General features: G+C 65.9%; 48 protein-coding genes (1 of these 48 cut by a window edge). 18 read left to right on the top strand and 30 right to left on the bottom strand.

Features of this window, described 5'->3' with window-relative positions; genetic code table 11:
• The 4 genes from MHZ91_RS24700 to MHZ91_RS24685 all read right to left on the bottom strand — a co-directional run.
• Window positions 1–3,328, bottom strand: the 5' portion of a protein-coding gene (locus tag MHZ91_RS24700; RefSeq protein ID WP_239216171.1) for an autotransporter outer membrane beta-barrel domain-containing protein. It extends 164 nt beyond the left edge of the window; the window shows 3,328 of its 3,492 coding nt (coding positions 1–3,328); its start codon is at window positions 3,326–3,328; the stop codon falls past the left edge of the window.
• 315 nt (window positions 3,329–3,643) lie between these two features.
• The gene (locus MHZ91_RS24695) at window positions 3,644–4,189 is read right to left on the bottom strand and encodes a GAF domain-containing protein (protein ID WP_239216170.1); all 546 of its coding nucleotides are present in this window, start codon (window positions 4,187–4,189) and stop codon (window positions 3,644–3,646) included.
• Window positions 4,186–5,541, bottom strand: a complete 1,356-nt coding sequence (locus MHZ91_RS24690) for an MFS transporter (protein WP_175137941.1) — start codon at window positions 5,539–5,541, stop codon at window positions 4,186–4,188. Before MHZ91_RS24690 ends, MHZ91_RS24695 begins: the two co-directional genes overlap by 4 nt.
• A gap of 49 nt (window positions 5,542–5,590) precedes the next feature.
• Entirely contained in the window at window positions 5,591–6,820 is a 1,230-nt protein-coding gene (locus MHZ91_RS24685; protein WP_218342762.1) for an amidohydrolase family protein, read from the bottom strand.
• Between the two features lie 176 nt (window positions 6,821–6,996).
• On the opposite strand from MHZ91_RS24685, the gene MHZ91_RS24680 reads away from it, so the two are divergent.
• Window positions 6,997–7,965, top strand: coding sequence for a LysR substrate-binding domain-containing protein (locus MHZ91_RS24680; RefSeq protein WP_175122790.1), 969 nt, complete (start codon window positions 6,997–6,999; stop codon window positions 7,963–7,965).
• Window positions 7,966–8,038: 73 nt separating this feature from the next.
• Here the strand turns inward: MHZ91_RS24680 and MHZ91_RS24675 are convergent, their stop codons facing one another.
• The gene (locus MHZ91_RS24675; RefSeq protein WP_239216165.1) at window positions 8,039–8,983 is read right to left on the bottom strand and encodes a D-2-hydroxyacid dehydrogenase; all 945 of its coding nucleotides are present in this window, start codon (window positions 8,981–8,983) and stop codon (window positions 8,039–8,041) included.
• Between the two features lie 235 nt (window positions 8,984–9,218).
• Between MHZ91_RS24675 and MHZ91_RS24670 the strand changes: the two genes are divergently transcribed.
• Complete coding sequence (locus MHZ91_RS24670) at window positions 9,219–10,214, top strand: LysR family transcriptional regulator (protein WP_239216163.1); 996 nt, start codon at window positions 9,219–9,221, stop codon at window positions 10,212–10,214.
• A gap of 17 nt (window positions 10,215–10,231) precedes the next feature.
• Here the strand turns inward: MHZ91_RS24670 and MHZ91_RS24665 are convergent, their stop codons facing one another.
• Window positions 10,232–11,947, bottom strand: a complete 1,716-nt coding sequence (locus tag MHZ91_RS24665; RefSeq protein WP_239216161.1) for an amidohydrolase family protein — start codon at window positions 11,945–11,947, stop codon at window positions 10,232–10,234.
• Window positions 11,948–11,980: 33 nt separating this feature from the next.
• Window positions 11,981–12,991, bottom strand: coding sequence for a tripartite tricarboxylate transporter substrate binding protein (locus MHZ91_RS24660; protein ID WP_175122277.1), 1,011 nt, complete (start codon window positions 12,989–12,991; stop codon window positions 11,981–11,983).
• Between the two features lie 167 nt (window positions 12,992–13,158).
• On the opposite strand from MHZ91_RS24660, the gene MHZ91_RS24655 reads away from it, so the two are divergent.
• Window positions 13,159–14,091 (top strand): LysR family transcriptional regulator, encoded by a 933-nt coding sequence (locus MHZ91_RS24655; protein ID WP_239216159.1) that lies wholly within the window; start codon window positions 13,159–13,161, stop codon window positions 14,089–14,091.
• Between the two features lie 42 nt (window positions 14,092–14,133).
• Here MHZ91_RS24655 and MHZ91_RS24650 read toward each other — a convergent pair whose 3' ends face one another.
• Together MHZ91_RS24650 and MHZ91_RS24645 are read right to left on the bottom strand one after the other, a co-directional pair.
• Window positions 14,134–14,355, bottom strand: a complete 222-nt coding sequence (locus tag MHZ91_RS24650) for a hypothetical protein (RefSeq protein ID WP_175137947.1) — start codon at window positions 14,353–14,355, stop codon at window positions 14,134–14,136.
• A gap of 52 nt (window positions 14,356–14,407) precedes the next feature.
• Entirely contained in the window at window positions 14,408–15,532 is a 1,125-nt protein-coding gene (locus MHZ91_RS24645; protein WP_218342757.1) for an FUSC family protein, read from the bottom strand.
• Between the two features lie 219 nt (window positions 15,533–15,751).
• On the opposite strand from MHZ91_RS24645, the gene MHZ91_RS24640 reads away from it, so the two are divergent.
• Both MHZ91_RS24640 and MHZ91_RS24635 read left to right on the top strand, forming a co-directional pair.
• Entirely contained in the window at window positions 15,752–16,768 is a 1,017-nt protein-coding gene (locus tag MHZ91_RS24640) for an amino acid ABC transporter substrate-binding protein (RefSeq protein WP_191578642.1), read from the top strand.
• A 165-nt stretch (window positions 16,769–16,933) separates the two neighbouring features.
• Window positions 16,934–17,926: a tripartite tricarboxylate transporter substrate binding protein gene (locus MHZ91_RS24635; protein ID WP_224776933.1), complete on the top strand. Its 993-nt coding sequence runs from the start codon at window positions 16,934–16,936 to the stop codon at window positions 17,924–17,926.
• A gap of 81 nt (window positions 17,927–18,007) precedes the next feature.
• Here the strand turns inward: MHZ91_RS24635 and MHZ91_RS24630 are convergent, their stop codons facing one another.
• The 8 genes from MHZ91_RS24630 to MHZ91_RS24595 form a co-directional block, all read right to left on the bottom strand.
• Window positions 18,008–18,985 (bottom strand): 2-hydroxyacid dehydrogenase, encoded by a 978-nt coding sequence (locus MHZ91_RS24630; protein WP_239216157.1) that lies wholly within the window; start codon window positions 18,983–18,985, stop codon window positions 18,008–18,010.
• 17 nt (window positions 18,986–19,002) lie between these two features.
• The gene (locus MHZ91_RS24625) at window positions 19,003–19,212 is read right to left on the bottom strand and encodes a hypothetical protein (protein WP_056324762.1); all 210 of its coding nucleotides are present in this window, start codon (window positions 19,210–19,212) and stop codon (window positions 19,003–19,005) included.
• A gap of 44 nt (window positions 19,213–19,256) precedes the next feature.
• Window positions 19,257–19,583: a 2Fe-2S iron-sulfur cluster-binding protein gene (locus MHZ91_RS24620; RefSeq protein ID WP_056324760.1), complete on the bottom strand. Its 327-nt coding sequence runs from the start codon at window positions 19,581–19,583 to the stop codon at window positions 19,257–19,259.
• 18 nt (window positions 19,584–19,601) lie between these two features.
• On the bottom strand, window positions 19,602–20,795 hold the full coding sequence (locus tag MHZ91_RS24615) for an FAD-dependent oxidoreductase (protein WP_239216155.1): 1,194 nt from the start codon (window positions 20,793–20,795) through the stop codon (window positions 19,602–19,604).
• A 5-nt stretch (window positions 20,796–20,800) separates the two neighbouring features.
• Window positions 20,801–21,793: a tripartite tricarboxylate transporter substrate binding protein gene (locus MHZ91_RS24610; RefSeq protein WP_239216153.1), complete on the bottom strand. Its 993-nt coding sequence runs from the start codon at window positions 21,791–21,793 to the stop codon at window positions 20,801–20,803.
• Window positions 21,794–21,898: 105 nt separating this feature from the next.
• Complete coding sequence (locus MHZ91_RS24605; protein ID WP_239216151.1) at window positions 21,899–22,468, bottom strand: 3-phenylpropionate/cinnamic acid dioxygenase subunit beta; 570 nt, start codon at window positions 22,466–22,468, stop codon at window positions 21,899–21,901.
• Window positions 22,465–23,823 carry an aromatic ring-hydroxylating dioxygenase subunit alpha gene (locus MHZ91_RS24600; RefSeq protein WP_175122269.1) on the bottom strand — a complete coding sequence of 453 codons (1,359 nt, stop codon included), beginning with the start codon at window positions 23,821–23,823 and terminating at the stop codon, window positions 22,465–22,467. The genes MHZ91_RS24605 and MHZ91_RS24600 overlap by 4 nt, the downstream gene beginning before the upstream one ends.
• Window positions 23,824–23,859: 36 nt before the next feature.
• A complete protein-coding gene (locus tag MHZ91_RS24595) occupies window positions 23,860–24,597 on the bottom strand; it encodes a FadR/GntR family transcriptional regulator (protein ID WP_239216150.1) in 738 nt (245 codons plus the stop codon).
• A gap of 289 nt (window positions 24,598–24,886) precedes the next feature.
• Here MHZ91_RS24595 and MHZ91_RS24590 point away from each other — a divergent pair, with 289 nt between their 5' ends.
• The 4 genes from MHZ91_RS24590 (at window position 24,887) to MHZ91_RS24575 (ending at window position 28,396) form a co-directional block, all read left to right on the top strand.
• Entirely contained in the window at window positions 24,887–25,168 is a 282-nt protein-coding gene (locus tag MHZ91_RS24590) for a peptidylprolyl isomerase (RefSeq protein WP_006385706.1), read from the top strand.
• Window positions 25,169–25,401: 233 nt separating this feature from the next.
• Entirely contained in the window at window positions 25,402–26,334 is a 933-nt protein-coding gene (locus MHZ91_RS24585; RefSeq protein WP_239216148.1) for a 3-keto-5-aminohexanoate cleavage protein, read from the top strand.
• Between the two features lie 32 nt (window positions 26,335–26,366).
• Window positions 26,367–27,566 carry an ABC transporter substrate-binding protein gene (locus MHZ91_RS24580; protein WP_239216146.1) on the top strand — a complete coding sequence of 400 codons (1,200 nt, stop codon included), beginning with the start codon at window positions 26,367–26,369 and terminating at the stop codon, window positions 27,564–27,566.
• Between the two features lie 23 nt (window positions 27,567–27,589).
• Entirely contained in the window at window positions 27,590–28,396 is an 807-nt protein-coding gene (locus MHZ91_RS24575; protein WP_239216144.1) for an SDR family oxidoreductase, read from the top strand.
• Window positions 28,397–28,413: 17 nt separating this feature from the next.
• On the opposite strand, the gene MHZ91_RS24570 is transcribed toward MHZ91_RS24575, so the two are convergent.
• Together MHZ91_RS24570 and MHZ91_RS24565 are read right to left on the bottom strand one after the other, a co-directional pair.
• Window positions 28,414–29,340 carry a LysR family transcriptional regulator gene (locus tag MHZ91_RS24570; RefSeq protein WP_175122264.1) on the bottom strand — a complete coding sequence of 309 codons (927 nt, stop codon included), beginning with the start codon at window positions 29,338–29,340 and terminating at the stop codon, window positions 28,414–28,416.
• Window positions 29,341–29,351: 11 nt separating this feature from the next.
• Window positions 29,352–30,485, bottom strand: a complete 1,134-nt coding sequence (locus tag MHZ91_RS24565) for a DUF1254 domain-containing protein (RefSeq protein ID WP_239216142.1) — start codon at window positions 30,483–30,485, stop codon at window positions 29,352–29,354.
• Between the two features lie 150 nt (window positions 30,486–30,635).
• On the opposite strand from MHZ91_RS24565, the gene MHZ91_RS24560 reads away from it, so the two are divergent.
• Entirely contained in the window at window positions 30,636–31,232 is a 597-nt protein-coding gene (locus MHZ91_RS24560; protein WP_239216140.1) for a hypothetical protein, read from the top strand.
• 6 nt (window positions 31,233–31,238) lie between these two features.
• On the opposite strand, the gene MHZ91_RS24555 is transcribed toward MHZ91_RS24560, so the two are convergent.
• Entirely contained in the window at window positions 31,239–31,796 is a 558-nt protein-coding gene (locus MHZ91_RS24555; RefSeq protein WP_175122261.1) for an ureidoglycolate lyase, read from the bottom strand.
• Window positions 31,793–32,026: an Arm DNA-binding domain-containing protein gene (locus MHZ91_RS24550; protein WP_175122260.1), complete on the bottom strand. Its 234-nt coding sequence runs from the start codon at window positions 32,024–32,026 to the stop codon at window positions 31,793–31,795. Before MHZ91_RS24550 ends, MHZ91_RS24555 begins: the two co-directional genes overlap by 4 nt.
• Before the next feature lie 105 nt (window positions 32,027–32,131).
• Between MHZ91_RS24550 and MHZ91_RS24545 the strand changes: the two genes are divergently transcribed.
• A complete protein-coding gene (locus MHZ91_RS24545) occupies window positions 32,132–32,512 on the top strand; it encodes a cupin domain-containing protein (RefSeq protein ID WP_218342747.1) in 381 nt (126 codons plus the stop codon).
• Window positions 32,513–32,528: 16 nt separating this feature from the next.
• On the opposite strand, the gene MHZ91_RS24540 is transcribed toward MHZ91_RS24545, so the two are convergent.
• Window positions 32,529–33,770, bottom strand: coding sequence for an MFS transporter (locus tag MHZ91_RS24540; protein ID WP_239216138.1), 1,242 nt, complete (start codon window positions 33,768–33,770; stop codon window positions 32,529–32,531).
• A 363-nt stretch (window positions 33,771–34,133) separates the two neighbouring features.
• On the opposite strand from MHZ91_RS24540, the gene MHZ91_RS24535 reads away from it, so the two are divergent.
• Window positions 34,134–37,319 (top strand): WG repeat-containing protein, encoded by a 3,186-nt coding sequence (locus MHZ91_RS24535; protein ID WP_239216136.1) that lies wholly within the window; start codon window positions 34,134–34,136, stop codon window positions 37,317–37,319.
• 2 nt (window positions 37,320–37,321) lie between these two features.
• Window positions 37,322–40,219, top strand: coding sequence for a WG repeat-containing protein (locus MHZ91_RS24530; RefSeq protein WP_239216134.1), 2,898 nt, complete (start codon window positions 37,322–37,324; stop codon window positions 40,217–40,219).
• Here the strand turns inward: MHZ91_RS24530 and MHZ91_RS24525 are convergent.
• A complete protein-coding gene (locus tag MHZ91_RS24525) occupies window positions 40,213–41,073 on the bottom strand; it encodes an oxaloacetate decarboxylase (RefSeq protein ID WP_239216132.1) in 861 nt (286 codons plus the stop codon). The genes MHZ91_RS24530 and MHZ91_RS24525 overlap by 7 nt on opposite strands.
• A gap of 106 nt (window positions 41,074–41,179) precedes the next feature.
• Between MHZ91_RS24525 and MHZ91_RS24520 the strand changes: the two genes are divergently transcribed.
• On the top strand, window positions 41,180–42,067 hold the full coding sequence (locus MHZ91_RS24520) for a LysR family transcriptional regulator (RefSeq protein ID WP_175122255.1): 888 nt from the start codon (window positions 41,180–41,182) through the stop codon (window positions 42,065–42,067).
• A gap of 3 nt (window positions 42,068–42,070) precedes the next feature.
• Here the strand turns inward: MHZ91_RS24520 and MHZ91_RS24515 are convergent, their stop codons facing one another.
• The 3 genes from MHZ91_RS24515 to MHZ91_RS24505 all read right to left on the bottom strand — a co-directional run bounded on the left by MHZ91_RS24515 (window position 42,071) and on the right by MHZ91_RS24505 (window position 44,592).
• The gene (locus tag MHZ91_RS24515) at window positions 42,071–42,886 is read right to left on the bottom strand and encodes a siderophore-interacting protein (protein ID WP_175122254.1); all 816 of its coding nucleotides are present in this window, start codon (window positions 42,884–42,886) and stop codon (window positions 42,071–42,073) included.
• A 26-nt stretch (window positions 42,887–42,912) separates the two neighbouring features.
• Window positions 42,913–43,608, bottom strand: a complete 696-nt coding sequence (locus MHZ91_RS24510; protein WP_239216130.1) for a PadR family transcriptional regulator — start codon at window positions 43,606–43,608, stop codon at window positions 42,913–42,915.
• 105 nt (window positions 43,609–43,713) lie between these two features.
• Window positions 43,714–44,592, bottom strand: a complete 879-nt coding sequence (locus MHZ91_RS24505) for a helix-turn-helix transcriptional regulator (RefSeq protein ID WP_239216128.1) — start codon at window positions 44,590–44,592, stop codon at window positions 43,714–43,716.
• 96 nt (window positions 44,593–44,688) lie between these two features.
• On the opposite strand from MHZ91_RS24505, the gene MHZ91_RS24500 reads away from it, so the two are divergent.
• Window positions 44,689–46,140 carry an MFS transporter gene (locus MHZ91_RS24500; protein WP_239216126.1) on the top strand — a complete coding sequence of 484 codons (1,452 nt, stop codon included), beginning with the start codon at window positions 44,689–44,691 and terminating at the stop codon, window positions 46,138–46,140.
• A gap of 24 nt (window positions 46,141–46,164) precedes the next feature.
• On the opposite strand, the gene proC is transcribed toward MHZ91_RS24500, so the two are convergent.
• The 4 genes from proC to MHZ91_RS24480 form a co-directional block, all read right to left on the bottom strand.
• Window positions 46,165–46,971 carry a pyrroline-5-carboxylate reductase gene (gene proC / locus MHZ91_RS24495; protein ID WP_175122251.1) on the bottom strand — a complete coding sequence of 269 codons (807 nt, stop codon included), beginning with the start codon at window positions 46,969–46,971 and terminating at the stop codon, window positions 46,165–46,167.
• A gap of 100 nt (window positions 46,972–47,071) precedes the next feature.
• On the bottom strand, window positions 47,072–47,842 hold the full coding sequence (locus MHZ91_RS24490; RefSeq protein WP_239216124.1) for a phytanoyl-CoA dioxygenase family protein: 771 nt from the start codon (window positions 47,840–47,842) through the stop codon (window positions 47,072–47,074).
• Window positions 47,843–47,970: 128 nt separating this feature from the next.
• Complete coding sequence (locus tag MHZ91_RS24485) at window positions 47,971–49,083, bottom strand: AI-2E family transporter (RefSeq protein WP_056559631.1); 1,113 nt, start codon at window positions 49,081–49,083, stop codon at window positions 47,971–47,973.
• 163 nt (window positions 49,084–49,246) lie between these two features.
• Entirely contained in the window at window positions 49,247–50,314 is a 1,068-nt protein-coding gene (locus tag MHZ91_RS24480) for a LysR family transcriptional regulator (RefSeq protein ID WP_175122249.1), read from the bottom strand.
• A gap of 386 nt (window positions 50,315–50,700) precedes the next feature.
• Here MHZ91_RS24480 and MHZ91_RS24475 point away from each other — a divergent pair, with 386 nt between their 5' ends.
• From MHZ91_RS24475 to MHZ91_RS24465, 3 genes are all read left to right on the top strand, one after another.
• Window positions 50,701–51,894 carry an efflux RND transporter periplasmic adaptor subunit gene (locus MHZ91_RS24475; RefSeq protein WP_191579534.1) on the top strand — a complete coding sequence of 398 codons (1,194 nt, stop codon included), beginning with the start codon at window positions 50,701–50,703 and terminating at the stop codon, window positions 51,892–51,894.
• Window positions 51,895–51,919: 25 nt separating this feature from the next.
• Window positions 51,920–55,135: an efflux RND transporter permease subunit gene (locus tag MHZ91_RS24470; protein WP_175122247.1), complete on the top strand. Its 3,216-nt coding sequence runs from the start codon at window positions 51,920–51,922 to the stop codon at window positions 55,133–55,135.
• Window positions 55,136–55,211: 76 nt separating this feature from the next.
• Entirely contained in the window at window positions 55,212–56,690 is a 1,479-nt protein-coding gene (locus MHZ91_RS24465) for an efflux transporter outer membrane subunit (RefSeq protein ID WP_239216122.1), read from the top strand.
• Window positions 56,691–57,208: the final 518 nt, after the last annotated feature.

Here is a 57,208-nt window from a genome sequence, read left to right as displayed (position 1 = left end):
AGACGCCCACGTTGGCTTTCGCGCTGCCCGAGTTATGCAGCCAATTGGCCTCGACGTAAGGCCGCACCGGCGACGTGGCGGCGTCGTTGCCAAGCGGGTACGCCCGGACACCCACGCGCGAAGTGACCGAACTGGCGGGCGAGTTTTTCAGCGTCATGCTGGGCAGGACGGCGTCCTGGGCGTTGTAACGCGTATAGGCCAGTTGTGCCTGCGGCACCACCACCATCGAACCCAATGCCGAATCGGCAGCGAAGGGCTTGAAGGCGTAGCCGGTTTCCACCGATGCGGTCCAGGTGCTTGAACGGTAGCGGGCCGAGCCCAGTTCGCTATTGATTTCGTTGGAGTAGCGGCCGAACTGCAACCACGAGTCGGCGTACGCGCCCAGGCGGGTGGCATCGTCGGCGTATGCCGTTGCATAGATGCCCACCGAATACCCGGTTACCTTGCCGCGGGCGTCAACGCGCATCGCCATGCCGGTACCGGGGTGGATGAGCTGGGAAGTGGCGTTCGTGCGTGCATCGCCCGCGCCGGCCATGACGCCTGCCTTAAGGACGCCTTGCTGACCCAGGCGCGTGCTCAACAGGTCCGCGCCCATCTGCAGCATGGCGGTGTCGGTATCGATGTTTACCCGGCCTTGCTGAAGTTCCATTCCGGTATGGCGCGCGCCCTCGGTACGTGCCCACAACTGCCGGGATGCCGCACTGGCGGGTGCAGACTGGCCGGCCGACGTTTGCGCCACGCTGCGATCCGCCAGGCGATGTACGAACATGCGGGTGGCTGCGAACTGGTTGCCGATGTGCACACCGCTTTCCGGGGAGACGTTCTGCGGCGTGCCCGGGGCAGGACCGGTGACGCCACCGCCACTACCGGGAGGTGTCGTCCCCCCACTGCCTGGCGGCGTTTCGGTGCCGCTGCCGGGAGGAGTTTCAGTGCCGCTGCCCGGCGGCGTTTCAGTGCCGCTGCCGGGCGGCGTTTCAATGCCGCTGCCGGGAGGCGTTTCAATGCCGCCGCCAGGAGGTGTCTCAACGCCACTTCCGGGCGGCGTCTGACCGCCCGGGTCCGTGGCGCCGCCTTCTTCCGGCGGCGTCGTTGACGTCAGATACCAATCGGACGCCACGCCGCCCGTGCCGCCCTGAACCAGGAAATAATCGTAGCCATTGAGCGCCAGGCTAATGGTTGAGGGCCGATAGCCAGTCGAATTCGCGTCCAGATAAAACGCATTGCCTGAAATCGTCGCCCCGTTGCTGGCCTGCACGAGCCGGATGCCTTGCGTGGTCAACGCGCCTGCGCCGCCGGCGTTCAAGACACGCAACCCGGTCGTGCCCGTGACCGTGCCGCCGTCCACGACGAGCCGGTCGGTCAGAGACGTATCGTCGCCCAGGTGGGTATTCATGACCAAGGTGCCGCCGCCGATGTAGTCGGAGACGGTCAGCGTCTTGAATCCAGATTGCGCACCGGGAGACACGAACCGCACGACACCCGCGTTGGTCAGGGTCTTGATGGCCGAATCGCCGCGCACATTCCAGACGCTGCTGGCGTCTAACTTGACGCTCTCCACCGAACCCTGCCCCGCGCGCACCGCGCCGGTCCACTCACTGCCGCTCGCCAGGCCGATGTCGACGCGGCCGCTGTCGGCGGTCAACACGTCGCCTGTCATGAGCGCGCCTGTGGCGTTCAGGGTGACGCCTTGCGTCTGGTACGGTTGCCCGGGGACGATTCCCGCGCTGGGCGTCGCCTGCGTTCTAAGCAGGATGCCGCTGGCTTCGTCGCCACCGGCTCGGGCCACCACGGTGGCGTTCTGAACGGTGATGTCGTGGTCTCCGCCCCTGACGAGAAACCCCACCCCATCGTGGGTCTGAAGGTTGCTGCCGTCCGACAATACGAGCGAGTTGGCGCCCTGCGGCTCGTAGCGCACGCTCTGCACGCCGTTTGCGTTCTGACCGGTCATGATGACTTGCGTGTCGCTCAGAGAAACCGCCGTGTCGCCGGCGCCGATGTTTCCAAGCATCTGCACGCCGATCGAGCCTGTGGATTGCCCGTTCAACTGTGAATTGACAGCGTCGATGCGTGCCTCGTCGGTTGCCCGAAGCGCTGCGCCCGCGATGCCGGACACGTCCACGGTAACGCCGTCCAATGTCACTTGCGTGCCACGATGGTTGGCACTCACGCCTACCCCGTTCATGACTTCGGCCAGGATATGCGTTCCCACGGCATCGATCGTTGTTGTCGCCGTGTTATCGGTCGAGTGCGCATACAGGCCGGCCCGTCTTCCGCGCAAGGTCCCGCCTTCAATCTGTACCGCCCCATTGCGGCTTCGGATCGCATACAAGTTCGCACGGATGTCGAGGTTCTGTCCCGTCATCGCATGGTTGTTCATCACCGTGACGCCCTCGTTGAACGCGACGGCTTCGCTGCCGATTGTCACGTTAGTCAAAGACGCCGACGACGCACCGGTTTGCGTCGACTCGTTATACAAAAGAACGCCGAAGTCCACCGAATGCGGACCGGCAACCACCGTATCCGTCATGGTCAGGCTGGAACCATCGATAACGGATATCTGGCCTTCAATGGTGCTTCCTTGAACGGTGACGATGGCATTTTGCGAGATATGCATGGATGCCGCCGTGGCATTTTCCGTGCCGCCCGCCTTGACGTGGCTATCGGTCAGCAACAGCGTGCCGTCCTGCACCGACAGGTCCGCCCCCGTCGCCACGCCCATGTCATCCACGCTGGACACGATGACGTTGGACAGTTCGACGCGCCCGCCAAACTGGACGCGCACGCCATAGTTGTTGACGCCATTGCGATCAATGCTCTTGATCTCCAGGTCGCTTGCCGTGATGACGCCCCCATCGGAAGCCCGGACGGTTCCCTGGAAACCGCCCGATCCCGAGACGGTTCCGCCAAGCAGATTGATGCGGCCCCCATCGGTCGCAAGCACGGCCGTTGCCTCTGAAGAGAGCAGGGAGATGTCGGCGTGGACAAAACTATTTTCCTGGGACGCGGACAATGCAGCCCCGGCCTGCGTCTGGATCGTACTGTCCGTGATCGTGATCGAGCCACCGCCTTGGGCATGCGCACCTCGGGCGTCTGCCTCTGCGGTGACAGTGATGCCGTTTACGAAGACGCTGTTGCCCTGGTTGTTGACGCGGATTGCGTCTCCGGTGCTGACGGTGATGCTGGCTCCGGGGAACACCTCCATCGACGTGTTGCCTTCCGGGTCGTCAATGAGAATCGGCGGCATCGGCCCCGCCAACGCCATCAAGGGAAAGGCCGGGATCGTGGCGGCGAGAATCGCCGCGACAACCGGGGAAAGGGGGAAATGCATCGCAAGCTCCGTAACCCGTGCGCGGCCTCGGAGATGCCAAAAAGCCAGATGCCAGCCAAGTGCAGCAACGCCGAACCGCCACGAAAAAAAGCGACCATTCTCTTGACGCTGCGCAACCCCGCACATCGAAAGATTTCTAAAACCGATTCCACCCCTTGCAAAAATGCAGTGCCACGCAACAATTCGGACCAATACCCGCAACAATGCACAAAAAAAGGGATTGCCACGCGAGGCAATCCCAAAAAAAACGGGCCGCTCCGGCAAGCAGCCCGCAAACCCAGTCCCGCACCGGGACGGATACTCAAATTCAAACCATCACACGCTATCCAGCGCAGACCGGTCCACGCTCGCCGCCGCGGACGCCGCGTCCTTCATCTCTTCGATGAAGACCGGCGCGCACAGCCCGGCGACAACTGCCGCGAGGTCCGGATCGATGTCGTCATAGGCATGGCGCCCGGCCAGCATGTTCAGCGAGCCGATCACACGCCCCTCATGCCGCACCGGAATGTTGAAGGCCGACTGCAGCCCGCGTTCGATCAGCATCGGCGCCTCGGAGAACACGGTGCGCACATCGTCTTCATTGCTGGCGACATACAGCCGCCCTTCTTCCAGCACCAGCCGCGACCAAGGACCGTTGCCGGTGGCTTTGAAGCCACCGAGCGGGCTGATCGATTCGTCCGACGTATGCAGACGCTTCATCAGCCGGTGGTCCTGCAGGTACAGCAACGCAGTGAACAGCTTGTGGCCAAAGCAGGCGTGAAGCAGGTTGGAGATCACGCTCCACTGCGCCTGCCGGTCCGCCGCCAGCGCCAGATCGCGCGCGTGCCCGGCCAGCGGCCGGAATGCGGAGGCCTTCGTCATGCGTTGATCTCCTCAAGCACGACGCCACGCGTGTTCTTGCCGTAGAACAGGATGCCCAGGCCGCCGACCAGCAGGATGGCGGTCATCATGGCGAACACGCCGGCAAAGCCCAGGACCGGGTACGCGACGCCGACGATGGTCGGCGATGCGATGGACCCGATGCGGGCAAAGGCCGAGGCCGCGCCCATGCCGGTCGCACGGATTGACGTGGGATAGATCTCGGCGGTGTACGTGTACTGGCCGGCGATCACGCCGTTCATGCCGAAGGACAGCAGCATGCTCAGCATGATGATCTGTTGCTCGCCGCTGGCCAGCGCCAGGCCCAGCGCGGACAGGCACGACAGCAGCATATAGGCCAGGATGGTGTACTTGCGGCCGATCTTGTCGTTGAAGTACGCGGCCGAGAAGTAGCCGGGGATCTGCGAGAGGTAGATCAGGATGGTGTACGAGAAGCTCTTGGTGATGGTGAAGCCGCGCTCGACCAGCAGGCTGGGGATCCACACCAGGAAGGCGTAGTAGCAGAACAGCACCGTGATCCAGAACACCCACACCAGCACGGTCGTGCCCAGGTACTCCTTCGAGAACAGCTGCGCCAGCTTGGCCATCGCGGTCTGCTGCGGCGCGCTGGTGGCCGTGGCCTTGCGCGTGGCAACGGGCGTGGGCAGCGGGCGGCCGGTGCTCTTCAGGACTTCGGCTTCAATCGCCTCGCAGATGCGGTTGGCTTCCGCGGTCTGGCCGGTGTGTTCAAGCCAGCGCGGCGATTCAAACAGCGACTTGCGCCACCACAACAGGAACACGACGGGAACAGAAGCGATGATCATGATCCAGCGCCAGCCGTCGTCGCTCATCGGCACGATGAAGTAGCCGAGCAACGCGGACATCACGAATCCGAACGAGAAGAAGCCGGCCAGCGCGCCGGTGAAGCGGCCGCGATACTTGCTGCTGACGAATTCGGCCAGGTACGGCGCGATGATGGCGCCTTCAGCGCCCATGCCGATGCCGGCAATCATGCGCAGGATGTAGAACTCGTGATAGTTGCGGGCAAAGGCGTTGAAGAACGTGGCGACGCAGAACAGCAGCAGCGCCCACATCATGATCTTCTTGCGGCCGTAGCGGTCGCCCAGGATGCCGGAGAACAGCGCCCCGACCAGGAAGCCGACATAGGTGCTGCTGGCGATCCAGCCGATCTGGCCGGTGGTCAGACCCCACTGCGTGCGCAGCGAGGGAATGATGAACGCGATGATGCCGGCGTCCAAAGCTTCAAAGGCCAGGCCGAGGCCGCCGATCATCAGCAGCCGGAAATGAAAGCTGCTGAAGGGCAACCGCTCCAGGCGGTCGGATACGGAAAACATGATGGGGGAAATTCCGGAGTAAAGAAGAGGGGTACGAAGCGGGCGAACGTCAGCAGGCGTTCTTGTGCAGCAGGCCGCGGTTCATGATGAGCTTGATCGAATCCGGCTTGGTCAGTAGTTCGATGTCGTCCAGCGGATTGCCGTCGATCAACAGCAGGTCGGCGTAGGCGCCTTCGCACACTTCGCCCAGCAGGCCTTCCTGGTTCAGGATCTCGGCGCCGATCAGCGTGGCTTGCTGGATGACCTTGGCGTTGCCCAGCACGCGGCTGCGCAGCACCAGTTCGTCGGATTGCATGTAGTGGGTTTCGCCCAGCAGGTCGCTGCCGTAGCCCATCTTCACGCCGACGTCGTCCAGGATCTCCAGCGCGGTCAGGCCTTGCGTGCGCACGGTGGCGATCTTCTTGACCGAGTCCAGCGGCAAGCCGAAGCGCTCGCCGTCGTTGGCCAGGCCTTCGTAGGTGATCAGCGTGGGCACCATGTAGGCGCCGTGTTCCTTCATGACCTCGGCGGCCTCGCGGTCAACGAGGTTGCCGTGCTCGATGGTGCGCACGCCGCAGCGCACGGCACGCGTGATGGCGCGCGGGGTGTAGGCGTGGGCCATCACGTAGGTGTTGGCGTTGCTGGCCTCTTCCACAATGGCGATCAGCTCGGCTTCGGAGAAGCCCAGGTTCTGGATGGGGTCGTTGGGCGAAGCCACGCCGCCGGACGCCATGACCTTGATCTGCGTGGCGCCCTTGAGGATTTCCTCGCGCACGGCCAGGCGGCAGTTGTCGACGCCGTCGACCACGCGGCCGATGTTGCCGATCTTGACCGAGCACGGGCACGGATCCAGCTCGTCGTTACGCTGGCGGAAGTCGCCGTGGCCGCCGGTCTGCGACAGGGCCTTGCCCGAGCAGAAGAGACGCGGGCCGTCGATGGTGCCGTCCAGCACGGCCTGCGCCAGCGCCCAATCCGCGCCGCCGGCGTCACGCACCGAGGTGAAGCCGCGGTCCAGCATGCCCTGCATGATGGGCAGCGCGCGCAGCAGCGCCAGCGCGTTGGGCAGGGCCGCGACGCGGCCCAGGTTGAACGATGACGCCACCACGTGCACGTGGCAGTCGATCATGCCGGGCATCAAGGTCATGCCCTTGGCGTCCACCACCTGCGCATCCGCCGGCGCCGTTGCGTCGGCGGCGATGCGGGTGATGACCCCGTCCTCGACCAGCACGGTCGAAGCGGCTTCGAGGGCCAAGGTTCGGGTATTGAGGATCCTGCAATTCTTGATGACAACCGGATTCATAAATCAACCACGTAAACAGTTCAAAACGCCGGGAAATCGCGGCATGCCGAACTCTACCGGTACAATTCCGAGGTCCGATACCGGGTCTCCCCCTATGCGTTCGACACAAATTTGAAGAGCCTTATGAGCTTTACTCATACCCCCCTATGAGACGCCGCTGCCCCACCCTGTCCGAATTGAACGCGTTTTCCGCGGCCGCACGGCATCTGTCTTTCTCGAAGGCGGGCAAGGAACTGTTCGTCACGCAAAGCGCCATCAGCCGGCATATCGCCACGCTGGAAAGCTATCTTGGCCACGCGCTGTTCATTCGGGGCACGAACGGGTTGCAGCTCACGCGCATGGGCGCCACCTACCTCAGCCTGATCCGGCCGGCGTTGCATACGCTGGAAAGCGCCACGTCGCAGGTCATGGCGACGCAGCAGTCGGCAAAATCCCTGAATGTCTCGGCCGCGCCCACGTTTGCGGCGCAATGGCTGTTTCCGCGTCTGAAGACGTTCCGCGAGGTCAATCCGGACATCTCCATCAATTTCGTGCGTTACAGCGTCGCGGATTACAAAAGCACCGAGCTGGATTTCGATGCCTCCATTCAGTACGGCTACGGCGACTGGCACGACGGCGCCGCCAAGTATCTGACGGGCCGCGAAACCCGCCTGGTGTGCTCGCGGGAATACCTGGATCAGCATCCGATCAGCAGCCTGGAAGATATCAAGCAATGCACGCTGCTGCAGCACATCGAGATTCCGCTGTCCTGGGAATACTGGTTTTCGACGTACCTGGGCGATTATGACCGCGCCCGTTTTGGCCCCGGCTTCAATCTTTTTTCAATGATTATCCAGGCCGCGTCGTCCGGCTTTGGCGTGGCGCTGATGCCGCACTGCCTGATCGAAAAGGAATTGGCCACGGGGCAGCTGGTCGACATATTCGATCGCACCTTTGAAAGCCCGCTTGGCTATTATCTTTGCGCGCCGAACTGGCGCAGCAACATGGAAAGCTACGAGCGGCTGAGCCAGTGGCTGGCGCATGAGTGCTTTCATGGCGGCGGCACGGACCCGGCGGGGCAGGCGCCAGGAAAGCCGGATCTTGGTAAACCTGCCAACGGACAAGCGTGCGCGACCGATTGCCCGTATTGCGTGGCGGCCGCGTAGACAGTCCGCGCTGGATGCGCGCGGCGGTCTGGAGCATGAAGGTTCCCGAAAGTCGCGGGCATCGCGGGCGGCATCATTGCCGCCAGCCGCGCAGGTAATCGAGGAAGATGCGGTCCACGCGCGCCTCGTTGCCGTCGGAGTGCCCAGCCGAATGCGGCGTGGCGATCACGTTTGGCAGCGTCCAGAGCGGCGACGCGGCGTCCAGCGGCTCGTGTTCGAAGACATCCAGAAAGGCGCCAGCCAGCGCGTTGGTGCGCAGTGCCTCGATCAGGTCGGCTTCGGCAACGACTTCGCCCCGCGCGACGTTGACGAGCCGGGCGTGCGGCGCCATGGCGGCCAGCACGCGGGCGTTCACCAGGCCGCGCGTGCGGTCGCTCAAGGGGCACGCCAGCACCAGCCAGTCGGCGCGGCCCGCAATGTGCGGCAGGTCTTCAAAGCCGTAGGTCTCCACGCCGTCCGCGGGCGGCGCGGCCGCGCTGCGCACGGCGATGACGTTCAGTCCCAGCATCCGCAGATACCCGCCCAGCGCGCGGCCGATCGGGCCCCATCCCACGATCACGGCGGTCTGCCCAGGCAGATCGCGCGGCATCCGGTCACCGATCAGCGGCGTCCAGGTTTGGGCACGCTGGGCGTCGAACAGGCGCGGAAACTCGCGCGCCAGCGCCAGAATCCCGGCCAGCGCGGTCTGCGCCACCACCTGCGCGTTGGCGCCGGACGAGGTGGTGACACGCACGCCGCGGGATTTCAGTTCGCCAAAGATCGGCCGGTCCGCGCCCGCCGAGTGCACGTGCACCCAGGCCAGCTTCGGCGATTGACGCAGCGAGACGTAGAAGGCTTCAAGCGGCTCCAGCACGCGATGCTTGGTCGACAGGCCGGTCACATCACGCGAGATGAAAGCGACGTCGACACCGGCGGGCGCGTTGCCCTGCGTCCGCGCCGCGATGACGGGTTCGAACGCGCGTCCATCCAACGCCTGCGCGATCTCGCTGCCGATGCGGCTTAGCGTCGGTTCGGACATGAGAATCCGCAGCGGTTGTTGTGGTCTGGTCATGGGCGGCAGCCCACGCGCGAAAACCATGATGCGGTCTGCGATACATCTGCACTGCTCATCTCGGATTGCTCCCTCTTGCACGCGATGACGGCGGCACGGGACGCCGAGTCGAGGAAAATTCTAGAGCGCGCTTTTCTTCACTACAAATTGTTGGTTTTTACTTATTATTCGTTTTTGCCAATATATAGAGCGGTGGCGAAGCATGTCGACCAAGCGCAGCATCACCCTGCGGCACTTCCGCAGTTTCGTGGCGGTGGCCAACACCGGCTCGTTCACCGTGGCGGCGTCGCAGCTCTTTCTGACGCAGTCTTCGCTGACCGCGACCATCCAGCAGTTTGAAGACGCCGTGGGCGTCAAACTGTTCGACCGCAGTACGCGCCGCGTGGCGATGACGCCGGAGGCCGCCCGCTTCAAGGCGGAGGCCGAGCGCATCCTCAGCCAGTTCGACGGCGCGCTGAGCGACCTGGAGGCGTTGTCGCAGGGCCGCCAGGGACACGTGCGGATCGCGGTGGTGGCATCGGTCACCAACTACTTTCTGGGCGACGCCATCGCGGCCTTTCGCCAGGCCTATCCCAAGATCACGTTTTCACTGCACGACGCCGGCTCGGAGCTCGTCGAGAAAATGATCGCCAACGGCGACATCGACTTTGCGATTTCGACCTCGCATCATGGTTTGGAAGAGTTGGTTTATACGCCGCTGTTCGAGGACCGCTACGGCGTGATCTGCGCCGCGTCGTATCCGTACGCGCAAGGCGTAAAGCCCTTGAAGTGGGCCGACCTGGACCCGGCGCAATACGTGGGGTTTACCGAAGACACCGGCATCGGCGCGTTCCTGCGCGCACACGCCGGCAAGCCGGGGTTCTTCGAGCAGCAGCACGATGAGGTGTCGCGCACGTCGTCGCTGCACGCCGTGCTGCGTGGCGGCGGGCGATATTCGATCCTGCCGGCGCTTGCGGCCAGCTCCATCGCGCCGCCGCAGACGCTAGGGAGCGAGCCGGGGCCGTTCGTGTTCCGGGAACTGAGTTCGCCCCGGTTGTCGCGCGAGGTCTGTCTGATCACGCGACGCTTGCGGTCGCTGTCGGCAAGTTCCGAGCTGTTCCTGCAGCACATCCGGGACGTCATCCACGACAAGCCGGTGCCAGCGGGGGTGAAGGTGCTGGGCAGAAGAACCAAAAAGGCGCCGCCTTCCGGGGTCTGACAGGAACGCCCCAATGTTCATCCCGGTTGCGGTCCGGCACCCCGCAACAACTTCCCCGGCAGCTCTCCCGTTGCCTCGCCGCGCTCGAAGATCGGCAGGCCGTTGACCAACGTGGCCGCGTAGCCATCGGCACGCTGCACCAGCCTGCGCCCGCCACCCGGCAGGTCGAACACCATTTCCGGGCAATGCACTTTCAGCGCGTCCGGGTCGACGACGTTGATGTCGGCCTTGTATCCCGGCTGCAATAGCCCGCGATCGTGCAAGCCATACACCAGCGCGGTATCGCGGGTCTGCCGGCGCACCACGTGTTCAAGCGGCAAGAGCGGACCTCGGCGGCGGTCTCGCGTCCAGTGGCTGAGCATGAAGGTCGGCATGCTGACATCGCAGATGTAGCCGCAATGCGCGCCGCCGTCGGACAGGCTGTTCACCGTGTTGGCGTGCTGCATCAGCTGGTGCAGGTGATCGAGGTTTTCGTATGAGTAGTTGAAGGAGGGATAGTAGAGAATCGCCCGGCCCTCGTTCTCCAGCATCAGGTCATACACCAGTTCCAACGGCGGGCGCCCGGTGCGCGCCGCCATGGCCGCCACGCTGTCTTCCGGCAGCGGCTCGTAGTCGGGGTCCTGGCCCAGCCGGTAGATCTTGTGAAAGCTGCTGAACAAGGTCTCGGCCCGGCGGTCCAGCAGGCCGCGCTGCTCGCTCATGATTTTCTGGCGGACCTGCGGATCGCGCAGCTGCGCGAGCTTTTCTGGCAGGGGCAGCGCGTGCAGCGCCTGATAGGTCGGATGGGCAATGAAGGGATGCAACGAGCTCTGCCAGGAGAACAGGATGCCCAGCGGCCGGCCGCTGATGCCGGCCATGAGCGGCACGCCTTCATCGCGCGCCTTGTCCAGCGTGCGTACGATCTGCTTCCAGACGTCAGGCGCGCCGTCAGTCTGCTGAAGGTTGAACAGCACCGGCAGACGATTGTGGCGGGCAAGCTGTTCCAGCCAGGGAATCTCGCCCTCCATCGCGGGATGGTTGGCCGTCATCTGGAACACGCCGTGGCCGACTTCGCCCATGACGGAGCCCAGCGCGCTGATCTCTTCGCCGGTGGCGAACGTGCCCGGCGGGTATTTGCGCTCGTCGTACTTGTGCAGGAACGTCCGCGACGTCGAAAAGCCGACCGCCCCCGCCTGCAATGCTGCGCGCACGACCTCGCGCATGGCCAGCAGGTCGGCGGGCGAGGCCTCGTCGTGATGAATGGCGCGGTCGCCCATCACGTACGCGCGCACCGCGCTGTGCGGAATCTGCGCCCCGATGTCCAGCGCCTTGGGCCGCCGATCCAGCGCATCCAGATACTCGGGAAAGGTTTCCCAGTCCCATTCGATGCCTTCCGACAGCACCGAGCCCGGAATGTCCTCGACGCCCTCCATCACCTTGATCAGCCATTCGCGCCTGTCGGGCTTGACCGGCGCAAAGCCCACGCCGCAGTTGCCCATGATGGCGGTGGTGACGCCATGCCATGTCGACGGGCTGAGGTAGGGGTCCCACGTCGCCTGGCCGTCGTAATGGGTGTGGATGTCGACCCAGCCCGGCGTCACCAGCGCGCCCGCCGCGTCGATCTCTCGCCGCGCGGCGCCTGCCTTGCCGCCGGCCTGTACGATCCGGCCGCCGTCGATGGCAAGGTCGCCCACCCGGGCGCTGGCGCCTGAACCGTCCACCAGCGTGCCGCCGCGTATCACTACATCGTGCATTGTTGTCTCCTGGGGCCCGGGGGCCCGTCAGCCTTATTCCAATACCAGCCCGATCCGGCGGATCACGTCGCCCCACCGCGCGCTGTCGCGCTGCACGATGGCCGAGAATTCCTTCGGCCCGGCGCCGCTGACCTCATTGCCTTGCGACAGGATGGTCTGGGTGATTTCAGGGGTTTCCAGCGCGGCGCGGAACACCTGGGCCACGCGTTCGGCCAGTGCGGGCGGCATGTCGCCCGGACCGAAGATGCCTTGCCAGCCCACGATGTTCAGACCCTCGATCCCCTGCTCCTCCAGCGTCGGCAATTCAGGCAGCACGCTCAGGCGCCGGTCCGTCGCCGGGCCCAGCAGCTTGACCTTGCCGGCGCGGGCGTTTTCGACCGCCGTAGCGGTGCCGTCGAAGTAGACCTGCACATCGCCCGCCAACAGCGCGCGGCTGGCGTCGGCAGTGCCCTTGTAAGGCACGTGGACGATGTCGGTGCCCGTTTTCATCTTGAGAATCTCGCCATTCAGGTGCGAGGTCGACCCGGCGCTGTACGAGGCGTAGTTCAGTTTTCCGGGGTTCGCCTTGGCGTAGGCAATCAGCTCTGCGGTTGTAGAGAACGGCGCGTTGTTGTTGGCGACCAGCACGGTGGCCGACCTGACCGCCTGCAGGACCGGCGTGAAGTCCTTGACCGGGTCGTACGGCAGCTTTTTGTACAGATGCGGATTCTGCGTGTGCGTGACGACGATGGTGTACAGCAGCGTATAGCCGTCCGGCTTGGCGCGCGCCACGTCCTGCGCGCCGATCATCGTGCCCGCGCCCGGCTTGTTGTCGATGATGACGGAGGCGCCGGTCTGCTGCGACACCTTGGCCGCCAACATGCGCGCCAGCGAATCCGAGCCTGACCCCGCCGGAAACGGCACGACCATGCGTATCGGCTTGCCCGAGGCAGGCCAGGCGTCGGGTTGCGGGGATGGCGCCGCGACGGCCGCCGTACAGGCCAGCATGCTCAGCGCAGCGGCTGCGCTCCAGCCCGCCAGATGGAATATCGGCTTGCGGTTCATGTTGTCTCCTCCTGCGAGGTTGGCGTGTCGCGGGGCCGCGCATCGCTCTGTATGGTGTTTTCCCGGGTGCTGGCAACATTTGCTGCCGGCCCGTGGTCAAGCTGTTTTAGTCTTGCAACTGACCCGAATCAATTGCATATTTGGCGCAATTCCGATGAGAAAAATACATGGGCCTGACGATACGTTCGCTCCAGCACTTTTCCGTCCTTGCCGAAGAGCGGCACTTCTCTCGGGCGGCCCAGCGGCTGCATCTGACGCAGTCGGCGCTGACGCGCAGCATCCAGTCCCTTGAAGAGACGCTGGGCCTGGTGCTGGTGGATCGCGCGTCGATCGGCGTGACGCCGACGCAGGCAGGAAAAATGGTGCTCGATCGTTCGCGCCGCATCCTGGGCGATGTTCTCGCCCTTCGGCGCGAAGCCGAATTGATGAGGGGCCACGACACGGGACGCGTCAGCTTCGGGGTCGGGGCCTTTCCGGCGGCGGGGTTTCTGTCGCCGCTGCTGGTCCGCCTGGCACGCGATCACCCGGGCCTGAGCGTGCATGTAGAAATCGAAAGCTGGCAGCGGCTGTTGGACAAGCTGTTGCAGGACAAGCTGGACTTTGCCGTGGCGGTGACGCACAGCCTGCCGCCGCCGGCGGACTTCATCGTGCGTGCGCTGCCACCGCAGCACGGCGGCCTTTTCGTGCGGGCCGGGCATCCGCTGCAATCGGTCCGAAAGCCAAAGTTACGTGCCGCGTTGGCGCAATATCGGCTGGCTGCCACCGACCTGCCGCAGCGCGCGCGAGAGTATCTGGCAAAGCTGTATCAAGTGGCCGGCGTGGATGAACTGCCGATTGCCTTCGAGTGCGATAGCGTCAGCGCGCTGCGCGACGTGGCCGTGGGGAGCGACGTGGTGCTGTTCTGCACACGCGAGGCCATCGTCGCCGAGCTGGCGCAAGGGGCGCTCGTGCCGTTGCCCCTGCCCTATCCGGCCTCCGGCCCGCTGACCTATAGCGTCATCCACCGCGCCCGCCGCAGCTTGTCGCCTACCGCGGAACGGATCATCGCATTGGTGCAGGCGTATCTGGCGGGCGAAGGGACTGACGGGGCGGCGGACTGATCCCTGAGCGATGGCGCGGTGTCCTTCCCCGCGCCACGCGATTCACACACCCGCCCCCGGATCCTGCTCGCGCCGCTCCGCGTCTTCCTGCGCGGCCACGTCTTCAAGCTTGACCTGACTGGTGCTGCCGTGCGTGGCGGCGCACTGCGCCGGATTCTGGGTGCTTTTGACGCATTCGGCGAATGCGAGCGCCGCGTCCACGGTCGCGAAGTGATACGACTGGCCGTCGGCGAACGCGACCTTTCCTTCGACAGAACAATCCATAAGTGCCTCCAGGGTTTCGGAAAGCCCATGCTGCCGCGTTGGCGCGGCGGCGTCAATTCACCCGGCGGGGCAGCACCGCCCGCATCCATCGCGACAGCACGGGACGGATGCGCTGGTTGTGCAGCAGCACCGCGCCCAGCACGCCGATAAAGGCGCCCAGCACCGTGTCCACAAAGCGCGCCTCGATGACGTCGATGGGATAGCCCTGCCCCAGATGCGGCGCCTCGGCCAGGAAGATGGTCAAGGGCGTGATCAGCACGACCGCGCTGGCGTAGTGCCGCACCACCAGCGTCTCGATGCCGAAGGACAGCGCCATCATCACCAGGCTCAGCGTCCAGACGTTGAGCGGCAGGCTGAGCAGCGCCCACGCCACGCACAGACCGACCGCCGTGCCCAGGATGCGGTGCATCTGCCGGCTCCATGCCGCGCGCAGGCTGGCGCCCTGAATGATTGCCAGGCAGCTCACCGGCACCCAATAGGGCCGTTGAAGCTGCAGCAGTTCGGCCGCCAGCAAAGAGATACCGACGAAAAGACCGATGATCACCGAGTCGTAGACCACGAAATCGAAGGTCGGCTTGGGCAGCTCGATGGGCGCGGGCGGCGGCGCGACGCGCGTCATGTGCAGTGAATACGCAAAGGCCACCAGGCAGGCGACCAGGCAGCCCAGCGCCACCATGCCCACGCGTAGCGGCACGTCGTGGACGGTGCCGGGCGTGTACGCGGCAATCGCCGTGGCCATGATGAAGAACAGGCTGCCCGGCGGTCCCAGGCGATAGCAGCGGCACACCATGTTCACCACCATGGCAATCAGCGTCAGCGCCGCGATGGTGGCGGTTGGCCAGAACTGCGTCAGCGCGCCCAGTGCGTAGCAGGCGACCATGCCGAACGACGCGGCCAGCAGCATCATCATGCGGATCTGCAGCGAGGCATTGGGCAGGCTCAGGAACACCATGCCGCCCAGGCTGGACATCAGCCCGTAGTCCATGCGCCCGAAATACGCGCCCACCATCAGCGGCAGGCCCGACGACAGCGCGGCGGCCAGGGGCATTTCCCACGGGCGGTCGCTGGCGTTGACCCGGGTCAGCTCGGTCCAGGTGCCGTGCAGCTGGTCCTTGACGAAGGCGAAGGGGCGCCTCGGGCGGTCGTCCGGCCCTGCGGGATCGTCGTGTCGTTTCATAGGCTGGCGTGGGTGCGGTCTGGCGTATTCGGCCCGCCGGCCGCCGCGGGCAAGCGCGGCGCGACGAGCCGCGCATGCCCGATTCTATTCCTCATCAAATTCCGTCTTGCGGATTTAAGGGGAATTCCCCGATTCTCCCTCCCGGACCCACTGGTACTATGCGCCGCACTTCAGCCTTCGGCTGAGCGATAAACATGCGCAACGCTGCGCGGAGACACCATGAAAGCACTCAAACTGGCTGCGGCAGGAACCGCCTTGTTCATCTCGTCCTGGACCGCCCATGCCGGCGCGACCTTCGACGCGGTCAAAAGCAAGGGTTTTGTCCATTGCGGCGTATCCACGGGCGTCGCGGGCTTTTCCGTGAACGACAGCAAGGGCGGCTGGATCGGCCTGGACGTGGACCTGTGCCGCGCGCTGGCCATCGCCCTGTTCGGCGACGCGTCCAAGGCCAAGATCCAGGCGATCAGCGCCGTGCAGCGCTTCACTGCCCTGCAATCCGGCGAAGTCGACGTGCTGACCCGCAACACCACCCTGACGCTGACGCGCGACACGACGCTGGGCCTGATCGGCGTGGGCGTCAACTACTACGACAGCCAGGGCATCATGGTGAACAAGTCCCTGGGCGTGAAAAGCGCCAAGGAACTGGAAGGCGCCACCGTCTGCGTGCAGCCGGGCACCACCACCGAACTGAACCTGGCCGACTGGTTCCGCTCGCAGAACGTGAACTTCAAGCCGGTCGTCGTCGAGCGCCTGGACGAGATCATCCGCGCCTTCGCCGTGGGCCGTTGCGATGCGTTCACCGGCGACAAGTCGCAGCTTGCCGCGGCGCGCAGCAACCTTGAGAACCCGGAAAAGTACGACATCCTGCCGGAGAACTTTTCGAAGGAACCGCTCGGCCCCATGGTCCGCCAAGGCGACGAGCAGTGGTTCAACCTGGTCCGCTGGACCATGAACGCCATGCTGGAAGCCGAGGAATACGGCGTCACGTCCAAGAACGTGGACGAGATGCTGAAAAGCACCAACCCGAACATCCAGCGCCTGCTGGGCGTGACGCCGGGCATGGGCAAGAACCTGGGCGTGGACGACAAGTGGGCCTACAACATCATCAAGACCGTCGGCAATTACGGCGAGAGCTTCGAGAAGAACCTGGGCCCCAACAGCCCGCTGAAACTGGAACGCGGGCTTAACGCCTCGTACCGCAACGGCGGCCTGATGTACGGCTGGCCGGTGCGCTAAAAAACGGGCCGCAAGGCCCGCAACGACTCCCCTAGGGTTAGCCGCAATTTGCGTGCGCTTGTGTGCCCCGTACCGTACGAGAAATATGTTTATCGTACAAAGTCCGGATCACATTTTTGGAGCAGCACGTGAAGCAGTAGGTCTATAACCCAAGGGGAAGTCGTCATGAAACGTCGCAGTGCGTTGAAGCTGATGGGGGCCGCCGCCGGCCTGCACCTGACCGGCGCAAGCTGGGCACAGAACGGGGCGTATCCGTCCCGCGTCATCAAGATCATCGTCTCATCCACCCCAGGCAGCGCCACCGATCTTGCGGGACGGTTGGTCGGCGACCTGCTCTATGCCAAGTACGGCCAGAGCGTGGTCATCGAAAACCGCGCCGGCGCCGGTGGCGTCATCGGCATGCAGGCCGCCGCCGCCTCCAAGCCTGACGGCTACACCCTCACCACCGGGGGTCTTGGCCACAACGTGCTGCCCCCCGCCACGCTGCGCGGGCTGCCCATCGACATCCCCACCGCACTGCTTCCCATCGCCCAGGTGGCCGAGTTCGTCAACGCGCTCGTCGTGCGCGTGGACCATCCGGCCAATACGGTGCCGGAGCTGATCGAATACCTGCGCGCCACGAAGCGCAAACCACTGTACGGCAGCAACGGCGTCGGCAGTTCGTCGCAGATGACGGCCGAACTCTTTGCCATGCGCACGGGGCTGAAGTTCGATCATGTGCCGTACAAAGGCGCCAGCGAGGCGCTGGTGGGCACGGCCAACGGCGACCTGGACCTCTGTTTCATGAACCTGCCGCCAACGCTGCCCATGGTGGACGGCAAGCGCCTGAAGGCGCTGGCGGTGACCAGCGCCTACCGCGCGCGGCAGTTGCCCAATGTGCCGACGATGCAGGAACAGGGCATGAAGGACTTCGACGTGACGAGCTGGCTGGGCATGTATGCGCCCGCGCAGGTGGACCCGGCGATCATCGCCCAACTGTCCAACACCATCGTCACCGGGCTGGCCGCGCCGGAATACCAGAACCGCATCATCAACGCCGGGTTTGAACCCAAGTTGCGCGACGCCGCGCAGTTCCAGGCGTTCTCCAAGGCGGAGTTCAAGCGTTGGAGCGAGGTCGCGCAGCAGGCGGGAATCGTGGTGGATTACGGCGGGAAATAGGAAAAGGCGGGACCGGCTGCATGCGCGGGTCCCGCCCGTCAGCCCCATCTTGGCGGGGCCGCGTCTATCGGCGCAGTGCCGTCAGACGCGCGCCTGCCACACCTCGGCATTGACCATGGCCTGAGGCTTCTGGCCTCCCAGCGCATCCATCAGATTGGCCACTGCCAGATCGATCATCGCGCGCCGCGTTTCGTCCGTGGCGCTGCCTACGTGGGCCTGCAGCACCACGTTCGGCAAGGCGCACAGCGGGCTGTCGGCCGGCAGCGGTTCCTGCTCCATCACGTCCAGCCCCGCGCCCGCGATGGTGCCGGCGCGCAGCGCTTCGATCAGCGCGGCCTCGTCGATCACGGGGCCACGCGCGGTGTTGATCAGATACGCCGTGGGTTTCATCAGTTCCAATTCGCGCTTGCCGATGGAATGGCGCGTTTCCGCCGACAGCGGGATATGCACGCTCAGCACGTCCGACGTCTTGAAAAGTTCATCGCGGTCCACATAGGTGGCCAGGCCTTCGACCTGCGGGTCCTCGCGGCGGTTGTGATAGACCACCTTCATATCGAAGGCCTGCGCCGCGCGCGCCACGACACGGCCGATGCGGCCCATGCCCAAGAGGCCCAGCGTCTTGCCGCGGATGTCTCGCGTCAGCGGAAAGGCGCCCTTGGTCCACGCGCCGCTGCGCACGAAGGCGTCGCCCGCCACCAGGTTGCGCGACAGGCAGAGCATCAGGCCGATGGTCACATCAGCCACCGCGCCATCCAGCACGCCCGGCGTATTGCAGATCAGCACCTTGCGCCGCGTGGCGGCCGCCAGGTCGACGTTGTCGAACCCAACTGCGAAGTTCGAGCTGACCTTCAGCGCGGGCAATGCATCCAGCAGCGCCTGATCGACCTTGGTGCGCACGGTGCACACCATGCCTTTGATCTGCGCACGCTCGTCCGCGCCCAGCACCTCGGCCGGATTCTGTCCGGTGGGCACTTCGACGATGTCGCAGCGCTCAGCGAGGCGCTCGCGCAGGTCTGGCGGCACGGGTGCGGAGACGATGACTTTGGGCTTTTGATTCATTGGGGGCTCCAGTGGGGTCAGGGTTCGATTGCTTCGACGTCGGTGGCAAACACCTGTTGCTCTCCGGCGTCGACCAGCGCGGGCTCGGCGGGATGGTCCAGGTAACGGACGATCAGCCAGAAGCCGTCTTGCGGGTTCTCGACGATCTCGGCCAATGCGCCGCCCGCCATGCGCACGCGCACGCCGGGTTGCAGATCGACGAGGTTGATGGATTTGTTGTCGGCCATGCGATTGCTCCTTCGGTTCGCGTCTTGCGAGTCAGGCGCCGCGGCTACAGTTCAAGCTGCGACGAAGGCACGCGTACGCGAATGCCGTCCAGCTCGGGCGTCATGATGACCTGACAGGACAGTCGGCTGGTCGGACAGCGCTCGGGCACGACTTCCAGCAGCGCCTCCTCGGCCATGCCGGGCGGCTCCAGCCGCGCGTGCCAATCCGCGTCCACCTGCACGTGGCAGGTGCCGCAGATGGCGCCGCCCCCGCATTCGGCGACGATTCCTTCCAGGCCATCGCGCCGCGCGGCTTCCATCAGCGACCAGTCGTCGGGCACGTCCAGCACCTGTTCGGCGCCATCGGGCAATTCAAATATCGCAACGGGCATGTTGTCTCCAGGGTTCGTTTACACAGCGGCCGCAACCGCTTCGGGCGCGCCGATGCGTGGCACGCCCTTGATGAATTCCACGGGACTGTCGACCGCTTCGATCGCGGCCAGTCGGCCGTGCTGATAGCGTTCGACCAGCCAGCCCTTGGCGGTGGGCAGCAGGACGTCACGGCAAGGCGCCGCCGGGTCGACGAGGCCGGCCATCTGCAGACGGCGGCCCTGCTGTTCGGACCAGAAGGTGGGCGGACGCGCCGCTGGCGGGGCCTTGCCGGCAATGGTTGCCGCCGCCATGCGCGCCTGCGCCAGCGCGTTCTGCACGCTTTCGATGCGGGCATAACGCTGCAGCTCTCCGCGAAAGGCGCTTGCGCAATCGCCAATGGCGTAGACGCCGGGCGCCGAGGTCCGGCAACATTCATCCACGACCACGCCGTCCAGGCAGATCAGGCCTGCGGCTTCGGCAAGCGCCGTCTCGGCAACCGCGCCGATGGACACCAGCACAAGTTCAGCGTCGATGAGCTCTCCGCTGGCCAGATGGGCGCGCCAACCCGTCGCCGTGCGTTCCCAGCGCCGCACCGCCGCGCCGTGGCGGATCTCGATGCCGGCTTCGCGGTGCAGGTCGCCGATGCGCGTGGCAGTGGATTCGGACACCTTGCCCGCCATCACGTTGCCGCCTTGCTCCAACACCAGCACCTCGGCGCCCAGCTTGCGCGCCGAGCAGGCCGCCTCCAGCCCCAGATAACCCGCGCCCACGACGAGCAGCCGGATGCCCGGCCGCAGCGCCTCGCGCAGCCGGTGCGCGTCGTCCAGGCCGCGCACCGAAAACACCTGCTCGCCTGCCACCTCAGCAATGCCACGCGCGCTGGCGCCGGTGGCAAGCACGCAGTGTTCATAGGCCACCTCGCGGCCCGACGCCGTGCGCAGCGTGCGCGCCGCGGTATCGATGGCGGCCACCGGATCGCCCGCCACCACGATCACACGCGACTTCTCGTAGGCGGCGCCCGCGCGCAACGCGATGCGCTCGGCGCTGGTCGAGCCGGTCAGCAGGGCCTTGGACAGCGGCGGCCGTTCATAGGGAGCATGCGTTTCCGCGCCGAACAGCGCGATATCGCCTTCAACGCCCGCGGCGCGCAAGGCCCACGCGCATTCGACACCCGCATGCCCCGCGCCGATGATGGCTGTGTGGACACGCTGCGGGGCTGATGAGGTTTCCATGATGCTCAGGCTCCGAATTTCAGGGAAATGCTGGCTTTGGTGGCCACCTGCTTCCAGCGCGCCAGCTCAGCCCGGTTCAGCTCCGCAAAGGCGTCGGCCCCTCGCGGCTTGGGCTCAAAGCCCGCGGCGGTCAAGGTTTCCACCGACTGCGGTTGCGCCATGCCTTCCTGCAAAGCCGCGCTGAGCTTCTGCACGATGTCGGGCGGCATGCCGGCGGGGCCGTACACGCCCAGCCAGCTCGTCACGTCGAAGTCCGCCACGCCCTGCTCGGCCATCGTCGGCACATCCGGCAACTGCTTGCTGCGATAGCTGCTGGTCACCGCAATCGGGCGAATCGATCCCTTGCGGATCAGGCCCATCACCGGCGGCAGGTTGCTGAAGCTGAAGTCCAGATTGCCATTGACCACGTCCACCAGCATCTCGCCGCTCCCCTTGTACGGCACGTGCAGCAGGTTGGTGCCCGTGTGCTGCGCGAAGAATGCGGTGGTCAGGTGCACCGACGAGCCGATGCCGTTGGACCCATAGTTCAGGCCATCCTTGCTGCGCTTGCGCGCCGTGGCGATCAGGTCGTCGACGCTGCGGATCGGCGAATCCGCCCGCACGATCAGCACGTTGATGAATTCGGCCATCTGCGCAATCGGCGTGAAGGCGCGCGCCGTGTCCAGCGGCAGTCCGGTCACGGTGGCCATCGGCAACACCATGCCGCCCAGGCCGTTGAGCAGCAACGTGTAGCCGTCCGGCGGCGCCGAAGCCACCTGCTGGCTGCCGATCATGCCGTTTGCACCCGGCCGATTTTCCACCACCACCGGTTGGCCGAACTTGCGGGTGAGGATCTCGCCGGCCAGGCGACCCGCCACGTCCGTGACGCCGCCCGGCGGATACGGCACGATCAGGCGGATCGGCTTGCTGGGATACGCCGCGTCGGCGCCCCACGAGATTCCCGTCGCCGTCATCGCGGCTGCGCCGGCAATGGCCTTCAGTACAGTACGTCTTTGCATGCTGCAACTCCAGGTATGGGCGAGCGCGTCCTGTCGGCGGTCAGGCCCCGAGTGGAAGGAAAACCATCGAATCCCGGCAGACGGGCCGGGTCCGGCATCAGCGCGCTAGAAGAAGATCGTCAGCGCCTTCGATAAGAGAACGTTCTGGTCCAGGTGGATCTCGCGCGACAGAATCGTGAAGCGGCCGTCCCGCCTGCGCAGCACGTCCTCGCGCTTGCCCACGAACAGATTCACTTCGGATTGCAGGCGGTTTTGGTAGATCAGAAAGCGCGACCGCACCCGCACCAGGTCGCCGCCGCCTTCGTCGGGCGTCACGTCCAGCACGCGGATGTTGGTCACCAGATGGGACACACGCGAGGCCGGCTCTTCGGCCCAGTGAATGCCGGTCTTGATCTGCGCGACGCGCTGGCGCAGCGTGTCGATGCCTTCGTCGAACCAGGCGGCATCCTGCTTGCCGGAGTATTCCTGCGCCATCGCGTCGCGGCGAACGTTGCGCGTCAGCGGCATGCGATACGTGATGGCTTCGTCCAGGAGGGTGAGCCACTTGTCGAACTCGCGGTGGTCCAGCAGATCGGCCTCGTAGTGCAGGAAGCGGTGCGCTTCCCACCACAGCAGCATGTCGTCCACGCTGTCGTCCTGCGCCACGGTCGGCCCGTTCTCGATGGGTGCGTTCATGCCGCCTCCTCAAGGCGCACCGCGCCCGCCATCAGTTGGTCCCAGGACATGCCGTTCATGAACTGCGCCCAGCGCCGGTAGTAGATCCGGGCGTTTTCCTCGGTGTATTCGCCGTTGACCGCACAGCCGGGAATCTCGGGTACGTCCTGGCGGTGGCCCACGCCCATCTGGTAATTGAAGAAGAGTTCGCGCGACATCGCGCCCATGCTGGCCTCGGTGGCGCCCGTCCAGTTTTCCATGTCGTCCGATTCCGTCATGCCGCCCGGTCCGGAATAGCGCAGGAAATAATGGCGAGCCGCCTCCTTGACCGCCTCCGGCGCATCCTTGTCCACCAGATACATGCGCCACATTTCCATCTCGGTCGAGCTGATCGGATGAAACACTGCCAGCGTGCGCGGCTGGCGTCCGTGGAACGACATGTTCGGAAAGATGGTGCCAACGCTGGTCTGCACCCGCATCGCCGAACCCAGCGTGCGTTCGCGCTGCTCATGGATTTCGCGGTAGTAGGCTTCCACCTCCGGGTAACGGCCGTATTGCGGCGCGTAGGGGCCTTCTTCGTAGAACGGCAAGCGGCCCAGCAGGCCGTGGCCCAGTTCCGGAAAACAGATCGCCGACCGCGTGGCCGACGCATCGCGCCGCCCTTTTCCGCCGCCCGGCCCGATGCCCACGATGTCCACCGAGCGGTGGCTGATGTCGTGGTACAGATCGCCAATGAAGTTTTCGGGCGCGAACTTCCAGTTGCACTTCACGCGCCACTTCTGCACGCCGCCGATCACCTCCGAGCCGCCCGGACTGCCGTTGCGGTGATCCAGCGCCGCATCCAGGTACAGGCGCATGTTGCCGATGTAGTCCAGGAACGGCGGCGCGTTCGGATCCCACGTTGCCCAGATGGCGCCCTTGTAGTTCACCACCTGCGCCACCGTCTTCAGGCCCCACTGCTTCTTGTCGAGCTCGCCCTTGTAGTGCGTCGCGTGGCCGGGCACCCCGACCAGCTCGCCGGGCCGTTCCACCAGTTTGCCGTCGGTGGAAAAGCTCCAGCCATGGTACGGACAGGTGAAGGTCCGGTTGTTGCCGTGGTCATAACGGCACAGCTTCATGCCGCGATGCGCACAGCTATTGAGCATGACCTGGATCTGTCCCTGCCGGTCGCGGGTCAGGATCACGGACTCCGTGCCCATGCGCGAGACGAAGTAATCGTCCGGCTTGGGCACCAGGCTTTCGTGCCCCACAAACAGCCACGCGCGCGAGAAGATCTGCTTCAGCTCCTGCTGAAAGATCTCTTCGTCCACGAAGATGGACCGGCTGACCAGTCCTTCCTCGGCGCGCACCAACTCATCGATCGTCTTCTGACCCATCACCACTTCCCCTTGGAGGATGCCCTTATTGGGCGCCTACGGCTTCTCAGCCGTGGCCGCCGCTGTACGCAGACGTGCTTCCGTGTTGTCGACGTGCGTGCGCGCGTACTGCCGCGCAAGCTCCACGTCGCCCTTCTCGATGGCGGCAAACAGCGCTTCATGCTCCTTCTGCGCCTGCGCCCCGCGGCCCGCGATCTTGGCCGACCGCGAGCGCGACACGCGCAGGTTCTTCTTGAGCAGGACCGCCAGGAAATCGAAGAAATTCAGATAGTGTTCATTGCGCGTGGCGCGCGCCACACAGCGGTGGAACTCCATGTCGGCATCCACGCCAACTGCCACGTCGCCGGACGCGATCGCATCGGCCATCTTGCGCAGCGCCAGCCGCATCGCGGCCAGATCGTCCTCGTCCCGCCGAGCCGCCGCCAGCGGCGCCGCTTCGATCTCGAAGCCCCGGCGCAATTCCACGATGCGCAGCACCTGATCCGCGTCGCCAATGTCCGCCGCCTGCATCCGCAGCACCGACGGCCGCGCCGTCTGCATGACGGTCAGCCCGCGGCCCTGCTTGCTTTGCACAATGCCGTCGCCCTTCAGGCGGGAAACCGCTTCGCGCAGCACGGTGCGCGAAACGCCAAGCCGGGTGGCGATGGTCTGCTCTGGGGGCAGGACCTCGCCGACTTGGTAATCGCCGCTGGTAATCTCGTCCAGCAGCATCTCGGTGACGCGGTCCGTCAGATTGGGCTCTGACGAGAACGGCGGGACCGACTCTCTTTTCAACAGTACTCGGGAAGCTGAATCAGGCATAGGAAGTCTCGTCCGAAAACGTGCATCTCATTGCCAGCCCGCGTTGCCTCGGCTGTGGACGCGTCCCGGGACGGGCGCGTTGAAAATACGATAATCGTATAAGGATATGGGCAGGTATTAGGGGAAGTGCGGATGCTGGTCACATGCGCATACCAAGCCTGATCCGGGGCCGGATCAATCCCCGTTTATCATTGCCAACGTAGCGAGTTCACGCGAATGCGTTATTCTCCCCTCCCCAAATCAGTCTGCAAGGAGTTCCCTCATGGCACAAGCCTCCGCCCGTCACATCCTCGTTTCCACCGAAGCGAAGGCCAACGAACTCAAGACCGCCATCGAAAACGGCGCTGACTTCGCCCAGCTCGCCAAGGAAAACTCGAGCTGCCCGTCGAGCCGCGACGGTGGCAACCTGGGCACCTTCGGCCCGGGCCAGATGGTCAAGGAATTCGACACCGTCGTGTTCAGCGCCCCGGTCGGCGAAGTGCAAGGTCCGGTGAAGACCCAGTTCGGCTACCACCTGGTTGAAGTGACCAGCCGCAAGGACTAAGTCCTCGCAGCCAATTGGCTCAGAAAGCCGCCGCCCGGAGCGATCCTGGCGGCGGTTTTTTTTCGCCTGGCGCCAGCGCCACCCACGCTGCACCGCAGCACCGGATTCCCTATCAATTGATAATTTCTGTTCAGGTGACAGGACCCGAAGGCCTGCGACAGAATGGCCTACACCCGGAGGAGACAGCCGGGGCCACAAGAATCTACAGCGCAATCACACGGCGCCAGAGGCCCATGAAAAAGTCCAGGAAGGTCATCATCACCTGCGCCATCACCGGTTCGGTCCATACGCCGTCGATGTCGCCCTATCTGCCCGTCACGCCCGATCAGATCGCGCAGTCTGCGCTGGATGCCGCCGAGGCGGGCGCGGCCATCGTGCATCTGCACGCGCGTCAGCCGGACACCGGCCAGCCTACGCAGGATCCAGTGCTGTATGGGCAGTTTCTGCCGCGTATCAAGGAGGAGTCGGACGTCGTGGTCAACATCACGACGGGTGGATCGCCAGTGTTGCCCATTGCCGAGCGCATGGCGCCGGCCCTGCAGTTCAAGCCCGAAGTCGCGTCGCTGAACATGGGGTCGATGAACTTCGGGATGTACGAACTACTGGAGCGCTTCAAGGAGTTCAAACACGCCTGGGAACGGCCCTATCTGGAGGGCAGCAACGACCTGATCTTTCGCAACACGTTCAAGGACATCGAGCACATCCTGACTTCCTGCAGTGACAACGGCACGCGCTTCGAGATCGAGTGCTACGACATCGGCCACCTGTACACGGCCGCGCATTTCGTGGACCGCAAGCTGCTCAAGCCGCCGTTCCTGATCCAGTCTGTGTTCGGCATCCGCGGCGGCATCGGCACGCACCCGGAAGACGTCATGATGATGAAGCGCACGGCGGACCGGTTGTTTGGCGATGACTACATCTGGTCGGTGCTGGCCGCGGGGCGCAAGCAGACGCCGCTGGCGACGATGGCGGCCACGATGGGCGGGAACGTGCGCGTGGGCCTGGAAGATTCGTTGTGGGACGGCCCCGGCGAATTGGCGCAGTCCAACGCAGACCAGGTACGCCGCATCCGGCGGATTCTGGAAAACCTGTCCTTGCAGGTCGCCACACCCGACGACGCACGCGAGACCCTGCAACTGAAGGGACGCGGCAACGTCGCGTTCTGAAAACACACATCCACCCAGTGGGGAGACGAGACATGAAGAAAACGTTGCGTGCGACGGCATTGGCCGCGCTGTTGGGCATAGCGGGCGCGGCCCAGGCCGATGACGGGGTCATCCGAATCGGATTCATCACGGATATGTCGGGGCTGTCGGCCGACGCCGATGGGCCGGGCGGCGCCGAGGCAATCAAGATGGCGATCGCGGACCTGGGCGGCACCGTGGCGGGCAAGAAGGTGGAGGTGCTGGTCGCAGACCATCAGAACCGGGCGGATATCGCGTCGTCACGCGCCCGGGAATGGCTGGATCAGCGCGGCGTGAACATGCTGATCGCAGGCGCAAACTCTGCGGCGGCGCTGGCGATGGCGAAGGTGGCCGAGGAAAAGAAGACGCCGTTCTTCGTGGTGAGCGCGGGAGCATCCGAGCTGACGAACTCGCAGTGCACGCCCTATACCGTGCATTACGTGTACGACACGGTGTCGCTGGCGCGCGGCACGGCGCGCGCGATGATGAAGGAAGGCAACAAGGACTGGTTCTTTCTGACGGTAGACCACGCGTTTGGTCACGCGCTGGAGCGGGACGCATCGAAGGTGGTGCAGGACGATGGCGGCAACGCCAAGGGCCGGGTGCGACACCCGTTGAACACAGCCGATTTCTCGTCGTTCATTCTGCAGGCGCAGGCCTCCGGCGCGCAGGTGCTGGGCCTGGCCAATTCCGCCAGCGACACCAGCAATGCGGTCAAGGCGGCCAACGAGTTCGGCCTGACGCCCAAGATGAAGATCGCCGGCCTGCTGGTGCTGATCACCGACGTGCATGCCCTGGGCCTGCAAGCGGCGCAGAACATGTACCTGACCACGGCGTGGTATTGGGATCAGGACGACGCATCGCGTAAATGGGCGTCGCGTTTCGAGTCCGTGATGAAGAAAAAGCCTTCCATGCTGCAGGCCGGCGACTATTCCGCGGCAACGACCTATCTGAAGGCGGTGGAAGCCACCAAGAGCACCGACGGCGACACCATCATGAAGTGGCTGAAGGCCAATCCGGTGAACGACTTCTTCGTGAAGGACGGCAAGATCCGTGCGGACGGGCTGATGGTGCACGACATGTACCTGATGCAGGTGAAGACGCCGGCGGAATCGAAGGCGCCGTGGGATTACTACAAGCTGGTGGCGCGGGTGCCGGGCGACCAGGTGTATACGTCGCCTGCGGAATCGACCTGCCGCTTGATGAAGCCCTGACCATGAACCGACCGGAAACCCCTATGCATACGCCCGCCGCGATCACCGCCCTGCCCGTCGACCTGTCCGGAAAGCGCGTCATCGTCACGGCCGGCGCGTCCGGCATCGGCGCCGCGCTGGCCGACGCGTTTGCGGAGCGCGGCGCGCGCGTGCATCTGTGCGACGTGGATGAACAAGCCCTGGCCGCGTGCCGCCATCCCTGGGCGCGCGCAGATGTGGGCAGCCGAGACGAGATCGACCGCTACATGCAGACCGCGCTGTCGCATCTGGGCGGGCTGGACGTGCTCGTGAACAACGCCGGCATCGCGGGGCCGACGGCGGGCATCGCCGACATCACGGAAGCGGAGCTGGACGCCACGCTGGACATCAATCTGGCCTCGCAATTCCACACGGTGCGGCATGCGCTGCCGGCGCTGCGCGAGGCGGGCGGTGGCAGCATCATCAACATCAGTTCGGTGGCAGGCCGGATGGGCCTGCCCATGCGCACGCCGTATGCCGCCACCAAATGGGGCGTGGTGGGGCTGACCCGCTCGCTGGCGATGGAGCTGGGGCCGCTGAACATCCGAGTCAATGCGCTGCTGCCGGGACTGGTCGCCGGACCACGCATCGAACGCGTGATTGCGGCTCGGGCGAAGAATATGGGCTTGTCGGTGGAGGAACAGACCCGACTGGAGCTGTCGGGCGTCAGCCTGCGGCAGTTTGTTCGCGCGGCGGATATCGCCAACATGGCGTTGTTTCTGGCCAGTCCGTTCGGGGCCATGGTCAGCGGCCAGGCAATCAGCATCGACGGCGATCTGCAATCGCTGCCGTGGCAGCCGCCGGCGCAATGACGGCGTGGCGATCGCCGCTACAGCAGCGCGATCGTCTCCGCGTAAACGCCCTGCCGCCGCGCCTGCGCCGTGGACCTCAACGCATCCAGCAGCCGCCCGGTCAGCTCGTTGTTGCGAGACTCGGCGCGCGTGATGAGCAGGAAGTCGAACCACTGGCGTGAGGCGAGCGGCACCGCCACCAGATCTGGAAACGACGCGACGATATCGGACGCGGACAGCGCGTTCACCAGGCTGATGCCCTTGACCGCGCGCACCGTGCCCGGCAGCAGCGACATGTGCGCCTGCATGCCGGACCGCAGCAGCAGCGAGTCGGCGATGTCGCCCTGCGCCACCACGTAGTCGGACCACAACGGCTTGACGTAGGTGTCCGGCGGAATATCCAGCACCGAAATGGTCTCGCGTCCGGCCAGCGGGTGTTCCCGATGCGCGATCGCCATGACGTCCGCACGCAGAAACGGGGTGAAGGTCAGCCGCGTGCTGTCGCGGCCCACGGCGCCCAGGCCGAAGTCGGCGCGCATCGTTTCCACCGCGCTGATGACCTGCATCGACGATTCCACGTCGATGGAAAACGGCCGCGTACCGTTGATGTCCAGATAGCGGCGCACGGCGTCGGGCGCGTAACCCAGCGCCAACGCGGGCGAAGAAGCGATGCGCAAGCCGCGCCCGCCGAATTGTTCGATGCTGTGCAGGGCCTCGTCGATACGCACCAGTTCGTCCAGCACGAACTTGGCCTCGCTGTAGAGATACTGCCCCGCCTCCGTGGGACGCAGGGTCTTGTGCGATCTGTCGAATAGCTGGACGCCAGTCGCGCTTTCCAGGCGCGAGATCGCGTGGCTGATCGCCGGCTGCGTCAGGTGCATGGCCAACGCCGCCTGCCGCGTCGAGCCGGTCATGACCACGGCATAGAAAATCCGCAGATCGTGGATGTTGAAGTTGCGCTTCATGCGGTGCGCGCCTAACGCGTTGAAGGCTGGGCTTTGGGTGGCGCTTTGGGTGGCGCTTTGGGTGGCGTTTTGGCCGCACTCATGCCGCCAAACGCAAACAGCCCCATCTGCGCGCCGGTCGCCCGCGTCAGGTAGTTGTTCTTGAGTGCCTCCCTGCCGCCGAACAGTGCATCGGTGTTGGCGCCCTGCGCCGCGCGGTTCTTGTCGATGTCGTTCTGTCCGTCGTGCATGCCTTCTTGCAGCGCGCGCCGCAAGGCTGGGTTCAACGACGCCGTGTCGTAGGCATCGCCAGGCCGCAGGCCCAGGCTGGCCATGCGCTCGCGCAGCATCGTCTCGGACTTGTGCGCGGGCGCGAACCGCAGCAGGAAGGCCAGCTCGTCGTAGAACTCGAGCGACGAATACATCTGCGCGCGCGGTACGGGCGCCATCCATTCAACTTTGGCGGGCGCCGCAGGCGCGGAGCGGTTGCGGAACGCCGACAGGGGCTGGACCTTGAAGCGAGACTGGATGCGCTTGGCGTTGTCCTGGTCGGCGGGATTGAAGCGCTGCGAGCGGGCGACCAGCGTGGCAAGCTCCGTCTCGGCGCGAATCACCTTGGTGATGCCCGCGGGTGTCTTGCCCTTCCAGGAAGGACCCGCCACCAGGAACACGCCGCCGCCCAGGCCACGCGAACCCAGGTCGCCGATGTGGTGCATATACAGATCCATCACCTGCAACGAGGCGTCGCGCTGCTTTTCCACGCGAGGCACGGTGACGACGACGGGTTCAGCGCGCAAGTCCAGGGCCGCGTACGAATACAGATAGGCGGGATCCAGCCCGGCCGCCGCAGCGGCGGCAGTGCCCATCGGGTTGATGGTGTTCAGCGGCCCTTTGTATTGCGCGCCGTTCTTGTCGATGCTGTATGCATACATGGCCTGGTAACTGGCGACCATGGGCGCGCCGTACAGGTAGGATTCGCGGGCGATGGTGCGCGCCTGTTGTGCCGAGACGCCTTCAATGCCGACCCACTGCGAGCCGGAAGCGGCGTCGGGTGACCTGAAGGTGCAGCCGGCCATGGCGCCCGCCAATGCGATGGCGGCAACGAGACCGATGAACGGACGGCAGGTGGCGCGGCGAAATGCGGTGCTAATCTGGCGGTGGCGCATTCAGGGCTCCGGCATGACGGGATGGCGCGGGCGCCCGGTGACGGCGGCGTGTAATGCGCCAGGCTCGAATTCCGGGGGATTCTGGCATATTTCCCCCGCATATCAAAGAATCGGCGCACCTTGCCGACGCAACAGGAAAGACACAGCAGCATGGCAGCGCAAGACCCCAGCATGACCGGCCCGGACGGAGAGGCTTTCAACATTCGCGCGTCGTCGTACTTCGTGCTGCAGGCCGAGCACCCCTGCGCGGCCTGCAGCAAACTGACGCGTGTGGCGGCGCTGGCCGTGCCGCCCGGTCATGAAAGCACCGAGGGTGAACTGGAGCTGGATGAAGACGACGCCGACAGCCCCGGCCTGGATCCGCAGGCGTTTCGGGACTGGCTGTTCGGGCCGGCGCAATGGCAGGCGATGCCCGGCCCGGCGATGATCTCGTCGACCCGGGCGCTCGCTCCCGAGGTGGCGCAGACCCTGCGCACGATTGCGCCGTTCTACCGCGAAAACCCGGCACGATCCGGCGAATGGTCCAACTTTTGCGAGCATTGCGAGCAGCCGGTCTGGGACGGCGCGCTGTACCCGACGCCCGGCCAGCCCTTCTGCCCTCGGGATGCCGACGCGGCAGCGCGGGTATCCGCGCAACGGATCGATGCACCGTTTGCCGCCTTCTTCGGCATGTGCTGGACGGACAGCTACCGCAACAAGTGGCCCCTGTTCGCGCGCCTGGGCTACGAATGCAGCGAAGCGGAATAACCCTTTTCAGGCGCTTTGCAGCAGATCCTGAGGCACTTCCAGCTGACGCGCGGGAATGGCGGTGATGGCGCTTTCGGTGGCGTTGGCGTCCGTGGTCAGATGCTGGATCAGATCAACCGTCGTGGATCGACGCGTCAGCATCATGCAGGTCACCTCGTCGCCCGCCACACGGGTGGCGTGCCAGCAACCCGGCCGCATGCACACGCCCTGCCCCTGCGCCACATGAAAGGCCGCCAGCGTGGACAGGTCAGGCGTGCCGTCGGCGGCGCTGCGCGCCACGATCTGGATGATGCTGCCGGTCAGCGGAACGATCGCCTGCTGCGTCAGCAGATGCTTTTCAAGGCTGGCGACCTCAAGCGATTGGCTGCGGTAATTGACCCACAGCAGTTCGGCATCGCCGCCCGCGCCGGTGTTGAACTGGTGTTCGTGCCAGAAGTCGGTGGCCGGGTGCGTGTACAACGGAACGCCGTTGCCGTCCGGCATAGGCTTGCCCAGCATCCACCCGTAGGCGTTGAAGGCATCAGGCGACAGATCGTGGATTTCAAGCTGCGTGTTGCTCGTCATGCGGGACCCTGTGATGGCTTAGCGCCGCGTTTGGGGAATTCGGCGTCGTAGTCGAAGTCCCCGCGCGCTATGGCCTCCAGGATGGCAACGCGCCGGTCGGCAGCGCGCTTGAGGTTGGCGGCGGTGGGCTTGACCCGGATACGCTCGACACAATGCCGGCCGTCGTGGAAGAACCCGATCTCGATGGACGATTCGGACGCGGGGCGCACCCCTTCGAATCCCTTGCTCATCGCATGCTCTCCCTGTTGCCGATGGCAGACATGATAAACGCAACGATGTGACAGGCTGCGCGCTGACATACACTGCCCTGATCCCCACACCCGAGGACCCGCAACATGGCTATCGACCTGACGTCGCACTATGTGTACCTGGACGCCTCCGGCGCCGCCGCCACCGTGACGGGCGGCGACGAGTTCTGGTCCCAATCCCCGGTAGACCTCGAACAATACGGGCGCGGCTGGCTGGTGTCCGAATACGAGTTCACCGCGGACTGGCCGCAATGGGAGATGCACCCCGGCGCCGACGAGATCGTGCGCCTGATGGCCGGCGCGGCCGAGCTGCACCTGGAATGGCCCACCGGCATCCAGGTGGTGAAGATGCTGGCCGGCGACGCCTACGTCATCCCCAAAGGGGCATGGCATACGGTCAAGGTCATGGAGCCTTGCCGCATGCTGCACATCACCATGGGCGCGGGCACGCAGCACCGGCTGGCGTAGCCGCGTCCCCGCTTGGTTATCCCGCCGCGCCCGCTGGCCGCGCGCGCTGGATCTCGCGGTCGTCGATCGGCCAATGCAAGGCGGCCGACAGCACGCCCAGCGCCATCGCGCCCAGCCAGATCAGGTCGTAGGATCGTGTGGCCTCGAACACCACGCCGCCCAGCCACACCCCCAGGAACGAGCCGACCTGATGGCCAAAGAACACGAAGCCGAAGAGCGTCGTGATATAGCGCACGCCGAACACCTGCGAGATGAGCCCATTGGTGAGCGGCACCGTGCCCAGCCACACAAACCCCATCACGGCAGCGAAAGCATAGACCGACCACGTGGATAGCGGCACGAGCACGAAGAGTGCAATCGCCGCGGTCCGCACCAGGTAGATGCCCGCGAGCAGATACTTGCGCCGATGATGCGCGCCAAGGATGCCGCAGACGTACGTGCCCATGACGTTGGTGAGCGCAATAATGGCCAGCGCCGCCACCGCGTCCGACGCGCGCAGGCCCTTGTCCATCAGGTAGGCGGGCAGGTGCGTGCCGATGAACGCAAGCTGGAAACCGCACGCCAGAAATCCCAGATTCAGCAGCCAGAAACCGGGGCGTGTGAAGGCCTCGCGGATGGCATCTGTCAGCGACAGGTTCGCATCGGGCGCGGCCGCATCGCGCACCCGGTTCGCGGGCTCGCGCAGCGGAAACGCCAGCGGCAGCAAGATCATCAACACCACCGCGAACACCAGCAAGGCCGCAACCCAGCCCCAATCGCCGATCAGCCATTGCGCGGCTGGCACCATCGTGAACTGTCCCAGCCCGCCGACCGCCCCCGCCACGCCCAGCGCCGAGCTGCGGCGCTCCGGCGGCACAAGACGGCTGAGCGCGCCGTAGATGGCCGCGAACGCCGTGCCGGACAGCGCGATCCCGATGCACACGCCCGCCGTCCACATGAAGGCGGCGGGCGTCGTGGCATGCGCCATGCCGGCAAGGCCCAGCGCGTAGAACACCAACCCGCCGGCAATCACCTTGGCCGAGCCATAGCGGTCGGCAATCATGCCAGTGAAGGGCTGCACGATGCCCCACGTCAGGTTCTGCACGGCCAGGGCAATGGCGAAGGTCTCGCGGCTCCAGCCCCTGTCCATCGTGACGGGCAGGAGAAACAAGCCCTGCACATGGCGCACGCCCAGGGCAAGCCCCATGACGACGCCGCCGGCGAGGACCAGCAGCCAAAGCTGGGATGCGTCCAATGAAGGTTTTTGGGGGGTGGACATGGCGAACCTCTCGCAGGGAACGTCGCCCCCGTCCGGGCGGGCAGTGGATGTATTACAGAACTGACGCGCGGGCGATTCAACCGATTAATTTTTGTCCGCTGCATGCGCGGGAGGAATGTGTATTGGCGAGAGTCAAGCCCTCCGGACCTGAAGCGACGACGCTTGAAGGGAAAATGTCTCTTCACAGCAAGTGACATCTAAATATGCCTGACTTGCGAACCATTAGCCGAAATTAGCCACATTTCAGATCAAAGAGCCAGAGGTGTTAACGCTTCGTCCGCAATAGTTACATCTGTCGATCCGTCCCCGGGTACCCCTGGTTACAGTGCTGCCTTCCCAATCATTCGGCAGGCATCGAATCATGTGGCACGCCCGGTCTGGCTCTTTCATTTCCGCGGTCTTGCGCCGCGCCTGCAAGCCATGACGGCGGCGCCCTTCTTCAAGCCCTTGGCGCTGGTCGTGGCGCTGGCCGGGATGACGCTGCTGGCGCCTGGCAACGCGCAGGCGCGGCCTGACTGGACGCAGCAGTGCTCCTACAGCAGCTATGGCGAAGGCGCGGGGACCATGTGCCACCAGCCTTACCAGGAAGGCCTGGCGGCGGTGCTCGTGGGCACCGCCGATGGCGAATCCGCGGCGTGGGGCTACATCGACAAGCAGGGCGTGATGTCGATTACGCCTGCGTATTCGGACGCCCGTTCCTTCCAGAATGGGCTGGCCGCCGTCAGTCAGGACGAACGCTGGGGTTACATCGACAAGCGTGGACGCTGGGTCATCGAGCCGCGCTTTTCGGAAGCCACCGGCTTCAATGCCGAAGGCACGGCGCTGGCCGAGGAAGACGGCCGGGACGTGCTGATCGACCGCCAGGGCAAGGTCGTGAATACCTTTCCGCTGGGCACGCGCACGGGCGGGTTCCAGCCCGGCCAAAAGCTCGCGGCGATGGAGATCCCTACCCCGCCGCGCCTATTCAACACCGCAACCGGCAAACCGGCCACGCTGCCCGACGGCGTGATGGCGCTGGCCGAACCGACGGGCGACTATCTGCCGGCGCAATCGCGCGACTCGCGCTACGGCGGCTGGTGGGGACTGCTGGACCAAAGCGGCGCATGGGCGATCAGTCCGCAGGTGCTGCGCTCGCTCGCCCCGCCGCTGCGCGATGGCGACGTGCTGGCTGTGAACCGCGAACGCGCTTGGGAATTCGTGGATGCGCGCGGCGAACCGCTGTCTGAACAGCGCTACGAACGCGTGGAATTGCTGGCGCCGGGCGTCTGGCTGGCGCGGCACGCCAAGGGCGGTTCGGTGCTGTTGGACAGCAAGCTTGAAACCCTGCACGCGTTCAAGAGCGACTATCTGGGCGTGCAGCGCCGCGACGGCTGGGGCTTTGCCGCCGAACCCGGCATGACGCTGCTGATCGATCCCGCAGGCAGCGTGCAGCTGCTCGCCCTGCGCAACGGCGACGTCAAGATTCATCAGGGACGCGCGTGGGTGTATGGCGTGCCTGTCTCTTCGGCAGGCGCTACCGGCGCCGGCATGGACGCCGCCCGTGACGACATGAGCGCGGAAGACGAGGCCGCTGCGGCTGCGGCGGGTGCAGCCGTGCAGGCCGCGTCGCAAGCGGAGACCGCAGCCGCGTTCCAGGATCCGCCGGTCGCAGCTGACGCCGCGGACGCCGCGGACGCCGCGCAGGAGGCGACCTACGCGGACGCAGCCCGCCCCCCCGCAACGCCGTCAGAAGCGACCGCAGACGCTGCCATGGACGCGGCAATGGACGCCGCCAGCGACACCGCCACCGCAGCCGCAGCCGCAGCCGCCGTGCAAAGCAGCGTCAACGCCGTCGCGGACGACGAGACGCTGCATCAAATCTACAACCCCGACGGCCTGGGCATCCTTGACGAAACCACCGTCGCCAAGCTGCGCGGCTACGACATCAGCGAGTTCCACTACGCACGCAAGTCGGCCGCCGATGCCGCTGCGCCGCTGGCCCTCCTGCGACCCAGCGAATATGACCAGCCGCTCGGCATCCTGACGGCGGCGGGCGATATCGTCACGAATCCAGACTGGGCAAACATCGACACCTACGACGTCACGCTGCCGATCGTGGCGCGTTCAAAGGCCGATCGGGCCGGCGCGGTCGGCGCGATCGGCGCGGACGGCACGTGGGCCATCGAGCCCCAGTACAGCGAAATGCGCCCCTTCAAAGGCCCCTACACCTGGGCCCGCACGAAGGACATGCTGCGCGGCGATGCGCTGCTCATCGACACCCGCGGCCAGACGGTGGCCGTTCCCGCGAACGTGCTGGAAGACACATCGCGCCTCGACGGCGAACTGCTGCAATACCGCGCGGTGAACGAAAACCGCCAGCGCCGCATGGGCCTGTGGAACGTGCGCAAGGGTGCGCCCGTGCTCAAGCCGGCCTTCGATGAAGTCCAGGAGTTCGAGGACGACTGGGCCAAGGTGCGGGACAAGAATCGCTGGGGCGTGGTCAACCGCGAGGGGCAGTGGGTAGTGCCTGCCCGCTATAACGGCGCCTACGACCTGGAATACCTGGGTAACGGCATGATGCTGGCCGAAGCGCCCGAAGACACGCGCAAGCGCGGCGGCTACACCGAACGCGCCTATCGCGTCATCAACCTGCGCACCGGCAAGGCAAGCGAGCCGGTAGTAGGCAAGCCGCAGAAGCTGAAGGATGGTCGCTTTCTGGGCGAACTGGCCGACGCGAGCGCCGTGTTGTTCGACGCGCAAGGCGGCGCGATTCGTGTCTCCGACGGCCGTCCCGAAGACAAGCAGCAGTACGGCGACTGGCTTTACATCAAGTTCGACGAGCGCGAAGGCGCCATCGACGCGCGCGGCAACATGAAGGTGCCGGCGCGCTATGGAGAATTCAATCCTTTCTTCACCCAGCCCGAAGGCCTGGCGCGCGCCAATAGCGGCGCGGGCTATCGCGTGATTGACCAGACCGGCAAGACGATGCTGGAAAAATGGGGCGATGGCATGCCCCTGGCTTCGATGCAGCGCGTCGTATTCAACGACGACGAGGGCTCGTCCAGCATCCTGGTGGACCTGCAAGGACGCGAGATCGCGCGCCTGCCGGGCCGCCACGCCGTCGACTATGACAAAGCCAGCGAAGGCGTCGTGCCTTACAGCGACGGCGACAACAAGTACGGCTTCATCGACGCAAACGGCAAGCGCGTCGTGGGCGCGCACTTCAATCAGCTTGGCCCCTTGAAGGACGGCCTGGCGCGGGCCCGCCGCCTGGAACGCACCGGCAAGCTGTTCGGGTACGTCGACCTGACCGGACGCTATGCGATTGCGCCGGCGTTCACGTGGGCCGACAACTTTCACGAAGGCCGCGCGCTGGTCCGCCGAAATCGGCTGATCGAGTACATCGACACCAAGGGCAACACGACCGCGCTGTTCGGCGTGCTGTGCGACACGATGGTGATCGTGGATGCGAAGGACCAGCAGAGCTGGCCGCCCCAGAAGCTCACCTGCCCCGAGGCCACCGGCGTCAAACCGCCCGTCGCCGAGACCGCCAACGCCAACGCAGAATGATCATGACGTCACGCGTGCTACGAACCACCCGCCTTGCCTGCGCCCTGGCCGCGCTAGGCGTATCCCTGTCCGCCCAGGCGCAGAACGGCTATATACAGTCGATGCACCTGTATTGCATGAGCGATGCGGAGTACCAGGCCTATCCGGCAGCCGACGACATTTCCTCGCGCAACCCCTTCGGCAACGGCTGCATCCGGGACCTGCACGACGGCCGCGCCGCGGTGCTGCTGCCGTCCGCCATCGAGAACATCGACCGCGTACCGCGCGACAACTCGCTGCGCCGCCACGCCTGGGGTTTTCTGGACCAGAACGGCCGCGTCGCGATCGAGCCGATCTTCGAGGCGGTTGGCGACTTCCGCCACGGGCTGGCCGCGGTGCGTTGGCAAGGCAAGTGGGGATACATCGACCGCAATGGCCGCATGGCCGTTCCGCCGCGCTTTGACGCGGTGCAGGATTTTGTCGAGATCGGACTGGCAGTTGTGACGCTGGACGGCAAGCCGCTGCTGATCGATCGCCACGGCAATCCTGCGGGCGAACCGTTCGAGGACGTGGTGCGCGCGGTGCGCCTGTACGACGGCGTGCCCGCGCGCGCCACGGTCCAGTACAAGGAGGAATACCGCTCGGCCAAGGGCGAGCGGCGCTACGGCGGAACCGGCGTCGTGATCACGCGGCCGCTGGGCGACAAGGGCCTGTACATCGCCACCAACGGCGAGTCCAAGTACGGCGTGGTGGACAAGGACTGGAACTGGGTCGTGGAACCGGTGCTGGACGACATCTACGCGCAGGACAGCGGCAACCTGGCCACCGGCTATGGCCCTGACGGTTCGGTGCTGGTGACGGCGGACGGCAAACTGATCGGCGCGGACCAGCAATACGAAAGCATGAACCCCGTGGGCAAGGCTTTCTACAGCGCAGCGCTGCCGCGCCGGGCGGGGTTTGCGGTGCTGGACCGCGACGGCGCGGTGATTGCGACGCTGACGGACGCGGAAGGCCACGCATCCCAACGCTTTGCCGACACCATCGTGTACCCGTCCGGCGAAAACCTCGTGGCGCTGGTGCCGGGGCGCCCGCAGCCCCTGACGCTGGGCAAGGGCCTGTCGGCCGGCGACGAAAGCGAAGGCTATGTGATGTTCGTGGACGGCGCCAGCCGCACCGCGGGCGTACTGACGCCCACGGGCGCGTGGGTGCACGGCGACGCGGCGCCCGCGTGGCTGGCGGACGCCCGCCGCATGGAGACGCGGGAAGGCAATCTGTGGCTGTCCGACGCGCAAGGCGCGCTGCTCAACGTGCTGGACAAGAACGGCGAGGCGCTCCTCAAGCCCGAGATAGTGAAGACGCTTCAGAACCAGCAGCTTCAGTCACTGCCGGCCGGCGTGCCTGGCGCGCCGCTGGGCCTGCTGGGTCAAAGCCACTGCCACTGCGACGATGTCCAGGTGGGACTGCTGCTGGCCGACGGCAGCACGGTCACCGATCCGTCGTGGACCGCCGTGACGCCGCTGGACGACGCCGGCGACGGCGCCGATCTCACGGCGGACCACTTGCGCTATGCGGCCGAGACGGCCGACGGCATGGTGCTGCTGGATGCACGCGGCAAGCCCCTGGACCTGCCCGCGCAGCAGCACATCGGTATGTTCCGCCAGGGCTACGCGCAGGTGTATGGCGACGGCGTGGTACGCATGATCGACCGTGCCGGCAAGACGTTCGAACTGCCCGAGAACTTCGATACGCAGGTCGTCGCCCCGGGCGTGGTGCGCTATTTGAAGACGGCGGCCGATGGCGCGCCGTGGGGCCTGTACGACTTCGTCGCCGGCAAGGAGCTGGCCGCGCCGGCGTTCCGCAGCATCGGCGAGTTCCAGAATGGCCAGGCCGTCGCTTCGCTGGGCACGGGGCGCGTCGGCGTCATCGACCTGCAGGGGCAGTGGATCCTGCCGGCCAGCCATCAAGGCGCGGAACGCGTGAACGACACGCTGTGGCGCGTGACGCAGCCGGGTAAGCAAGAGAATGAATACGAACGTCCCGCCGCGGTCTTCAACACCAAGGGCAAGGCGCTGACCGCGTTCATGCGCGGGTTGCAGGTGGGCGATTTTGGAGACGGCTCGGTCAGCGCGGGCAATAGCGAGCGCCGCTGGATCATCTCGCCGGACGGCGAGGACGCGCTGGACATGAAGGACGCCGACTACGTCCGTCTGGGTGACTGGATGGAGATCCGCCGCGCCGACCGTCAGGGTTACCTGAACGCGAAGGGCGCCTGGCAGATCGCGCCGTCGTCCCGTATCGGCACCGCGTTCCAGGGCGCGCCGGCGCGCGCGCTGGCGGCGGACGCGGCGGGCACGCACGTGATGGACGCCAGCGGCAAGATCCTCGCGACCCTGCCCAAGGGCGAATGGAGCTGGCCGTCGCGTTCCGACCTGCTGATCCGCCATTACTCGGCGGACCGCGGCACCATGACGGACTACACCGACCTTTCGGGCAAAACCCGGGTGACGGTCGAAGGCTTTGCGTCCGCGTTTTCGGAGGGACGCGCCGTGACGCAGCTGTCCGGCGGCGGTGCGCGTTGGGTGGATGCCAAGGGTGCGCTGACGGGACCGGCTTTCGACGCGCTGGGTCCGATGCGCGAAGGCCTGGCGCCCGCGAGCGAAGACCGCAGCTACGGCTACGTGAACGGCCAGGGCCAGTTCGCCATTCCAGCCGAGTTCCGGGCCTTGTCGGGCTTTACGGACCAACGCGCGGTGGTGTCCACGGAAGACGATTCGCGCATCATCGACCACGCCGGCCAGTTGCTGGCGCAGGTGAAGATGCAATGCGGCATCCGCACGCTGTACGGTGCGGCCGGCCAACGGCTGTGGCCGCTGCGCATGCCGCATGGCTGCAACCGCACGGCGGCGTCTCGCGCCTACTGAGCGTCCAGCGCCAGATAGCGGCGGGTCTGCACGATTTCTTCGCGCTCCGCGAAGCTGGTCAGGCGATCCGCCAGCGCGCTGCTGTCGCCCGTCTGCCGGATGGCCTGGAGCGTGGCCTGCATCGCATGGATCGCCGCGCGCTGCAGGTCCGACGGGATGATCGCCAGGCGATAGCCCATGGCGGCCAGATCCGGCAGCGGCACCAGCGGCGTCTTGCCGCCGTAGAACATGTTGATGAGTTTCAGGCCCGGCAACCGCTCAGCAATGGCGCGGATCTGCGCCAGCGTCTCGGGCGCCTCGACAAAGATCATGTCGGCGCCGGCCTTCAGGTACAGCTCGGCGCGCGCGATGGCGGCGTCAAAGCCTTCGACCGCAATGGCGTCCGTGCGCGCGATGACCAGCGTGTCCGCGTCGGCAAGCGTCTGGCGCGCGATGTGGACCTTGCGGGCCATCTCGGCAGCGTCCACCAGGCTCTTGTCGTCCAGATGGCCGCAGCGCTTGGGAAAGGACTGGTCTTCGATATGGAACGCCGCCACGCCCGCGCGTTCCATCGTGCGCACCGTGCGCTCAACATTGGCCGAGCCGCCGAATCCGGTGTCCGCATCCGCGACCACCGGCAGGCCGCTGGCCTCGACGATCTTTTCCACGCGGTCCATGACTTCGGTAAAGCTGAGCAGTCCGATGTCCGGATAGCCGGCGGCGCGCGCAATGGCGCCGCCGCTGGCGTACACCGCTGGAAACCCGGCCGCGGCGACCAGGCGGGCCGATAGGCCGTCGTATGCGCCGGGCGCCACCACGATACTGTCGGCAAGGTGTTGGCGCAGTCGCGCGCCAGGGGACGGATTGGCAGTCATGATGGGCGTTCCTTCATTCGGGGATCTGATGCCTGCATGATCGGCGCGCGCCATTAGAATGTCCAATATATTGAAAATTGTTCATCAGTACTTTTTGGATATCAAAATGGAACTGCGCCATTTGCGCTATTTCGTCGTCACTGCCGAAGCCCAGCATTTCACGCGCGCGGCCGAACTGCTGAACATGGCGCAGCCGCCGCTCAGCCAGCAGATCCGCCAGCTTGAACAGGAAGTCGGCACACCGCTGTTTGACCGCATGGGCCGCGGCGTGGCGCTTAACGACGCGGGACGCGCATTCCTGGCGTGCGCCCAGGACATCCTGCAACGCGCGGACGCCGCAGTGCGCACGGCGCAGCGCGCCGCGCGCGGCGAGGTCGGTGAACTGACATTGGGGTTTACCGAATCGGCGTCCTTCAATGGCGTGGTGACCGAGCTGATCCGGCAATATCGCGAGCGCTATCCCGAGGTCGAGATGACGCTGTCTCAGGGGGATAGTGAAACGCTGGTGGCGCAGTTGCGCGACGGTACGATCGACGCCGCGTTCGTGCGTCCGCCTTTCGCGCTTGATGGCGGGTTGGCGTTCACGCAGTTGGTCGAGGAGCCGCTGGTGGTGGCGCTGCCGCTGGGTCATGCGCTGGCGCGCCGCAAGCGCCTCGCCCCAGCCGACCTGCAGCACGAGACCTTCATTCTGTATTCGCGCAAATCGGGCTATGGACTCAGCGCGGACATCATGGCGGCGTGCCGGCAGCACGGGCTGAGTCCGCGCATCGGGCAACAAGCGCCACAGTTGTCGTCGGCGGTGAACCTGGTGGCGGCAGGCATGGGCGTGGCCATCGTGCCGGCGTCGCTGCGTCACCTGCGGCCGGATGGCGTGGTGTATCGGCCGTTCGCGCTGGAATGGCCGCGCGCGGTGCTGGGGTTGGCTTTGCGCGACACGGCGGGTGGACGGGCAGCGAATCTGCTGGCGCTGGCGCGGACCGCCCGCAAGTCCTGACGCTCAATCGTCGTGCGATTCGTGGACGGCAACCGCGCCGCGCTTCCAGTAGCTGGCCGCGCGAATGCGGCTCTTGTCGATGCCGTGCTGCGCCACCATGATTTCGCGCACGGCTTTTGCCGTGGCCGATTCCGCCGCCACCCACACATAGCCTTCGCCTGACGGCAGCGCTAGTTCGCGCGCCGCTTCCAGCAGCAGCGTGCTGTAGCCGGGCGCCGTTCCGTTGCGATGCAGCCAGCGCACCGATGCCTTCGCGGCCGTTTGCAGCGGGATTTCGTTGTTTGCTCCCGGCACTTCGATCAGCACCAGCGCCTGCGCCGAGGCCGGCAGTTCTTCCAGCCGCCGTGCGATGGCCGGCAATGCGGTCTCGTCGCCGATCAGCACATGCCAGTCGAACGCCGTCGGCACCACAAACGAACCGCGCGGGCCGCCGATGCCCAGTTGCTGGCCAGGCGCGGCTTGTTCGGCCCACGTCGACGCAGGGCCGTCGCCGTGCAGCACGAATTCGATTTCCAGTTCCTGGCGCGCCGTATCGAAGCGGCGCGGCGTGTAGTCGCGCGCCGCGGGCCGGGCCACGCCATCGGGAAACTTGATGCCGTCGGGCCCGGCCGTGGGCAGCACGGGCGGCTGCGAGGGATCGGCGGGAAAGAAGATCTTCACGTGGTCATCAAATGAAGCGGACACGAAATCCTGCAGGTCTTCGCCGGTGAAGGTGACGCGCGCCAGCAGGCCGGCAATGCGTTCGACGCGCGCCACGGTCAGCGTGCGCATCTTGAGGGTGTGGCGCACACGCGCCACGGTCAGGTCGCTTTGAGTCATGGAAACTCCAGTAGGGTGAGACGGGATCACGCGCCGGATTTGCCGGTGATCTCGTCGGTCGCACGCGCCAGGATGGCCGCGATGCGTCGTTGTTCTGCAGGCGAGGCGTCGGTACGGTCCAGAAGCGCGCGCTTGAGCGCCTGGCGCGCCTCCACGAACTCCGGCAGCCAGCCGGTGCGGGCGTCCTCGCCTTCCGGGCCGGTGGCGCGCGGCTGGCCGCTCCAGGCCTGGCGCATGTAGTCCATCTTGCGCGCGACATGCTTGAGCTTGTTGAACATCAGCGTCAGGCGTTCGCGGTTGGCGTCCAGATACGCCTTGCCCGGTTCCGCCAGGTGATAGCGCTTCTTGGCGCCCTCTTGCTCGACGGTGGCGTAGCCCAGTTCTTCCAGATACGTCAGCGCGGGGTAGACCATGCCGGGGCTGGGCGTATAGAAACCGTTGCTGAGCGCGCCCAATGCCTTGATGAGTTCGTAGCCGTGGCTGGGGTTCTGTTCCAGCAGTCCGAGCAGCATCAGTTGCAGGTCGTCGCTGGATACTTTGCGGCTGCGAGTGAAGCCGCGTCCGTCGCCGCCGAACCCGTCCGCATCGCCGCGGCCGTCGGAGGAACCGGAAAACCAGTCGCCACCCGCGCTGGCGTGACGCGGGTGGCGGTGACTGGGGTGGTGGTGGCCATGGTGGGGACGCCCATGGTGCGGGTGTTCGCGGAAAGCCGTTTGGCGCATAGGTAGCTCTTACGATATGTCTTACGATAGCTCGTACGATATACCCGCGTTGTCCGTCGCGTCAAATCCCCTGCCAATGTCTTGTGCTGGCGTCCCCTAAAAATCCTACTCCGAGGGCGCCAGCGACACAGCTGGACCCGCCTGCACCCATCGCGCGAAGTCGGCGGCACGGGGTTCATCCGGCGCGGGCGCATAGACCACCAATCGCAAGTGCCGGCTTTCATCGACACTCAAGGTGGCATGCTCGAACGCGATATCGCCCAACGCATCCACATGCAGCGTGCGCAGTCCCATGCACGTGCCATGCACGTCGTGCTCGCGCCACCACGACTGGAATTCGGGCGACACACGTTCCAATTCATCAACCAGTTCAGCGATATCGGACACGCCGGTCGCGCTGGCGAAATCGCGCCGGAACGAGGACAGCATGCGGGGCGCCTGCGCCGTCCAGTCCACAAAGCGTTCACGCATCGCGGGGTCCACGAACAGCATCCAGAGGAGGTTGCGCCGGCCCGGCGCCTGCCCGGAAAAATTGAACACCTTGTCCGCGGCGGCGTTCCACACGACGACGTCCCAACGCAGGTTCAGGATGTAGGCGGGCCGCGCGGGCAGGTCATCCATCAAGCGGCGAACTTGCGCGGGCACGGTGCACCACGTGCGGCCGGTCTCGGCCGGCGGGCGCTGGTGCGCCAGCAGATACAGGTGGCGGCGCTCGGCGTCGTCCAACCGCAGCACGCGCGCCAGGTTTTCGAGAAAGGTGGCCGACACACTGATGTTGCGCCCCTGTTCAAACCACGTGTACCAGGCCAGTCCGACGCCGGCCAGCGCCGCCACTTCCTCGCGGCGCAACCCCGGCGTGCGGCGGCGGCGGCCGGGCGGAAGCCCCAGGTCAGCGGGAGTGAGCCGTTCCCGGCGCAGGCGCAGGAATTCGGACAGGTCGGCCCGGGTGCGGTCCAGACGGCGTGAAATGGCGGGTTCGGTCATGACGGGGTTGCACGGAGTAATAGCATAAACAGCTAAATTGTATAAGGCTAAAGGTCCGCCCAGAATAGCGCCGATCCTGACTTTTTGGACGCTTTCATGTCGACCACGACCCTTCCCGCCACGCCGTCGGCCGCCCCTGCCGACCCCGCTTCGCCACGACTCGGCAAGCTCGGCCTGGCGGTGCTGCTATCCGGCGGCTTCATCACGATCTTCGACCTGTTCGTCGTGAACGTGGCCATCCCCAGCATGCAGGCCACGCTGTCGGCCAGCTTCGCGCAGATCAACTTCATCATCGCCGCCTATGAACTGGCGTATGGCGTGCTGCTCATCGCGGGCAGCCGGTTGGGCGACCGCCATGGCAGGCGACGGCTGTTCATGCTGGGCATGGCGGGCTTTGCGGTGGCGTCCGCGCTGTGCGGCCTGGCGCCCACGCCGGACACGCTGATCGCCGCGCGCATCCTGCAGGGCGCCGCCGCGGCCCTGCTGTTTCCGCAGGTGTATGCGCTGATCCGCGTCAGCTTCGAGGGGCATGCGCGGCGCCGGGCGTTCGGGCTGCTGGGCATGACGCTGGGCCTGGCCGCCATCGCCGGGCAGGTGCTCGGCGGTTGGATCGTCCATGCGGATCTGTTCGGGTTGGCGTGGCGTGCCATCTTTCTGATCAATCTGCCGCTGGGGCTGCTGGCGTGCTGGCTTGCCCGGCACATCCCCGAATCCGCCGAGCCCTCGGGCGCGGCGATGGACTGGCCCGGCGCCGCGCTCGTGGGCCTGGGGTTGGCGTTGCTGCTGCTGGCGTTGATCGAAGGCCCCGCCCAGCAATGGCCCGCCTGGACGCTCGCCTGCGGCGGGGCATCGGTGGTTGCGCTGGCAGCCTTCGTGCGGCTGCAGCGCCGGGTCGCCGCGCGCGGCGGCGTGCCGCTGGTGGACATGGACTTGCTGGCGCAGCCGCGCTTTGCGGCGGGGTGCCTCGTCGTGATGCTGGTGTTCTCCACCGCCAGCGCCATGTTTCTTTGCTACGCCTTGCTGGTGCAGACGGGCTTTGGCCTGGATGCGTTGACGGCCGGCATGATCTTCGCGCCGGCCAGCGTCGGATTCGTGGCGGGATCGATGGTGGCGCCAAGACTGGTCGCCCGGTACGGCACGCGCGCGATCGCGCTGGCCGCGCTGTTGTACGGCGGGGCGACGGCGGCGCTGATGATGCAAACCGGCATCGCCGGCGCCAGCCTGTCGCCGTGGACGCTGCTGCCTGCGCTGGTGTGGCTGGGCGCGGCGCAAGGCGCGGTCAACACGCCGCTGGTCAACCTGGCGATGGGGCTGGTCGACGACCGCCAGGCCGGCATGGCGGCGGGCGTGGTGTCGACCTTGCAACAGGTGGGCGCCGCGTTGGGCGTGTCGGCTGCAGGCATGCTGTATGGCGGTGCGTTGGAGGCTTACGCGGAAGCCAGCGCGGCCGAGCGCCATGCGCAGGCGTTTGCGTCGGCCATGCAGTTCAATGTCGCAGCCGTTCTGGTGGCGGCCGTCTTGCTGTGGCGGCTGGGCCGTCATCGCTGACGGCCCGTTGCCGCGCCGGGGCCTTTATCCCGCGGACAACTCGCGGGCGCGCTGCTGCGCCTTGTGCACAGCCTCGGTGATGGCCTGGGCCACGCCCGCCTGCTGCATGTGCGACAGGGCGGCGTAGGTGGTGCCGCCCTTGGAAGTGACGCGGTCCTGCAATTCGGTCAACGGCACGTCTTCGCTGGCGGCCAGTTCCGACGCACCGCGGAAGGCGGCGACAGCCAGCCGGCGCGCATCGGCGGGCGCAAAGCCCAATTCGACGGCGCCCTTTTCCAAGGCCGCCATGAAATGGAACACGTAACCGGGGCCGCTGCCCGTCACCGCAGTGACGGCGTCGATCATGGCTTCGGATTCGGTCCAGATGCGTTCGCCGACCGCCGCGAACAGCGCGTCGACCTGATCGCGCTGGGCCTGCTCGCAAGCCGGCGTGGCGAAGAGGCCGGTCATGCCCAGGCCCACCTTGGCCGGCGTGTTGGGCATGGCGCGAACGATGCGCGCGTGTCCGCCCAGCCATTCCGACAACGCAGCCAGCTCGACGCCCGCCGCGATGCTGACCACGGTGGCCTCGGCCGGCAGATGCTGCCGGACCTGGCCGCAGGCTTCGCGCAGCACTTGCGGTTTGGTGGCCAGCACACACAAGGCGGCGTCGCCGATGTCGGCACTGACGCTTTCCTGGCAAGGCAAGCCGCGTGCGACCAGCGCCTCGCGGGTCGGCGCGTAGGGTTCGATCACCAGAAAATCGGTCAACGCCCGGCCCTGGCCGATCAGTCCGTCGATGATGGCGGAGGCCATATTGCCGCCGCCGATGAAGACAATTTTTTCACGCATGTTGCTTCAGTTCCGAAGTAGGGATTGCGGACCGGACCGGCATGGGTGCATTACCGGCGCGCGGATCATTGATGCCACAGTCTACGGGCTTTCCGGGGCATCACGCCCCCGCCAGCGGCACGCCCGCCTGCGACGACGACCGGGTGCCCGGCAGCGGATGGCAGGACTCGGGGTGGTAGGTATGAACCACCGACAGCTTCACGCGGTCGCTGCTGTTGCCCTGCGCGGCGTGCAAGGTGCGGCAGTGAAAGAACACCACATCGCCCGCTTGCAGTTCCGGACAGACGGCGCGCGCGATCCAGTCGGCGTTCTGCGGCACGTCTTCGCGGAAGAATTTCTTGTCGTCGAACTGGTCCGGCGTAAATGCCGCCGCGTGCGAGCCCGGAATGAACGACAGCCCGCCATTGGCGCGCGTCTCCGGCCCCAGGGCCAGCCAACAGGACACCAGATCCGTATCCGAGAACGACCAATAGCGGATGTCCTGATGCCAGCCCGTCAGGCTGCCGTACGCCGGGTGCTTGGTCATCACGCAGTTGTGGTGCACGGTGGACAGCACCGGCGTCTCGTTGAAATAGCGCTTCAACCACTGCCCAATGCGCGGATCGGTGGCCCATTGGGCAAACAGGGGGTCGCGCGCGTAGGCGTTGAGCAGGCGGCGCACTGTCAGGCCGCCCTCAGCGCTGCGCGATTGCGGCGCGCCGGGATAGCGCAGGTCGGCTTCGTATTCGATGGGTGCGACGTGATCGCGCAAATGGCGTTCAGCCAGCGCACGCAGCGCGGCAAGCTGCTCCGGGTTGGCGAACTGGCGCGCCACCACGAAGCCCTGCTCGCGCAGGACGGCTATCTGATCATCAGGCAATAACCCGGACATCTTGATCCTCACAGCCCGCGGCGTAGGCGGCGCGTCTGCGGGCGGGCAGGCGCGCACCGGGCAAGGCGCCGGTCACGCGGGATGGCTAGATTACCAAATGGCAAGGCCGCCGGGCGGCTCCCGCGTCCTCAGCCCGCTGGCGTCTTCTCGGGGCGGACCGGCGGCGGCGTCAGCCGGGCGGCGTCGCGCTCCTGGACCTCGTGGTGCACCCATTCGCGCCAGACGGCCACCAGCAGCGCCATCAGCACCGGACCCACGAACAATCCCACGATACCCATGGTCTTCACGCCACCCACCAGGCCAAAGAAGGTCGGCAGGAACGGCAGCTTGACGGGACCGCCCACCAGACGCGGGCGCAGGGTCTTGTCGACGATGAAGAGTTCGACGCTGCCCCAGACCATCAGCGCAATGCCTGCGACCACATGGCCCGAGCCCACCAGATACAAAGACACCAGCGTGAACGACAACGGCGCGCCACCGGGAATCAGCGCCATGAACCCGGTGACCACGCCCAGCAGCACGGGCGACGGCACACCCGCGACCCAGTAGGCGATGCCCAGCACCACGCCTTCGCCCAGCGCGATCAGGCCCATGCCGGTGACGGTGGAATTGATGGTGGCCGGGACCACGCGCGAAAAGCGCTGCCAGCGGGCGGGCAGAATGCGCTCGCCCAGCACGTCCAGCTGCGCGACCATGCGGATGCCGTCCTTGTAGACGAAGAACAGCGTAATCAGCATGAAGAGAACGGTCAGCAGCAACTGGAACACGTTGCCCGTGGCGGCCAGCGCCATGCGGTAGATGTTGCCCAGGTGTTCGCCGCTGACGGCTTCGACCAGCGCGCCCAGCGCGTGAGGCTGGCCGATATAGGATTGCCAGTACTGTCCCAGGCGATCGCCCACCACCGGCAGAGACGAAATCCACGCGGGCACGTCCACGCCGTGGCGGTTGGCCGCGATGGCCCAGGCGACAAACGCGCTGGCTTCCTTGATGGCATAGGACAGGGCCAGCGACAACGGGACGATCAGCACCACGACGACGACCAGCAGCGCCAGCGACGCGGCAACCGCCGTGCGGCCGCCGCAACGGACGACGAGGCGTTGGTACAGGGGCCAGCTGGCCAGGCCGATGATCAGCGCCGCCAGGGCCGGAACCAGGAATCCGCTAAGAAAGTAAACCCCCGCCAACAGCACAAGCAGCAACAGCCAACGGGCGATCAGGTAGGCGGGTAGAACAGGCTGCATAGCGGATCGACTGTAAGGGCGTTGTAGGCTTTGACTGTCGGACTATACAGACGTTTCATGCAATACGAGGGACGTAAGGGCTGTATTTACTACGGGGTTTCCCGTGCTTAACGCAGATGGCGGACCCGAGGGTCCGCCATGTCGTCGTCCAGCCTACGCGGTTTTACAGCACGTACTCCGCAGCTTCCTCGCGGGCGGTGCGGCGACGCGGGGCCATGTCGGCCAGCGCCGGGATAGCGGGCACGGGCGGTTGCGCCGGAGCGGTCTGTCCCTGATTGCGCTGGTACACCGCGCAGGACGCGGCGGCCGGATCGGTCTCGTCGCGGCCGCTGAGCAGCGGACACCCGGCGAACAGTTCGGCCACCCAGTCGGTAAAGGCCCGCACCTTGGGCGACAACTGCCGGCTCTGCGGATACAGCACCGAAATTGCCGTGGAGCTGGGCTTCCACTGCGGCAGTATCTCGATCAGCTCGCCCGATTGCAGATACGGCAGCGCCATGTAGCGCGCGGTCTGGATCAGCCCAAAGCCCTTCAGCCCGCAATCCAGGTAGGCGCCCGCTTCGTTCACGGCCACCGTGCCCTTCATGTCCACTTCCTGGTGCTTGCCGTCCACCTTGAAGTCCCAGGCACAGTTGCGGCCGGTGCGGCTGGAGAAATAATGCACCGCGTGGTGGTCGCGCAACGATTCGATCGTCTGCGGCATGCCGTGGCGCGCCACGTAGGTCGGCGACGCGCAGGTCACGGTCTGCAGCGTGCCGATGCGGCGGGCGACCAGGCTGGAATCTTCGAGATCGCCGGCGCGGATCACGCAGTCCACGGCTTCCTGGACCATGTCGACCGGACGGTCGCCCAGGCCCAGCACCAGCTCGACGTCGGGGTATTTGTCGTGGAAATCACACAATGAGGGAATCAGGATCAACCGGCCGATGCAGGTCGGCACATCGATGCGCAGCCGGCCCTTGAGCCGCAGGGCCGCTTCCTGGAAGCAGGCCTCGGTCTCTTCCACGTCGGCCAGGATGCGCACGCAGTGCTGGTAATAGCCTGCGCCGTCGGGCGTCAGGCCGATGCGGCGCGTGGTGCGGTTCAACAGGCGAACGCCTAGAAGGCGTTCCAGATTCTGAATGATGGTGGTGACGGTGGTGCGCGGAAGCGATAGGCTGTCGGCCGCCCGGGTGAAGCTATTGGCGTCCACGACGCGCACAAACACCTGCATAGCCTGAAAGCGGTCCATGGCAAGGGTGTCCTTAGGCAAATAAGTCGGGGTGGACGGAGCATAACCCGATTTCGGCCTGGATTAGTCATTCTCCACGAACAGTGTTGCCGGGATAGACAGGTTTATCCGCCTGGACAAAACACTCAGAATGCAAACCATCTTGAAGTGCCCTTGCCGCCCGGCGCAAGAAAAGGGCATGTCAATCCTCAGATTCCGCCCCCGCAGCGACCCGCCCTGATCAGGCGCCCGCCGCCTCTGGATAAGCGACCCCGGTCGATGCTGCACCGCAGCATATCCATATAACGCCGGATTCTTAGGACTGGCATCCCCGCCCCGCCGACTCGTCGTCCCCGCATCCCGGGCAAGCGCGCTTCCGCCTCTAAAAGACCACTCAAGGAAACACCATGGTTTCGCGTAAACGTATTGCTGTGCTCGTCGTATTTGCAGCCGTGCTGGCGGCGGGCGGCGGCTATGCCCTCACCCGCGGCCCCGCGGGCGGCAATGTCGCGATGGCGCAGGGCGCCCCCGCCGCGCCGCCCGTCGAGGTGGCCGAAGTCCTCAACAAGACGATCGTCGACTGGCAGCGCTATTCCGGCCGCCTGGAAGCCATCGACCGCGTGGACATCCGCCCCCTGGTCTCCGGCACGCTGACCGCCGTCCATTTCAAGGACGGCAGCATCGTCAAGAAGGGCGACGTGCTCTTCACCATCGACCCGCGCCCCTACGCGGCCGAAGTGGACCGCGCCGCCGCGGCGCTGACCGCCGCCAAGGCGCGCGCCGCCTACACGGCCTCGGAACTGGCCCGTGGCCAGCGCCTCTTGACCGACAACGCCATCGCCCGCCGCGACTTCGAGGAAAAGCAGAACGCCGCGCGCGAAGCCGCCGCCAACCTGCAGGGCGCCCAGGCCGCGCTGGACTACGCCAAGCTCAACCTGGGCTACACGCGTATCGAGGCCCCCGTGGACGGCCGCGTGTCGCGCGCCGAGGTCACCGTGGGCAACGTGGTCGCCGCCGGCGCCGCATCGGTGCCGCTGACCACGCTGGTGTCGGTGTCCAAGATGTACGCATCGTTCGACGTGGACGAACAAACGTTCCTGCGCTACGTGAACCCCGCCCGCAACGGCCGCAATGGCGCGGTGCCGGTCGAACTGGGCCTGGCCAATGAAGACGGCTACTCGCGCACCGGCGCCGTGCAGTCGGTGGACAACCGCCTGGACGCCACCTCCGGCACCATCCGCGTGCGCGCCGAGTTCGACAACGCCGACGGCACGCTGCTGCCGGGCCTCTACGCCCGCATCCGCCTGGGCGGCAGCGAACCCCGCGAGGCCGTGCTGATCGACGAACGCGCCATCGGCACCGACCAGGACAAGCGCTTCGTGCTGGTGCTGGACGACAAGAACCACGCCGTCTACCGCCAGGTGAAGCTGGGCGCCAATCAGGAAGGCCTGCGCGTCGTCGACGCCGGCCTGACTGCCGGCGAACGCATCGTCGTCAACGGCCTGCAGCGCATCCGTCCCGGCGACGCCGTGACCCCGACCGTTGTCCCCATGGTTGCCGCCAAGCGCAACCCGGTCAAGACCGCCTCGGCGCAGAACTGAGCCGACGCGTCGAACGAGAACGTTTATGAATATCTCGAAATTCTTCATCGACCGGCCGATCTTCGCCGGCGTGCTGTCGATCCTGGTGCTGCTGGCAGGCCTGCTGGCCATGTTCCAGCTGCCCATCTCCGAATACCCGGAAGTCGTGCCGCCGTCCGTCGTGGTGCGCGCGCAATACCCGGGCGCCAACCCCAAGGTCATCGCCGAAACCGTCGCCTCGCCGCTGGAAGAATCCATTAACGGCGTCGAAGACATGCTGTACATGCAGTCGCAGGCCAACAGCGACGGCAACCTGACGCTGACGGTCAACTTCAAGCTGGGCGTGGACCCCGACAAGGCGCAGCAGCTGGTGCAGAACCGCGTGTCGCAGGCGCTGCCGCGTCTGCCGCCGGATGTGCAGCGTCTGGGCGTGACCACGGCCAAGAGCTCGCCCACGTTGACGCTGGTCGTGCACCTGATCTCGCCCAATGACCGCTACGACATCACCTACTTGCGCAACTACGCCATCCTGAACGTCAAGGACCGCCTGTCGCGTATCACGGGCGTGGGCGAAGTGACGGTGTGGGGGTCGGGCAACTACTCCATGCGCGTGTGGCTCGATCCGCAAAAGGTCGCGCAGCGCGGCATGACCGCATCCGAAGTCGTCAACGCGATCCGCGAACAGAACGTGCAGGTGGCCGCCGGCGTGATCGGCGCCTCGCCCACGCAGGGCGACGTGCCGCTGCAATTGAACGTGAACGCACGCGGCCGCCTGCAGACCGAAGAAGAATTCCGCGACATCATCCTGAAGACCTCGCCGGACGGCGCCGTGACGCACCTGTCCGACGTCGCCCGCGTGGAGCTGGATGCGCAGGAATACGGCCTGCGTTCGCTTCTGAACAACAAGCAGGCGGTCGGCATGGGCATCATGCAGTCGCCGGGCGCCAACGCGCTGGACGTCTCCAGCCAGGTGCGCGCCGCAATGGCCGAACTGGCGCAGGACTTCCCGCCGGGCGTGGAATACCGCATCGAATACGACCCCACGCAATTCGTGCGCTCCAGTATCGAAGCCGTCGTGCACACCCTGCTCGAAGCCATCGCGCTGGTCGTGCTGGTGGTGATTCTGTTCCTGCAGACCTGGCGCGCGTCCATCATCCCGCTGCTCGCGGTGCCCGTGTCCATCGTCGGCACGTTCGCGCTGCTGCTGATGTTCGGCTACTCCATCAACGCGCTGTCGCTGTTCGGCATGGTGCTGGCCATCGGGATCGTGGTGGACGACGCCATCGTGGTCGTCGAAAACGTCGAGCGCAATATCGCGGCCGGCTTGAGTCCACGCGATGCGACCTATCGCGCCATGCGCGAAGTCAGCGGCCCCATCATCGCCATCGCGCTGACGCTGTGCGCCGTGTTCGTGCCGCTTGCCTTCATGACGGGCCTGACCGGCCAGTTCTACAAACAGTTCGCCATGACCATCGCCATCTCGACGGTGATCTCGGCCTTCAACTCGCTGACCCTGTCGCCCGCACTGTCGGCCCTGCTGCTCAAGAGCCACCACGACAAGCCCGACTGGCTGACCCGTGGCATGAACCGCGTCTTCGGCCGCTTCTTCAACTGGTTCAACAACATGTTCGGCCGCGCGTCCGAGTCCTACGGCACGGGCGTGGCCAGCGTCATCCGCCGCAAGGCCGGCGCGATGGGCGTGTACGCCGTGCTGGTCGCCGCGACCATTGGCGTGTCGTACCTGGTGCCGGGCGGCTTCGTACCCGCGCAGGACAAGCAATACCTGATCGGCTTCACGCAGCTGCCCAACGGCGCCTCGCTGGACCGCACCGAAGACGTGATCCGCCGCATGAGCGACATCGCCCTGAAGGAACCCGGTGTGCAATCGGCCATCGCCTTCCCCGGCCTGTCCATCAATGGCTTCACCAACAGCTCCAGCGCCGGCATCGTGTTTGTCACGCTCAAGCCTTTCGGCGAGCGCAACAACGCCGAACTGTCCGGCAACGCCATCGCCGCGTCGCTCAACCAGAAGTTCGCAGCCATCCAGGACTCGTTCATCGCCGTGTTCCCGCCCCCGCCCGTCATGGGCCTGGGCACGCTCGGCGGCTTCAAGCTCCAGCTCGAAGACCGCGCGGCCCTCGGCTATGCCGAACTGGACAAGGCCAAGCAGGCCTTCCTGGAAAAGGCGCGCCAGACGCCGGAACTGGGCCCCACATTCTCCAGCTACGAGATTAACGTCCCGCAGCTCGACGTCGACCTGGACCGCGTCAAGGCCAAGCAGCTTGGCGTGCCGGTGACCGAAGTCTTCGACACCATGCAGATCTATCTGGGCTCCATGTACGTCAACGACTTCAACCGGTTCGGCCGCGTGTTCCAAGTGCGTGCTCAGGCTGACGCGCCCTTCCGCGCGCACGCCGACGACATCCTGCAACTGAAGACCCGCAACGCCGCCGGCGACATGGTCCCGCTGTCCTCGCTGGTCACCGTCAAGCAGACCTTCGGCCCCGAAATGGTCGTGCGCTACAACGGCTACACCGCCGCCGACATCAACGGCGGCCCGGCCCCCGGCTACTCGTCCGACCAGGCGCAAGCCGCCGCCGAGCGCGTCGCCGCCGAAACCCTGCCGCGTGGCGTCAAGTTCGAATGGACCGACCTCACGTACCAGCAGATCCTCGCGGGCAACGCCGGCCTGTGGGTCTTCCCCATCAGCGTCCTGCTGGTCTTCCTGGTGCTGGCCGCGCTGTACGAAAGCCTGACCCTGCCGCTCGCCGTGATCCTTATCGTGCCGATGAGCATCCTGGCCGCGCTGACCGGCGTCTACCTCACCGGCAACGACAACAACATCTTCACGCAGATCGGCCTGATGGTGCTGGTGGGGCTGTCTGCGAAGAACGCGATCCTGATCGTCGAATTCGCCCGGGAGCTCGAAATGAACGGCCGCACGCCGCTCGAAGCCGCCATCGAAGCCAGCCGCCTGCGCCTGCGTCCCATCCTGATGACGTCCATCGCGTTCATCATGGGCGTGGTGCCGCTGGTGCTGTCCTCTGGCGCCGGTTCCGAAATGCGCCACGCCATGGGTGTCGCCGTCTTCTTCGGCATGCTCGGCGTGACCCTGTTCGGCCTGTTCCTCACGCCGGTGTTCTACGTCCTGCTCCGCTCGCTCGGCGGCAAGAAGCTGCACTCCGCCGCGCCGCACGAAGCCCCCGTCTGCGTGCCGCACATCGACCCCAACGCGCCGCCCGCGCCGCAACACCACGCGTAAGCCGACAGAAAAAAAAGAGAAGCCAGCGCGTCCCGTCCGAATTCGCATGGGACGCGCGCCAAAGAGAAACGTCATCATGATCAAAAGACTGACCCGAGGATCCGCCCTGCTCGCCATGCTGCTCGTGCTGGCCGGCTGCGCGGTGGGTCCCACCTACCAGCGCCCCACGGCCGACACGCCCGCCGCCTTCAAGGAAGCCGCCCTGCCCGCGTCTGAAGCCGGCACCTGGAAGCCCGCCGAACCTTCTGAGGACGCCCTGCGCGGCGCCTGGTGGAAGGTCTTCAACGACGAAGGCCTGAACCAGCTTGAAGAAGAAGCCCAGCGCGCCAACCAGGACCTGCAAGCCGCTGCCGCCCGCCTCACCCAGGCCCGCGCCCTGCAACGCGAAGCGCGCTCCGGCTTCTTCCCCAGCCTGGACGCCGGCTTCGGCCCCAACCGCCAACGCCCCTCGGCCGTCTCGCAAGGCCTGCCCGACGGCACGTCGACTTCGCCCGTCACCACCTGGCGCGCGCAAGGCACGGTGTCATACGAGGCCGACCTCTTCGGCCGCGTCGCATCGACAGTGGACGCCGCCACCGCCGACGCCCAGCAAAGCGAAGCGCTCTACCGCTCCGTCCTGCTCGCCCTGCAAGCCGACGTCGCCACCACCTACTTCCTGGTTCGCGAACAGGACGCCGAATCGCGCCTGTACCACCAGACCGTCAAGCTGCGCACCGACACGCTGCAACTGATCCAGCGCCGCTACGACGCCGGCGACATCAGTGAACTCGACCTCGCACGCGCCAAGGCCGAACTCGCCTCCGCGCAATCCGAGGCCCTGGGCATCGACCGCCGCCGCGCCACCGCCGAACACGCGCTGGCCGTCCTGCTGGGCCGCGCCCCATCCGAATTCACCATGCCGCCCCAGCCCATCGAAAAGATCGCGCTGACCATCCCCGCCGGGCTGCCCTCCACGCTGCTCGAACGCCGCCCCGACATCGCCGCCGCCGAACGCGCCATGGCCGCCGCCAACGCCCGCGTCGGCGCCGCCAAGTCCGCGTTCTTCCCCCGCCTGGACATCACCGGCGCCTTCGGCTACGAGTCCTCGGAACTGGGCAACCTCTTCCAATGGTCCAGCCGCACGTTCCTGCTGGGCCCCCTGGTCGGCGCCGCCCTGTCCATCCCCATCTTCGACGGCGGCCGCCGCCAAGCCGGCCTGGACCGCGCCCGCGCCGTCTACGAAGAAGACGTCGCCGTCTACCGCCAGACCGTCCTGAACGCGTTCCGCGAAGTGGAAGACAACCTCGCGAACCTGCGCATCCTCGCGGACCAGACCAAGGCCCAGAACGAGGCGGTGGAAGCGGCTGCCCGCGCCGCGAAGCTCTCGCACACGCAGTACCGTGAAGGCTCGATCAGCTATCTGGACGTGATTGAAGCCGACCGCAGCGTGCTCTTGCAGCAACGCGTGTCGGTGCAACTGACTGCCGAACAGGCCCGGTCGACGGTGGGGTTGATTCGCGCTATCGGCGGCGGCTGGGATAATCCGGTCCCGCCGGAAAAGGTCGCGACGAAGTAACGCAAACCAGTTTGGTGTCTGACACGCGAAGCGTTTCTAACCCGGTGTCAGACACCCCGCGTAGACCGGCTTGCACTCGTTACGGTTAAGTCCCAGGGGTGTCAGACACCTAGCCGTCACCGAGCCGTCGCCAACCGACACGGCACCGTCAAAAAACCACCCGCGCGCCAGCGCGCAGCGCCATCACCCCGACGCAAGACACCGCGTAAGCCCCACCAGGCCGCCCGCGCGGCCGCAGTGGGGCGGGCCCCGCAAGACGCTTGGACTCACGAAAAGCGTCGGCAAGAACCTCAAGAACCCCACCCACGCCAGCGTCCTATCAAGTTCAAACCACCGCAGCCCGGTGTGGCGGCGGCCTGGGTGTGCGGGGCGTGTAGATGCGCCCGAGGGAATCGGAAGGCAGGCGCCGCAGGCGACAACGACGATGACGAAGGGGCAGTCCGGAGCGAAGGCTCCGGACCGCAATCGTAGCCCCGCGCACCCAGGCCGCCGCCACACCGGGCTGCGGTGGTTTGAAC

This window comes from Achromobacter sp. ACRQX, assembly GCF_022346505.1.
GTDB classification, from domain to species: Bacteria; Pseudomonadota; Gammaproteobacteria; order Burkholderiales; family Burkholderiaceae_B; genus Achromobacter; species Achromobacter animicus.
The sequence above is the reverse complement of the archived record's forward strand: the minus strand, read 5'-3'. Positions and strand labels throughout refer to the sequence as shown.

Coding starts and splice junctions, on each gene's coding strand:
- MHZ91_RS24605 (WP_239216151.1), bottom strand. CDS start 22,468: ATGAACGCACCCATCGAGAACGGGCCGACCGTGGCGCAGGACGACAGC.
- MHZ91_RS24530 (WP_239216134.1), top strand. CDS start 37,322: ATGACGTCACGCGTGCTACGAACCACCCGCCTTGCCTGCGCCCTGGCC.
- MHZ91_RS24470 (WP_175122247.1), top strand. CDS start 51,920: ATGAATATCTCGAAATTCTTCATCGACCGGCCGATCTTCGCCGGCGTG.
- MHZ91_RS24515 (WP_175122254.1), bottom strand. CDS start 42,886: ATGACTCAAAGCGACCTGACCGTGGCGCGTGTGCGCCACACCCTCAAG.
- MHZ91_RS24685 (WP_218342762.1), bottom strand. CDS start 6,820: ATGAATCCGGTTGTCATCAAGAATTGCAGGATCCTCAATACCCGAACC.
- MHZ91_RS24630 (WP_239216157.1), bottom strand. CDS start 18,985: ATGAATCAAAAGCCCAAAGTCATCGTCTCCGCACCCGTGCCGCCAGAC.
- MHZ91_RS24675 (WP_239216165.1), bottom strand. CDS start 8,983: ATGTCCGAACCGACGCTAAGCCGCATCGGCAGCGAGATCGCGCAGGCG.
- MHZ91_RS24660 (WP_175122277.1), bottom strand. CDS start 12,991: ATGAACCGCAAGCCGATATTCCATCTGGCGGGCTGGAGCGCAGCCGCT.
- MHZ91_RS24560 (WP_239216140.1), top strand. CDS start 30,636: ATGGCAGCGCAAGACCCCAGCATGACCGGCCCGGACGGAGAGGCTTTC.
- MHZ91_RS24490 (WP_239216124.1), bottom strand. CDS start 47,842: ATGTCCGGGTTATTGCCTGATGATCAGATAGCCGTCCTGCGCGAGCAG.
- MHZ91_RS24655 (WP_239216159.1), top strand. CDS start 13,159: ATGGGCCTGACGATACGTTCGCTCCAGCACTTTTCCGTCCTTGCCGAA.
- MHZ91_RS24650 (WP_175137947.1), bottom strand. CDS start 14,355: ATGGATTGTTCTGTCGAAGGAAAGGTCGCGTTCGCCGACGGCCAGTCG.
- MHZ91_RS24565 (WP_239216142.1), bottom strand. CDS start 30,485: ATGCGCCACCGCCAGATTAGCACCGCATTTCGCCGCGCCACCTGCCGT.
- MHZ91_RS24635 (WP_224776933.1), top strand. CDS start 16,934: ATGAAACGTCGCAGTGCGTTGAAGCTGATGGGGGCCGCCGCCGGCCTG.
- MHZ91_RS24505 (WP_239216128.1), bottom strand. CDS start 44,592: ATGACCGAACCCGCCATTTCACGCCGTCTGGACCGCACCCGGGCCGAC.
- MHZ91_RS24510 (WP_239216130.1), bottom strand. CDS start 43,608: ATGCGCCAAACGGCTTTCCGCGAACACCCGCACCATGGGCGTCCCCAC.
- MHZ91_RS24665 (WP_239216161.1), bottom strand. CDS start 11,947: ATGCACGATGTAGTGATACGCGGCGGCACGCTGGTGGACGGTTCAGGC.
- MHZ91_RS24545 (WP_218342747.1), top strand. CDS start 32,132: ATGGCTATCGACCTGACGTCGCACTATGTGTACCTGGACGCCTCCGGC.
- MHZ91_RS24570 (WP_175122264.1), bottom strand. CDS start 29,340: ATGAAGCGCAACTTCAACATCCACGATCTGCGGATTTTCTATGCCGTG.
- MHZ91_RS24485 (WP_056559631.1), bottom strand. CDS start 49,083: ATGCAGCCTGTTCTACCCGCCTACCTGATCGCCCGTTGGCTGTTGCTG.
- MHZ91_RS24625 (WP_056324762.1), bottom strand. CDS start 19,212: ATGGCCGACAACAAATCCATCAACCTCGTCGATCTGCAACCCGGCGTG.
- MHZ91_RS24615 (WP_239216155.1), bottom strand. CDS start 20,795: ATGGAAACCTCATCAGCCCCGCAGCGTGTCCACACAGCCATCATCGGC.
- MHZ91_RS24600 (WP_175122269.1), bottom strand. CDS start 23,823: ATGGGTCAGAAGACGATCGATGAGTTGGTGCGCGCCGAGGAAGGACTG.
- MHZ91_RS24550 (WP_175122260.1), bottom strand. CDS start 32,026: ATGAGCAAGGGATTCGAAGGGGTGCGCCCCGCGTCCGAATCGTCCATC.
- proC (WP_175122251.1), bottom strand. CDS start 46,971: ATGCGTGAAAAAATTGTCTTCATCGGCGGCGGCAATATGGCCTCCGCC.
- MHZ91_RS24555 (WP_175122261.1), bottom strand. CDS start 31,796: ATGACGAGCAACACGCAGCTTGAAATCCACGATCTGTCGCCTGATGCC.
- MHZ91_RS24610 (WP_239216153.1), bottom strand. CDS start 21,793: ATGCAAAGACGTACTGTACTGAAGGCCATTGCCGGCGCAGCCGCGATG.
- MHZ91_RS24670 (WP_239216163.1), top strand. CDS start 9,219: ATGTCGACCAAGCGCAGCATCACCCTGCGGCACTTCCGCAGTTTCGTG.
- MHZ91_RS24475 (WP_191579534.1), top strand. CDS start 50,701: ATGGTTTCGCGTAAACGTATTGCTGTGCTCGTCGTATTTGCAGCCGTG.
- MHZ91_RS24640 (WP_191578642.1), top strand. CDS start 15,752: ATGAAAGCACTCAAACTGGCTGCGGCAGGAACCGCCTTGTTCATCTCG.
- MHZ91_RS24520 (WP_175122255.1), top strand. CDS start 41,180: ATGGAACTGCGCCATTTGCGCTATTTCGTCGTCACTGCCGAAGCCCAG.
- MHZ91_RS24480 (WP_175122249.1), bottom strand. CDS start 50,314: ATGGACCGCTTTCAGGCTATGCAGGTGTTTGTGCGCGTCGTGGACGCC.
- MHZ91_RS24500 (WP_239216126.1), top strand. CDS start 44,689: ATGTCGACCACGACCCTTCCCGCCACGCCGTCGGCCGCCCCTGCCGAC.
- MHZ91_RS24585 (WP_239216148.1), top strand. CDS start 25,402: ATGAAAAAGTCCAGGAAGGTCATCATCACCTGCGCCATCACCGGTTCG.
- MHZ91_RS24620 (WP_056324760.1), bottom strand. CDS start 19,583: ATGCCCGTTGCGATATTTGAATTGCCCGATGGCGCCGAACAGGTGCTG.
- MHZ91_RS24695 (WP_239216170.1), bottom strand. CDS start 4,189: ATGACGAAGGCCTCCGCATTCCGGCCGCTGGCCGGGCACGCGCGCGAT.
- MHZ91_RS24575 (WP_239216144.1), top strand. CDS start 27,590: ATGCATACGCCCGCCGCGATCACCGCCCTGCCCGTCGACCTGTCCGGA.
- MHZ91_RS24580 (WP_239216146.1), top strand. CDS start 26,367: ATGAAGAAAACGTTGCGTGCGACGGCATTGGCCGCGCTGTTGGGCATA.
- MHZ91_RS24590 (WP_006385706.1), top strand. CDS start 24,887: ATGGCACAAGCCTCCGCCCGTCACATCCTCGTTTCCACCGAAGCGAAG.
- MHZ91_RS24465 (WP_239216122.1), top strand. CDS start 55,212: ATGATCAAAAGACTGACCCGAGGATCCGCCCTGCTCGCCATGCTGCTC.
- MHZ91_RS24540 (WP_239216138.1), bottom strand. CDS start 33,770: ATGTCCACCCCCCAAAAACCTTCATTGGACGCATCCCAGCTTTGGCTG.
- MHZ91_RS24525 (WP_239216132.1), bottom strand. CDS start 41,073: ATGACTGCCAATCCGTCCCCTGGCGCGCGACTGCGCCAACACCTTGCC.
- MHZ91_RS24690 (WP_175137941.1), bottom strand. CDS start 5,541: ATGTTTTCCGTATCCGACCGCCTGGAGCGGTTGCCCTTCAGCAGCTTT.
- MHZ91_RS24645 (WP_218342757.1), bottom strand. CDS start 15,532: ATGAAACGACACGACGATCCCGCAGGGCCGGACGACCGCCCGAGGCGC.